At 62.3% G+C, this 55,998-nt stretch carries 56 protein-coding genes and 1 riboswitch (2 of these 57 running past the window's edge); of the genes, 42 read left to right on the plus strand and 14 right to left on the minus strand.

Annotated elements, in window-relative coordinates:
• Nucleotides 1-1,915, minus strand: the 5' portion of a protein-coding gene (locus H8695_RS08705) for a RelA/SpoT family protein (protein WP_249300647.1). 260 nt of this gene lie to the left of the window's left edge; only the first 1,915 of its 2,175 coding nucleotides appear in the window; it begins with the start codon at nucleotides 1,913-1,915; its stop codon lies off the left edge, out of view.
• 2 nt (nucleotides 1,916-1,917) lie between these two features.
• On the minus strand, nucleotides 1,918-4,008 hold the full coding sequence (gene recJ, locus H8695_RS08710; protein ID WP_249300648.1) for a single-stranded-DNA-specific exonuclease RecJ: 2,091 nt from the start codon (nucleotides 4,006-4,008) through the stop codon (nucleotides 1,918-1,920).
• A 180-nt stretch (nucleotides 4,009-4,188) separates the two neighbouring features.
• Here recJ and H8695_RS08715 point away from each other — a divergent pair, with 180 nt between their 5' ends.
• Nucleotides 4,189-4,782, plus strand: a complete 594-nt coding sequence (locus tag H8695_RS08715) for a hypothetical protein (RefSeq protein ID WP_249300651.1) — start codon at nucleotides 4,189-4,191, stop codon at nucleotides 4,780-4,782.
• 122 nt (nucleotides 4,783-4,904) lie between these two features.
• Nucleotides 4,905-5,519, plus strand: coding sequence for a hypothetical protein (locus tag H8695_RS08720; protein WP_249300654.1), 615 nt, complete (start codon nucleotides 4,905-4,907; stop codon nucleotides 5,517-5,519).
• Nucleotides 5,520-5,560: 41 nt separating this feature from the next.
• Here the strand turns inward: H8695_RS08720 and H8695_RS08725 are convergent, their stop codons facing one another.
• The 3 genes from H8695_RS08725 to H8695_RS08735 form a co-directional block, all read right to left on the minus strand.
• Nucleotides 5,561-6,763, minus strand: coding sequence for a hypothetical protein (locus tag H8695_RS08725; RefSeq protein ID WP_249300656.1), 1,203 nt, complete (start codon nucleotides 6,761-6,763; stop codon nucleotides 5,561-5,563).
• A 219-nt stretch (nucleotides 6,764-6,982) separates the two neighbouring features.
• Nucleotides 6,983-7,183, minus strand: a complete 201-nt coding sequence (locus H8695_RS11675; protein WP_346726807.1) for a helix-turn-helix domain-containing protein — start codon at nucleotides 7,181-7,183, stop codon at nucleotides 6,983-6,985.
• A gap of 27 nt (nucleotides 7,184-7,210) precedes the next feature.
• Complete coding sequence (locus H8695_RS08735; RefSeq protein ID WP_249300658.1) at nucleotides 7,211-7,534, minus strand: helix-turn-helix domain-containing protein; 324 nt, start codon at nucleotides 7,532-7,534, stop codon at nucleotides 7,211-7,213.
• A 148-nt stretch (nucleotides 7,535-7,682) separates the two neighbouring features.
• Between H8695_RS08735 and H8695_RS11705 the strand changes: the two genes are divergently transcribed.
• The 19 genes from H8695_RS11705 (at nucleotide 7,683) to H8695_RS08825 (ending at nucleotide 22,471) form a co-directional block, all read left to right on the plus strand.
• Entirely contained in the window at nucleotides 7,683-7,937 is a 255-nt protein-coding gene (locus H8695_RS11705) for an AbrB/MazE/SpoVT family DNA-binding domain-containing protein (protein WP_430413290.1), read from the plus strand.
• A 68-nt stretch (nucleotides 7,938-8,005) separates the two neighbouring features.
• Entirely contained in the window at nucleotides 8,006-8,248 is a 243-nt protein-coding gene (locus H8695_RS08740) for an RNA-binding S4 domain-containing protein (protein WP_249300660.1), read from the plus strand.
• Nucleotides 8,249-8,364: 116 nt separating this feature from the next.
• The gene (gene yabP, locus H8695_RS08745) at nucleotides 8,365-8,643 is read left to right on the plus strand and encodes a sporulation protein YabP (protein WP_249300662.1); all 279 of its coding nucleotides are present in this window, start codon (nucleotides 8,365-8,367) and stop codon (nucleotides 8,641-8,643) included.
• Nucleotides 8,644-8,650: 7 nt separating this feature from the next.
• The gene (gene yabQ / locus H8695_RS08750; protein WP_249300664.1) at nucleotides 8,651-9,142 is read left to right on the plus strand and encodes a spore cortex biosynthesis protein YabQ; all 492 of its coding nucleotides are present in this window, start codon (nucleotides 8,651-8,653) and stop codon (nucleotides 9,140-9,142) included.
• Between the two features lie 39 nt (nucleotides 9,143-9,181).
• Nucleotides 9,182-9,463 (plus strand): septum formation initiator family protein, encoded by a 282-nt coding sequence (locus H8695_RS08755; protein WP_249300666.1) that lies wholly within the window; start codon nucleotides 9,182-9,184, stop codon nucleotides 9,461-9,463.
• A gap of 51 nt (nucleotides 9,464-9,514) precedes the next feature.
• On the plus strand, nucleotides 9,515-9,970 hold the full coding sequence (locus H8695_RS08760; RefSeq protein WP_249300668.1) for a S1 RNA-binding domain-containing protein: 456 nt from the start codon (nucleotides 9,515-9,517) through the stop codon (nucleotides 9,968-9,970).
• A 206-nt stretch (nucleotides 9,971-10,176) separates the two neighbouring features.
• Entirely contained in the window at nucleotides 10,177-11,322 is a 1,146-nt protein-coding gene (locus H8695_RS08765) for an amidohydrolase (RefSeq protein WP_249300670.1), read from the plus strand.
• Nucleotides 11,319-12,164, plus strand: a complete 846-nt coding sequence (locus H8695_RS08770; protein ID WP_249300672.1) for a fumarate hydratase — start codon at nucleotides 11,319-11,321, stop codon at nucleotides 12,162-12,164. The genes H8695_RS08765 and H8695_RS08770 overlap by 4 nt, the downstream gene beginning before the upstream one ends.
• 196 nt (nucleotides 12,165-12,360) lie before the next feature.
• Nucleotides 12,361-12,885 (plus strand): ribosome hibernation-promoting factor, HPF/YfiA family, encoded by a 525-nt coding sequence (gene hpf, locus H8695_RS08775; RefSeq protein WP_249300674.1) that lies wholly within the window; start codon nucleotides 12,361-12,363, stop codon nucleotides 12,883-12,885.
• 336 nt (nucleotides 12,886-13,221) lie between these two features.
• Entirely contained in the window at nucleotides 13,222-13,722 is a 501-nt protein-coding gene (purE, locus tag H8695_RS08780) for a 5-(carboxyamino)imidazole ribonucleotide mutase (RefSeq protein WP_249300676.1), read from the plus strand.
• A complete protein-coding gene (purC, locus tag H8695_RS08785) occupies nucleotides 13,719-14,429 on the plus strand; it encodes a phosphoribosylaminoimidazolesuccinocarboxamide synthase (RefSeq protein ID WP_249300678.1) in 711 nt (236 codons plus the stop codon). The genes purE and purC overlap by 4 nt, the downstream gene beginning before the upstream one ends.
• 10 nt (nucleotides 14,430-14,439) lie before the next feature.
• Entirely contained in the window at nucleotides 14,440-15,843 is a 1,404-nt protein-coding gene (gene purF, locus H8695_RS08790) for an amidophosphoribosyltransferase (protein WP_249300680.1), read from the plus strand.
• 10 nt (nucleotides 15,844-15,853) lie between these two features.
• A complete protein-coding gene (purM, locus tag H8695_RS08795; RefSeq protein WP_249300682.1) occupies nucleotides 15,854-16,888 on the plus strand; it encodes a phosphoribosylformylglycinamidine cyclo-ligase in 1,035 nt (344 codons plus the stop codon).
• Nucleotides 16,882-17,523 carry a phosphoribosylglycinamide formyltransferase gene (purN, locus tag H8695_RS08800; RefSeq protein WP_249300683.1) on the plus strand — a complete coding sequence of 214 codons (642 nt, stop codon included), beginning with the start codon at nucleotides 16,882-16,884 and terminating at the stop codon, nucleotides 17,521-17,523. Before purM ends, purN begins: the two co-directional genes overlap by 7 nt.
• Nucleotides 17,520-19,064: a bifunctional phosphoribosylaminoimidazolecarboxamide formyltransferase/IMP cyclohydrolase gene (purH, locus tag H8695_RS08805; RefSeq protein WP_249300685.1), complete on the plus strand. Its 1,545-nt coding sequence runs from the start codon at nucleotides 17,520-17,522 to the stop codon at nucleotides 19,062-19,064. The genes purN and purH overlap by 4 nt, the downstream gene beginning before the upstream one ends.
• Nucleotides 19,065-19,074: 10 nt before the next feature.
• Nucleotides 19,075-20,337 (plus strand): phosphoribosylamine--glycine ligase, encoded by a 1,263-nt coding sequence (gene purD, locus H8695_RS08810; RefSeq protein ID WP_249300687.1) that lies wholly within the window; start codon nucleotides 19,075-19,077, stop codon nucleotides 20,335-20,337.
• A 370-nt stretch (nucleotides 20,338-20,707) separates the two neighbouring features.
• Entirely contained in the window at nucleotides 20,708-21,151 is a 444-nt protein-coding gene (locus H8695_RS08815) for a hypothetical protein (protein WP_249300689.1), read from the plus strand.
• The gene (locus H8695_RS08820; RefSeq protein ID WP_249300691.1) at nucleotides 21,138-21,530 is read left to right on the plus strand and encodes a zinc ribbon domain-containing protein; all 393 of its coding nucleotides are present in this window, start codon (nucleotides 21,138-21,140) and stop codon (nucleotides 21,528-21,530) included. Before H8695_RS08815 ends, H8695_RS08820 begins: the two co-directional genes overlap by 14 nt.
• Nucleotides 21,531-21,535: 5 nt before the next feature.
• Nucleotides 21,536-22,471 (plus strand): ROK family protein, encoded by a 936-nt coding sequence (locus H8695_RS08825; RefSeq protein ID WP_249300693.1) that lies wholly within the window; start codon nucleotides 21,536-21,538, stop codon nucleotides 22,469-22,471.
• A gap of 38 nt (nucleotides 22,472-22,509) precedes the next feature.
• On the opposite strand, the gene H8695_RS08830 is transcribed toward H8695_RS08825, so the two are convergent.
• Together H8695_RS08830 and mtaB are read right to left on the minus strand one after the other, a co-directional pair.
• Nucleotides 22,510-22,725 carry a helix-turn-helix domain-containing protein gene (locus H8695_RS08830; RefSeq protein ID WP_249300695.1) on the minus strand — a complete coding sequence of 72 codons (216 nt, stop codon included), beginning with the start codon at nucleotides 22,723-22,725 and terminating at the stop codon, nucleotides 22,510-22,512.
• Nucleotides 22,726-22,819: 94 nt separating this feature from the next.
• Entirely contained in the window at nucleotides 22,820-24,136 is a 1,317-nt protein-coding gene (gene mtaB, locus H8695_RS08835; protein ID WP_249300697.1) for a tRNA (N(6)-L-threonylcarbamoyladenosine(37)-C(2))-methylthiotransferase MtaB, read from the minus strand.
• Between the two features lie 141 nt (nucleotides 24,137-24,277).
• Between mtaB and H8695_RS08840 the strand changes: the two genes are divergently transcribed.
• The 5 genes from H8695_RS08840 to H8695_RS08860 all read left to right on the plus strand — a co-directional run bounded on the left by H8695_RS08840 (nucleotide 24,278) and on the right by H8695_RS08860 (nucleotide 28,605).
• Nucleotides 24,278-24,508: an HPr family phosphocarrier protein gene (locus H8695_RS08840; RefSeq protein WP_249300699.1), complete on the plus strand. Its 231-nt coding sequence runs from the start codon at nucleotides 24,278-24,280 to the stop codon at nucleotides 24,506-24,508.
• Nucleotides 24,509-24,590: 82 nt separating this feature from the next.
• Nucleotides 24,591-26,372, plus strand: a complete 1,782-nt coding sequence (locus H8695_RS08845) for a Na/Pi symporter (RefSeq protein WP_249300701.1) — start codon at nucleotides 24,591-24,593, stop codon at nucleotides 26,370-26,372.
• 76 nt (nucleotides 26,373-26,448) lie between these two features.
• On the plus strand, nucleotides 26,449-27,894 hold the full coding sequence (locus H8695_RS08850) for a D-alanyl-D-alanine carboxypeptidase family protein (RefSeq protein ID WP_249300703.1): 1,446 nt from the start codon (nucleotides 26,449-26,451) through the stop codon (nucleotides 27,892-27,894).
• Between the two features lie 50 nt (nucleotides 27,895-27,944).
• The gene (locus tag H8695_RS08855; protein ID WP_249300705.1) at nucleotides 27,945-28,187 is read left to right on the plus strand and encodes a hypothetical protein; all 243 of its coding nucleotides are present in this window, start codon (nucleotides 27,945-27,947) and stop codon (nucleotides 28,185-28,187) included.
• A complete protein-coding gene (locus H8695_RS08860) occupies nucleotides 28,180-28,605 on the plus strand; it encodes a hypothetical protein (RefSeq protein ID WP_249300707.1) in 426 nt (141 codons plus the stop codon). Before H8695_RS08855 ends, H8695_RS08860 begins: the two co-directional genes overlap by 8 nt.
• 270 nt (nucleotides 28,606-28,875) lie before the next feature.
• On the opposite strand, the gene H8695_RS08865 is transcribed toward H8695_RS08860, so the two are convergent.
• The 7 genes from H8695_RS08865 to H8695_RS08895 all read right to left on the minus strand — a co-directional run bounded on the left by H8695_RS08865 (nucleotide 28,876) and on the right by H8695_RS08895 (nucleotide 35,330).
• Entirely contained in the window at nucleotides 28,876-29,538 is a 663-nt protein-coding gene (locus H8695_RS08865) for an HAD family hydrolase (protein WP_249300709.1), read from the minus strand.
• The gene (gene thiE, locus H8695_RS08870) at nucleotides 29,526-30,152 is read right to left on the minus strand and encodes a thiamine phosphate synthase (protein ID WP_249300712.1); all 627 of its coding nucleotides are present in this window, start codon (nucleotides 30,150-30,152) and stop codon (nucleotides 29,526-29,528) included. The genes H8695_RS08865 and thiE overlap by 13 nt, the downstream gene beginning before the upstream one ends.
• On the minus strand, nucleotides 30,136-30,963 hold the full coding sequence (gene thiM, locus H8695_RS08875; RefSeq protein ID WP_430413291.1) for a hydroxyethylthiazole kinase: 828 nt from the start codon (nucleotides 30,961-30,963) through the stop codon (nucleotides 30,136-30,138). Before thiM ends, thiE begins: the two co-directional genes overlap by 17 nt.
• A complete protein-coding gene (locus H8695_RS08880) occupies nucleotides 30,936-31,583 on the minus strand; it encodes a thiaminase II/PqqC family protein (RefSeq protein ID WP_249300716.1) in 648 nt (215 codons plus the stop codon). Before H8695_RS08880 ends, thiM begins: the two co-directional genes overlap by 28 nt.
• A gap of 5 nt (nucleotides 31,584-31,588) precedes the next feature.
• On the minus strand, nucleotides 31,589-32,392 hold the full coding sequence (gene thiD, locus H8695_RS08885) for a bifunctional hydroxymethylpyrimidine kinase/phosphomethylpyrimidine kinase (protein WP_249300718.1): 804 nt from the start codon (nucleotides 32,390-32,392) through the stop codon (nucleotides 31,589-31,591).
• Between the two features lie 98 nt (nucleotides 32,393-32,490).
• Nucleotides 32,491-32,588, minus strand: a riboswitch (TPP riboswitch).
• Between the two features lie 35 nt (nucleotides 32,589-32,623).
• A complete protein-coding gene (locus H8695_RS08890; protein WP_249300720.1) occupies nucleotides 32,624-33,733 on the minus strand; it encodes a M20/M25/M40 family metallo-hydrolase in 1,110 nt (369 codons plus the stop codon).
• Between the two features lie 34 nt (nucleotides 33,734-33,767).
• On the minus strand, nucleotides 33,768-35,330 hold the full coding sequence (locus tag H8695_RS08895; RefSeq protein WP_249300722.1) for an AbgT family transporter: 1,563 nt from the start codon (nucleotides 35,328-35,330) through the stop codon (nucleotides 33,768-33,770).
• A gap of 282 nt (nucleotides 35,331-35,612) precedes the next feature.
• Here H8695_RS08895 and rd point away from each other — a divergent pair, with 282 nt between their 5' ends.
• From rd to ileS, 16 genes are all read left to right on the plus strand, one after another.
• Nucleotides 35,613-35,774, plus strand: a complete 162-nt coding sequence (gene rd / locus H8695_RS08900; RefSeq protein ID WP_249300724.1) for a rubredoxin — start codon at nucleotides 35,613-35,615, stop codon at nucleotides 35,772-35,774.
• A 150-nt stretch (nucleotides 35,775-35,924) separates the two neighbouring features.
• Nucleotides 35,925-36,662, plus strand: coding sequence for an ABC transporter ATP-binding protein (locus tag H8695_RS08905; protein WP_249300726.1), 738 nt, complete (start codon nucleotides 35,925-35,927; stop codon nucleotides 36,660-36,662).
• Nucleotides 36,655-38,322: a putative ABC transporter permease subunit gene (locus H8695_RS08910; protein ID WP_249300728.1), complete on the plus strand. Its 1,668-nt coding sequence runs from the start codon at nucleotides 36,655-36,657 to the stop codon at nucleotides 38,320-38,322. The genes H8695_RS08905 and H8695_RS08910 overlap by 8 nt, the downstream gene beginning before the upstream one ends.
• 32 nt (nucleotides 38,323-38,354) lie before the next feature.
• A complete protein-coding gene (locus H8695_RS08915; protein ID WP_249300730.1) occupies nucleotides 38,355-42,065 on the plus strand; it encodes a phosphoribosylformylglycinamidine synthase in 3,711 nt (1,236 codons plus the stop codon).
• A gap of 9 nt (nucleotides 42,066-42,074) precedes the next feature.
• Nucleotides 42,075-43,457, plus strand: coding sequence for a tRNA (N6-isopentenyl adenosine(37)-C2)-methylthiotransferase MiaB (gene miaB / locus H8695_RS08920; protein ID WP_249300732.1), 1,383 nt, complete (start codon nucleotides 42,075-42,077; stop codon nucleotides 43,455-43,457).
• A gap of 29 nt (nucleotides 43,458-43,486) precedes the next feature.
• Nucleotides 43,487-43,876 carry a YlbF/YmcA family competence regulator gene (locus tag H8695_RS08925; protein ID WP_249300734.1) on the plus strand — a complete coding sequence of 130 codons (390 nt, stop codon included), beginning with the start codon at nucleotides 43,487-43,489 and terminating at the stop codon, nucleotides 43,874-43,876.
• Nucleotides 43,877-43,932: 56 nt separating this feature from the next.
• Entirely contained in the window at nucleotides 43,933-46,554 is a 2,622-nt protein-coding gene (mutS, locus tag H8695_RS08930) for a DNA mismatch repair protein MutS (protein ID WP_249300811.1), read from the plus strand.
• An 18-nt stretch (nucleotides 46,555-46,572) separates the two neighbouring features.
• Nucleotides 46,573-48,786, plus strand: coding sequence for a DNA mismatch repair endonuclease MutL (gene mutL, locus H8695_RS08935; RefSeq protein ID WP_249300736.1), 2,214 nt, complete (start codon nucleotides 46,573-46,575; stop codon nucleotides 48,784-48,786).
• A 5-nt stretch (nucleotides 48,787-48,791) separates the two neighbouring features.
• Nucleotides 48,792-49,730 (plus strand): tRNA (adenosine(37)-N6)-dimethylallyltransferase MiaA, encoded by a 939-nt coding sequence (miaA, locus tag H8695_RS08940; RefSeq protein ID WP_249300738.1) that lies wholly within the window; start codon nucleotides 48,792-48,794, stop codon nucleotides 49,728-49,730.
• Between the two features lie 66 nt (nucleotides 49,731-49,796).
• Nucleotides 49,797-50,039 carry an RNA chaperone Hfq gene (gene hfq, locus H8695_RS08945; protein ID WP_249300739.1) on the plus strand — a complete coding sequence of 81 codons (243 nt, stop codon included), beginning with the start codon at nucleotides 49,797-49,799 and terminating at the stop codon, nucleotides 50,037-50,039.
• Between the two features lie 20 nt (nucleotides 50,040-50,059).
• Nucleotides 50,060-51,277, plus strand: coding sequence for a biotin/lipoyl attachment domain-containing protein (locus H8695_RS08950; protein WP_249300741.1), 1,218 nt, complete (start codon nucleotides 50,060-50,062; stop codon nucleotides 51,275-51,277).
• Between the two features lie 10 nt (nucleotides 51,278-51,287).
• Nucleotides 51,288-51,974: a YggS family pyridoxal phosphate-dependent enzyme gene (locus H8695_RS08955; protein WP_249300742.1), complete on the plus strand. Its 687-nt coding sequence runs from the start codon at nucleotides 51,288-51,290 to the stop codon at nucleotides 51,972-51,974.
• A 79-nt stretch (nucleotides 51,975-52,053) separates the two neighbouring features.
• Nucleotides 52,054-52,554, plus strand: a complete 501-nt coding sequence (locus tag H8695_RS08960) for a cell division protein SepF (protein ID WP_249300744.1) — start codon at nucleotides 52,054-52,056, stop codon at nucleotides 52,552-52,554.
• A gap of 25 nt (nucleotides 52,555-52,579) precedes the next feature.
• Nucleotides 52,580-52,864, plus strand: coding sequence for a YggT family protein (locus H8695_RS08965; RefSeq protein WP_249300746.1), 285 nt, complete (start codon nucleotides 52,580-52,582; stop codon nucleotides 52,862-52,864).
• 52 nt (nucleotides 52,865-52,916) lie between these two features.
• Nucleotides 52,917-53,906, plus strand: a complete 990-nt coding sequence (locus H8695_RS08970) for a DivIVA domain-containing protein (RefSeq protein WP_249300748.1) — start codon at nucleotides 52,917-52,919, stop codon at nucleotides 53,904-53,906.
• 32 nt (nucleotides 53,907-53,938) lie between these two features.
• Nucleotides 53,939-55,998 carry the 5' portion of an isoleucine--tRNA ligase gene (gene ileS, locus H8695_RS08975; RefSeq protein ID WP_283243655.1) on the plus strand. The gene runs 745 nt beyond the window's last position, so 2,060 of the gene's 2,805 nt are visible here — the first part of the coding sequence; it begins with the start codon at nucleotides 53,939-53,941; its stop codon lies beyond the right edge, outside the window.

The following is a 55,998-nucleotide window of genomic DNA, read 5'->3' on the forward strand; positions in this document are numbered from 1 at the left end:
AGTAGACGCGCAGCCACCGGTCGTTCTCGGTGCCGGCCTTGAGGCTGCTGCGGACGTTGACGCAGTCGGTGCGGTGCACCGAGATGCCGTAGCCCTTGGTGATGTAGCCGATGATGTCGTCGCCCGGCAGCGGGTTGCAGCAGCGCGCGTATTTGATCAGGCAGTTGTCGATGCCCTCGACGATGACGTCGGAGGTGGACTTGGTAGGCTGGGGCCGCGCCGACTCGGGGATGGAGGCGAGAATCTCGTCTGCCGAGGGCTTTATGTTCCTGTTGCACTCCTCGCGGATACGCGGCAGAATGCGGTTGACCGTGATGCCGCCGTAGCCGATGGAGGCGTAGAGCTCCTCGACGCCGGTGATGCCCACGCGCCGGGCGATGGAGGCGAGGAGCTCGTCGCGGTCGGCGGGCAGGGTGATGTTCTGCTTTTTGAGCGCGGCGTCGAGCTCCTCGCGGCCGCGCTCGATGTTCTCCTCGCGCTTCTCCTTTTTGAACCACTGTTTGATCTTGTTTTTGGCCTCGGAGGTCTTGGCGATCTTGAGCCAGTCGCGGCTCGGCCCCTTGCCGGAGTTTGAGGTGATGATCTCGACGATCTCACCGTTTTCCACCTGGTAGTCGAGCTGGACCATCTTGCCGTTGACCTTGGCGCCGATCATCTTGTTGCCGACTGCGCTGTGGATGGCATAGGCAAAGTCGATGACCGTCGCGCCCGAGGGCAGATTGATCAGATCGCCGTTCGGCGTGAAGACGAAGACCTCGTCCGAGAAGAGGTCGATTTTGAACGTGCGCATGAAGTCCTCGGGGTCGGCTGCCGTGCCCTGGATCTCGAGCAGATGGCGCACCCACTCGACCTTGTTGTCAAAGCCCGACTTCTTCTCGACGCCGTCTTTGTACTTCCAGTGGGCGGCGATGCCGTACTCGGCGGTCTGGTGCATCTCCCAGGTGCGGATCTGCACCTCGAAAGGGATGCCCTCGCGGCCGATGACGGTGGTGTGAAGCGACTGGTACATGTTGGGCTTCGGGGTCGAAATATAGTCCTTAAACCGCCCGGGAATGGGCTTGTAGAGATCGTGGATGAGGCCGAGCACGTTGTAGCACTCGTTGATGGTGCCCACGATTACGCGGATGGCGTAGAGGTCGTAGATCTCGTCGATGGTCTTGTTCTGGCTGTACATCTTGCGGTAGATGCTGTAGATGGACTTGACCCGCCCGTCGACCTGAAAGTCCTCGATCTTCTCTCTGGCGAGCAGCTCGCGGATCTTCTGCATGCAGGTGCCGAGAAAGTCGAGGCTCTCGGCTTTCTTTGCGGTCAGATCGCCCTCGATCTCGGCGTAGCCGATGGGGTCGAGGTAGCGCAGGGAGATGTCCTCAAGCTCGATCTTGACGCGCTGCATGCCGAGCCGGTGCGCCAGCGGCGCGAAGACCTCCATGGTCTCGAGCGCCTTGTCGCGCTGCTTCTGCGGCGGCATGGAGGAGAGCGTACGCATGTTGTGCAGGCGGTCGGCGAGCTTGATGATGATCACGCGGATGTCGCGCGCCATGGCGAGGAACATCTTGCGCAGATTCTCGACCTGCTCCTCCTCCTTGCTGGTGTAGGGAATCTTGCCGAGCTTGGTCACGCCGTCGACAAGCCCCGCGATGTTGGCGCCGAACTGCTTTCGCACGTCGGCGAGCGTGATGTCGGTGTCCTCCACGACGTCGTGCAGCAGCGCCGCGGCGACGCAGTCGGTGTCCATGCCCATGTCGACGAGGATCTCGGCCACGCTGATCGGGTGGGTGATATAGGGCTCGCCCGCCACGCGCTTCTGGCCCTCGTGGGCTCTCTCGGCCAGCTCATAGGCGCGCGTGATCACCCCCACGTCGTAGGGGTAGTCGCTGTCATTGAGTTTTTCAAGCAGGTTCGAGAAATCTTCCATAGTTACGATCCGTTCTTTCCTCTGATGGATTTGAGCTCGATGAGAAGCGGCGACAGGTCGAGATTCTTCTTCTCTCTCACGGGCAGCTTGCGGATGGTGAGCGCGCCGTCCGGCTCCTCGGTGACGCTGAGCATGTCCATCTGGGTGAAGACATCCAGGCAGATGCGCAGCTTGCAGATGTTCGGCGGCCGGTCGGAGAGCACGCCGATTCTGCGGTGGAGCAGCTCGAGCGTGTCGTGAATCTCGTCGCTCGTGGTCAGGTAGCGGTAGACGGTGACAAAGTCCTCCCGCGAGGGGATGACGTGCAGAAGCTGGTGCTGGGTGAGCCCGCGGCAGCCGGCGCCCTGGTAGAGGTGCAGCGCCTCGGTGTACTCGCGCAGGCTCTCGCGGTAGGTCGACGAGAGGTGCAGATCCTTGATGACGAGCTGCACGGTGATGTTGCCGCGGTAGGAGTTGGTGTCGAGGTTGCAGACCAGATCGAGCTTCTCCCCGCGGAAGTAGGGGAAGTCGGCCGTGCCGCGCCCGAAGAGAAACGCGTCGATGGTGACGCCGTTTTTCGAGAGCAGCAGCTTTGTATGTTTATCGCCCGAGATGGGGCAGATGTCGTCGATGCGAATGTCCCGCAGCAGAAAGAGCGGGGCGGCGTTGCCCATGCCGTAGGGCTCGAGCAGCAGAATTTCGTTGACGGTCTTGAGCGTAATGTCGCGGATGTCGATCTCGCAGTCGATCTTGAGCTTGGGGGTGAGAATCTCGTCGGTGAGAATCTCGTTTGCATAGCGGGTGATGCCGGCCTTGAACGCGTCGTAGTTCTCGCGCTTGAGCGAGAGGCCCGCGGCGAGCGCGTGGCCGCCGAACTTCTCGAGAAGTTCGCCCTGGCCCGCGAGCGCCTCGTAGATGTTGAAGCCCGGGATGCTGCGCCCGGAGCCCTTGCCGCTCTCGCCGTCGAAGGAGATCATGATCGAGGGCAGGTAGTACTTGTCCGACAGGCGGGAGGAGACGATGCCGATGATGCCGTGGTGCCAGTGGTCGCTCGCGAGCACGATGATCTTGTCGCGCTGAAAGCCGGGCTCGTGCTCGAGCTGATCGTAGGCCTCGGTGATGATCTTGTTCTCCTCGTCCTGCCGCTCGCGGTTGGCGTCGCAGAGCTCGCGCGCAATCTCGGCCGCCTCGCGCGGGTCGCGCGAGAGCAGCAGCTTCACCGCCCGCCGGGGACTGCCGACCCGCCCGGCGGCGTTGACGCGCGGGGCGAGGGTGTAGCCGATGACGCCGGCGGTGATCTTCTTGTTCTCGATGCCCGACTGGGCGATCAGCGCGCGCAGACCGATGTTTCGGGTGTGCTCAAGGCGCTTGAGCCCGAGCGAGACGATGATGCGGTTCTCGCCGTTTAGGGGCATGACGTCGGCAATGGTGCCGAAGGCGACGAGCTCCGAGTAGCGGTCGATCACATCCTGAAGATGTTCACGCCCCGACAGGGCGCACAGCAGCTTGAAGACGACCCCCACGCCGGCGAGCTCGGGAAAGGGATACTCGCTGTCGGGCCGCTTGGGGTTGACAATGGCGTAGGCGGGCGGCAGGCCGCCGGCGCACTCGTGGTGGTCGGTGATAATGGTGGTCAGCCCCAGATCGTTTGCGTGGGCAATCTCCCGCAGGGCGGTGATGCCGGCGTCCACCGTGATCAGAAGCGTGGTGCCCGCCGCGGCGAGGGTGTCGATGGCGGCCATGTTGACGCCGTAGCCCTCCTCCATGCGGTCGGGGATGTAGTAGTCGATGTTGTCGGTGCGCTCTGAGAGATACTGGTAGAGGATGCTCGTCGACGTGATGCCGTCGACGTCGTAGTCGCCGTAGATGGTGATGCGCTCGTTGTGGGCGAGAGCGTCGTTGATGCGGTTGACGGCCTTTCGCATATCGGGCAGCAGAAAGGGGTCGCAGAGAATGTCGATGGACTTTCGCAGAAACAGCCGCGCGCGCTCGGGGTCGGTCAGACCTCTGTTGTAGAGCAGGCGCGAGACGATGGGCGAAATCTGCAGACTTTCGCAAAGACAGCGAATGGCCTCGGGGTCCTGCTCCCGGACAATCCATTTGCGCTGTTTCATGGTCTCACCTCCGGTTCGTGAGGGCGGAAAACCCGCATGATAATTTACATAATAAAATATTGTATCATTTTTGGGGTCTCACTTCAATGCCTATTTCCGGGCGGTGAGAGGCGCCGCGCTCAATTGAGGCGAATGGTCAAATCTGGTATACTGATAATGAGTGAAAGAGGGGTGACGAGTATGAGACAAAACAGAGCGGGCGCGCCACTGAAAAGCGACCACGGCCGGGCGATGTTTTTCATAAGGCGCCACTGGCTGAAAATACTCATTTTCGGCGGGTGGGGACTTGTGCTTCTCGTCAGCTTCTGTACGACGATGGTTAATACCTACAGCGAGCGCAGCTTTGACGACATCTGTACAGTTCCGATTGACGAAAATACGAGAGTGCGGTTTTATCGGGGGATTTTAGAGGGTGAGGAGGAGACCTGTGTTGTCGACGACCCGGCGCTGCTGGAAGAGTTCTTTACATATCTAAGACAATACCGGTATAAACAGCGGGGGCAATACTATGATGAGTTGGCAGACCGCAGCTCTTTCAAAGGGTACTACTATTTTGAAGTGGAGTGGAAAAGACATTGTTGCTATTTTTGGATAGAGTCTAATTTGCTTGAACGAAGTTTCAGCAATGGCTTTTTAATAAGAAAAAGTGGGGAACAGATGGAACTGACAGAAGATTTTCTAAGTGCATATTGGGAAAAGCTGCCCTGGGGGAAGAGAGCCGATGATGAGGAGTTATGGATAACACAGCCACCCAATCCGCTGACAGGAGGATAACCAATTGGTTATCCTCCTGTTTGGCTATTAGATGCGTTTAGAGAATCCTGAGCCCCAGTAGATACTTGCTGCATATGGGTATATTTGGTATACTGACAGTGAACGGAAGAGGGGTGACGAGTATGAAGCAAAACAGAGCGGGCGCGCCGCTGAAAAGCGATTATAGCGGGGTGTACCGAGTGATGTTTTTCATAAGGCGCCACTGGCTGAAGATACTCATCTTCGGCGGGTGGGGGCTCATGCTTCTTGTCAGCTTCTGTACGACGATGGTTAACACCTACAGCGAGCGCAGCTTTGACGACATCTGTACGGTGCCGATTGATGAAAATACGAGAGTGCGGTTTTACCGGGGAATTCTGGAGGGTGAGGAGGAGTCCTGTGTCGTCGACGACCCGGAGCTGCTGGAGGAGTTTTTTACATATCTAAGACAATACCGGTACAAACATCGGGACGAGTACCATAGTCTGTATGGTGATGCATGGGTAAATCGCTCTTCTTTCAAGGGGTACTACTATTTTGAAGTGGAATGGAGGAGATCTTATTGCTACTTCTATTTAGAGTCTAATCGGCTTGAAAGAGATGATAGCAATGGCTTTTTTATAAGAAGAAACGGAGAACAGGTGGAACTGACAGAAGATTTTATTAGCGCATATTGGGAAAAGCTGCCCTGGGGGAAGAGAGCCGACGATGAGGAATTATGGAAGAGAAAATTTCAAGTCCGGATGACATGGGAGTAACCAAATGGTTACTCCCATGTTTTTCAGTCTATACCCAATAGCTATTGGTCGTAAGTCATATTGATACTAATAATGTGGTTGAGATAGTCAATGGCCGCCTGTCGGTAATAATAGTTGGCCATCTTCCCCTCAAAAGCGCCGTCGGGCTTTGACTGCCAATCGGCAATCATTTTTTCCAGTTTCTTGATGAATTTCTCACGGTAAAACTCATTGCTGATTATAAAACGCGCATCAGTTTTCTGAATATTTGTTATTTTTTGCGCTAGACGATCTCTTTCTTCATCCAGCTCCTGCAATTTGAACAGATTACTAAGAGAGTTTTTTACAACGTCGGGCGGGAGATCGGAGCTTAAATATGCCATAGTCAATGTTGCAATATTGTTTATGGCCTGTGAGGATGTCAGCCCGTCACCACTGACGCCGGAGGCCATGCCTGCAAAGACATTTGCGGCAAAGTCACTGGCAAAACAGAGCATATACAGATTGTTATACTTGTCCTGCACATCTTCCAGCTCTTTGCTTACTTCACTAAGCAGACTATGATTTTTGAAGAAATAGTTGTTGTGCCACATCTCCTGAAAAATGTTGTCCGCCTGCGGGTATTTCATCAGTTCCTCCAGTTCTTTTTTGACATCGGCTCTTCCGGCGGCGGCGTACTCGTTGTCGTAGGCGGGGCGTGACGATTTGAATTCGGCAGTCACTTCGTCGGGCCGAAACGGAGGTGTCTCACCGGCATCGGGAAGATCCTGATCGGGCGGGAGATAATCTTCGATCTCCGGCAGATTCAGCGCGCCGCTCTCCCAGAGGGGCTGATAGGGGCTGTTGAGCTTTGCTCTGTCGGAGGAACCGACCGCGGCGGAGGAGGTCTTCAGTGGCTTTTGGGCGACGACCGGTGTGACCTGTGGCTGCTGCCCTTTGGGATACAGACGCTTTTGCGCGGGCTCGGCGCTCTGCTCGCCCATGCCAAGGGGAGCGGGCTTCTGCCCGGCTGGCAGAACGGCTTTTTTCGGCCGGCTGCCCTGAGAGGACAGTTGGGGCAGCTGTTTTGTCTCGGTCGGCTCCGTATAACGCCACTCCTGGACCGGGGGCGGGGCAGTGACTGACGGCGTGACGCCGGCTTGCCCGGCGCTGCGCTGCGCGCTCTGCCCCTCGTCGAGCTCGTGCAGCATACTGCCGAGCTGCCGGGCCGTATCCGGCGGCAGCTTTGACAAGTAGGCCTCGCGCTCCAGATTGCGCTCCGGCATATTCCGGCCGCTGTAGGGAGTGGGAAAATTCTGCTGTTTTGAAAAAGACATATTGACACCTCTGTAATAATAATTATTATAACCAAATTATTACAGATTAGAACTTTTTTGTCTATGCACAGACTTCACAAAAATTCTACCTAAAGTTCGTTAAATTCATATCCGCGCAAAATAAAGCATCCCCCGCGATCGTTCGCAGGGGATGTTTGGCTTTTATGGTTAGTCTGCTTTGTATTCCGCAATATCCTCCAGTTTGCATGACAGAGCCGCGCATAATTTACTCAGGGTTTTTGTCTCTATGTTTTCGTTGGCTCGAAGCCGTCGAATTGTCTTGCTGTCAATGCCACAGCGCTCTCTGAGCTGGTAAGTTGTGATTTCGCGCCTGGCCATGGTTTCCCACAGCTTGTCAAATATGACCACGAAACCACCTCCAAAATGGAAAAAGGTTTATTTCAACGAATGGATAACACTCTCAAATATCTTCAAAGCCTGGTTCCGACGCGTGGCGTCAAGCGCATTGAGTTTTCTGATGATATCGTTGCTCTTTGTCTTGTAACCGACCGTAAGACTATCCTGAAGAACGTCGTCGGCAGAGGCCTCCAACGTGTTGAGAATCAGAATAAACGTCTCGAGCTTTGGGATTTTGTCACCGCGCTCAATATCAGCGAGATAACGTGTACTGATACCAATTTTCTCCGAACACTCATTCAGATTCCACCCTTGTTTAGAGCGATAAGATTTCAGTTTTTTGCCAAAGCTCTTGGTATCCATACGGCCATCACCTCCTATTTGGGGATTTATCTACTAATAGCATAATGTCCCGCCAAACCATAAAGTATGATCTATTAATAGAAATAACCCTTAATAGTAGTTGATTCAGTTAGAACTCTATGGTACTATATCAGAGGGAGTGAAAGATATGGTCAAGTCAACAGGGATAACGCGAAAGATTGATGAATTGGGGCGGATGGTTCTTCCCAAGGAAATCCGGGATTTTATGGGCATTTGTGACAGAGATGCCCTTGAATTTATGCTGGATGAGAAACGGAACCTGGTTGTAATCCGAAAGGCGACCAGAATGTGCCTGAGGTGCAGAGCGACCGGTGATCTGAAGACAATCAGACAGGGATACTATCTCCGCGGCAGATGCCTGGAAGAATTGAGGCAGGCCTGATCCAATGCTTGCGCGGCTGCGGCGCGCGTGTTACAATAGCGGTACCAAATGATAGGGGAGAGCACGCCATGCGGCTTGACAAATTTTTAAAGGTGTCGCGCATCATCAAGCGCCGCACTGTGGCAAACGAGGCCTGCGACGCGGGGCGCGTCGCGGTGAACGGCCGGCCCGCGCGCGCGTCGTACGACGTCAAGGCGGGCGACGTCATTGCCATCACATTCGGCGAGAAGACGCTCAAAGCCGAGGTGCTCGACGTGCGCGAGCATGTGGCGAAGGACGCGTCGGACAGCCTGTACCGCATCATCGACTGAAAGCCGGGGCCCTGTGGCCCCGGCTTTTTGCTTTTGGACATATCCCGCCGCCGCCTCTCATAAAATGGACTATGGCGGCCCAGGCGCCGCCCGAGTGACAACAAGGAGGAGCGGCTATGGCGGAGGAAAAACGAATTCCCAAGAAACACAACATCATTCTGGAAAACAGAAAGTCCATGAGCATTTCGGGCATTGAGGATGTGGACAGCTTCGACGAGGAGACGGTGGTGCTCTACACCGACGACGGCACGCTTGTCATCCGCGGCAGCGAGCTGCACATCAACCGCCTCAACGTCGAGAGCGGCGACCTCTCGGTGGAGGGGCGCATCGACAGCCTGAGCTACGAGGACGGCGAGAGCAAAAAGGGCGGCTTCTTTGCCCGGCTGATGCGCTGAGGGCCCCGTGAGCGTCACGATTGCGGAGCAGACCTCCGCGTTTCTGTGGTCGCTTGCGATGGGGGCGGGAATTGCGCTGTTCTACGATGCCTTTCGCATCTTCCGTCTGGCCGTCAAATGCAGCACCTTTTTCATCTTTTTGCAGGACCTCGTGTTCTGGTGCGCGTCGGCGGCGGGGAGCTTTGTGTTTTTGTTCTTCGTCAACGCCGGTCAGCCGCGCTGGTTCCTCTTCGCCGGGGGAATTCTCGGGGCCATTCTGTACTCGCAGACCGCCGGCGCTCTTCTCATGGGGAGCGCGCGGGCCATCATCGCCTTTTTGCGGCGCGTGTTCGGGGCGGTGGGGCGCTTTTTCGCCCGGCCGCTGCACGCGCTCGCGCAGCGGCGGCAGCTGCGCGCCGCAGCGCGGGCGCGCCGGCGTAAAAAAAGTTATAAAACTTTTGTAAAACACTTTTCAAACGCGCAAAAAGCAGGTATTATGAAAGATAAGCGGGAGGATTAGCCCGCTGTGTTGTCGACGTTTGAAAAAAGGAGGTCCGATATGAAGCGCAGATACCGAAGCATATTACTCAGAGTGGCGCTGCTCAGCTTCGTTCTGTACTCGGCAGTCAAGATCATCGGGCTTCAGATTGAGATATACCAGAAACGCGAGACCGTGCGCGAAATAGAGCAGCAGATCGAACAGCAGCAGCTGCGCAATGCCGCCCTGCAGGACATGCTCGACGAGGGGATGAGCGAGGAGATGGTCAAAAAGATCGCCCGCGAAAAACTCGGTCTTCTCGGCGCTGACGAACGGATTTTCATCAACGTGACCGGCGACTAGCCGCCTGATGAAATGAGATACGCAGACTAATAAGGGAGGACACAGCGTTTTATGCAATTTGAAGTTGGGGCGGTGCTGGAGGGCAAGGTCACCAGTATCACGAAGTTCGGCGCCTTTGTCGCGCTGCCGGAGGGCAAGACCGGCATGGTGCACATCTCGGAGGTGGCGCCCACCTTTGTACGGGAAATTCGCGACCATCTCAAAGAGGGCGACGAGGTGCGCGTCAAGGTGATCAACATCGACGCCCAGGGCCGCATCAACCTGTCGATCAAGCAGCTCGCGCCGCCGCCCGCACCCGCGCCGCGCCAGCGGCAGACGGCGAGACCCGCCGCCTCTTCCCCACGCCCCGACCGCTTTGAGTGGTCGCCGCGGCGCACCGAGGGGCTCACCTTTGAGGACATGATGAGCCGCTTCAAGCAGGACAGCGACGAGAAGATCTCGACGCTCAAGAAAAACGCCGACGGCAAGCGCGGCGGCGGAAGCTACCGCAAGTCGGGCAGATATTGAGAGTGAAAAGGCGTTTTGGCAACGCCTTTTCTTTTGTCTGCGCGGGTCAAACTCTGCCCGCCGGGCAAAAAAAGGCGGCCGGCAAAAGCTGCCGGCCGTGAAAAAGGAATGAATGGGTAAATAAGGGGAGTAAACAACGCACTGTTAGGATAGCATATTTACCAAATATTGTCAACCCATATTTTGGAAATTTTGAGGTAAACGGCATGTTACTGACCAACGCGAAACTCTTCACCGGCGAGAGCTGGATTGCAGATGGCTTTGTCGAGACCGAGGGGGAAAAGATCGCCCGCGTCGGCCCGATGGAGGAGCTCGCCGCCGGGCAGGCCGGCGCGCTCGACGTGGGCGGACGGATTGTCTGCCCGGGCTTTGTGGAGGCGCACTGCCATCTCGGCCTCTGGGAGGACGGCACCCCCGAGCGCTTTTTTGACGGAAACGAGGACAAGTCCGGCGCGGTGCTCGCCGAGCTGCGCGCGCTCGACGCGCTCAACCCGCGCGAGCCGTCGTTTGCCGCGGCGCGCGCCGCGGGCGTCACCACCGTTGTGACCGGCCCCGGCAGCGCGAACCCCATCGGCGGGCAGCTGATCGCCGTGGAGACGGCGGGCGTGTGCGTCGACGACATGGTGGTGCGCGAGCCCTGCGCGCTGAAGATGGCGCTCGGGGAGAACCCGCGCGGGGGAAAAGAGACACAGCCGACCGTGCGCATGACGACGGCGGCTCTCATCCGCGGGGCGTTCTGCCGGGCGCGCGAGTACGGCGAGCGCCGCGCCGCGGGCCGGGCCGACTACAGCCTGCGCGACGAGACGCTGCTGCGCGCGCTGTGCGGGGAGCTGCCTGTGCACATCCACGCGCACCGCGCCGACGACATCTTCACGGCGCTGCGCCTGGCGCGGGAGTTTGGGCTCGACTGCGTGCTCATCCACTGCACCGAGGGCCACCTGATCGCCCGTGAGCTCGCCGAGGCGGGAGCGCGGGCCGTGGTGGGCCCGGGGCTCACCTTTGCCTCGAAGCCGGAGCTGCGAAATCTCAGCTTCGAGACTCCGGGCGCGCTCGAGCGCGCGGGAGTGCTCACGGCCATCACGACCGACCACCCCGAGACGCCGGTCTGGGCGCTGCCGGTCTGCGCGGCGCTCGCCGTGCGCGCGGGCATGGACCACGACGCGGCGCTTCGCGCTATCACGTCAAACGCCGCGAAGATCTGCGGCATCGACGGGCGCAAGGGCTCGCTGCGCCCCGGCACGGACGCCGACTTTTGCATCTTTTCGCGCGATCCGCTTGACATTCAGGCCCGGCCCGACGCGGTCTACATCCGCGGCGAGAGGGTCTTTACAACCGAGGAGGCTTCCAGATGAGAGAAGTAGACGTATCCACCATCACAAGGGCCGTGGAGATGATGTGCATCGAGGCGAACATGGTGCTCACCGACGACATCGTCGGGCGCATCAAAAGCTCGATCGACGAGGAGCGCTCGCCGCTCGCGCGCAGCATTCTCGAGGCCTACCTTGAAAATATGCAGGCCGCGAAAGACATGAAGATTCCCGTCTGCCAGGACACGGGCATGGCGGTCATCTTTCTCGAGCTCGGCCAGGAGGTCCACCTCGTGGGCGGCAGCCTGCGCGAGGCGGTCGACCGGGGCGTCTCGAACGGGTATACAAACGGCTATCTGCGCTGCTCGGTGGTGGGCGACCCGCTCCGGGAGAGGGTCAACACCGGCGACAACACGCCGGCGATTCTGCACACCGAGATCGTGCCGGGCGACAGAGTCAAAATCACGGTGGCGCCCAAGGGCTTCGGCAGCGAGAACATGAGCGCGCTGCGCATGATGACGCCCTCCGCCACCCGGGAGGACGTGGTGAACTTCGTCGTCGAGGCGGTGGAGCGCGCGGGCAGCAATCCCTGCCCGCCGGTAGTGGTCGGCGTCGGCATCGGCGGCGACTTCGAGCTGTCGGCGCTGCTGGCAAAGCGCGCGATCACCGAGCCCATCGACCGGCCGAACCCCGACCCCTACTACGCCGACATGGAGCGCGAGATCCTCGAGAGGCTCAACCGCACCGGCATCGGGCCGCAGGGCTTCGGCGGCGTCACGACGGCGCTCGGCGTCAACATCAGAACCTACGCCACCCACATTGCGGGGCTGCCGGTCGCGGTCAACATCGGCTGCCACGTCACACGCCACCGCAGCATGGAGCTGTAGAGACGGCGCCCGCCACACGGCGGGCGCCTTTTTGTACGCCGTTTGTCGAAACTGTGAACTTGTTGTAAAAATCGCACAAGGAATAGACAAGTGAAAGGCGATTTGTTATAATAAAATCACAAACCGAAGAGGGCAATGCGGAAAAAAGTCTCATCGCCTCGGCGGTGAGCTTTCAATAAATGAAGGGAGTGTTTCTATGAACATTACCATCAACACAAAAAAATTCACGGTAACGGACGCACTCAAGACGAGAATCGAAAAAAAGCTCGTAAAGCTCGACCGGTATTTCCAGGCGGACACGGATGCGGCGGTCAAGCTCTCGACCGAGAGGGATCTGGAGAGAATTGAGATCACCGTCTTCTACCACGGGATGATCTTCCGTGCGCAGGAGGCGACGGGCGACATGTTCCAGTCTCTCGACGGCGCGGTGGACTCCCTCGAGCGCCAGCTTCGCAAGAACAAGACCCGCCTCGAAAAGCGCCTCAAGGAGGGCGCGTTTGTCGAGGCCTACACCGACACCGTCGCGGAGGAGCCCATTGAGCTCATCCGCGTCAAGGAGTTCGCGGTCAAGCCCATGGACGTGGAGGACGCCATTTTGCAGATGAACCTGCTCGGCCACCAGTTCTATGTGTTCCGCGATCTGAAAAGCGAGAAGATCCGCGTGGTCTACCGCCGAAACGACGGTGGCTACGGCCTGATCGCGCCCATTGAAGACCGCTGAGGACAGCAGGGGGGAGACCGCGTCTCCCCCCTTTTCTTTGTTATTCCGGCCAAAGCGGGCGGCATTTTTCGACGGAGCCGTCGGCAGTTTGCCGAAAAATGCAAAAGCTCTTGCAATCAGTCGGAAAATCCAATATGATAGAACTATCTTTTGAAAAGAGGGATCTCGATATGGCGCGCTGTGTCGGCAACGTCAAAGTGAACAGACCCCCCGTTTCGTGCCGCGGTATGGCGAGCGCGGGCGACAAGTACATAGCAGTAGTGCAACTATCATGACAAAACACTTCGACAAGGGGTGTTTTTTGTTTTTCAGCAGAGAGCGAAAAGGAGAAGTGAAATGAAGAGAAAAGTAGCCATTGTCATGGGCAGCGACAGCGACCTCCCCGTCATGCGGGACGCGGTCAAAACGCTGCGGCAGTTCGAGGTGCCGTTTGAGGTGCGCGTCATCTCGGCCCACCGCACGCCGGGCGCGGCCGAGGCGTTTGCAAAGGGCGCGCGGGAAAACGGCATCGCGGTCATCATTGCGGCCGCCGGCAAGGCCGCGCATCTCGGCGGTGTGCTCGCCGCCTACACGACGCTGCCGGTCATCGGCGTGCCGGTCAAATCCTCCACAATGGACGGGCTCGACTCGCTTCTGTCGATGGTGCAGATGCCAAAGGGCATCCCGGTGGCGACCGTGGCCATAGACGGGGCGCAGAACGCGGCGCTGCTCGCGGTGCAGATGCTGGCGCTGTCGGACGAGACGCTGAGCGAAAAACTCGAGAGTTTTAAAATAAACATGGAGCGCGAGGTCATGGAAAAGGACCGCGCAGTGATGGCGGAGGTAGAAAAGCTATGAAGAAAATGCAGCAGCTCTACGAGGGCAAGGCAAAAAAGGTGTACGCGACGGATGACGCGAATCTCGTCATTGTCGACTACAAGGACGACGCGACCGCTTTCAACGGCCTGAAGAAGGGAACCATTGAGGGCAAGGGCGTCATCAACAACAAGGTCTCAAACTTTCTGATGCAGATGCTCGAAAAGCACGGCATCCCGACCCACTTCGTCGAGCAGCTCTCGGACCGCGAGACGCTCGTTCGGCATGTCAAGATCGTGCCGCTTGAGGTGATTGTGCGAAACATCGCCGCGGGCTCGCTCTCGAAGCGCCTCGGCATTCCCGAGGGACAGAAGCTCGGCTGCACGGTGCTCGAGTACAGCTACAAGGACGATGAGCTCGGCGACCCGATGATCAACGACTACCACGCGCTCGCGATGGGGCTCGCCACCCGCGAGGAGCTCGACACCATCGCCGGGTATGCGCTGAAGATCAACCAGATTCTCGGCGACTACCTCAAGGACGCGAACATCGAGCTGATCGACTTCAAACTCGAATTCGGCAAGGACGCCGACGGCAGGATCATTCTCGCCGATGAGATCTCGCCCGACACCTGCCGCTTCTGGGACAGCACCACCGGCGAAAAGCTCGACAAGGACCGCTTCCGCCGCGACCTCGGCAACGTCGAGGACGCCTACCAGGAAATTCTCAAGAGACTGCTCGGCGAATAAGGAGTACAGCATGTTTGACAAGTTGAAAGAGGAGTGCGGCGTCTTCGGCATCTATGACGTGGACGGCCACGGCGCCGCGAGAACGACCTACTATGCGCTCTTCGCGCTTCAGCACAGAGGGCAGGAGAGCTGCGGCATCGCCGTCAACGACAACCGCGACATCTTCGTGCAGAAGGACATCGGCCTTGTGCCCGACGTCTTCACCGAGCCCGTACTGAACCGGCTGACGGGGCACATGGCGATCGGCCACTGCCGCTATTCAACCACCGGCAATCCCACCCGCGAGAACGCCCAGCCGCTTGTGACCAAGTATGTCAAGGGCACGCTCGCGCTCGCCCACAACGGAAATCTCACCAATTCAAACAAACTGCGCCGTGAGCTCGAGCACAGCGGCGCCATCTTCCAGTCGACCAACGACACGGAGGTCATCACCTACGTCATTGCCAAGGAGCGCCTGCACACAAAGACCGTGGAGGAGGCCATTGAAAACGCGATGGATCATCTCGAGGGGGCCTACTCGCTGGTCATCATGAGCCCCCAGAAGCTCATTGCCGCGCGCGACCCGGACGGCTTCCGCCCGCTGTGCATGGGCAAGCTCGAGAACTCCTATGTCTTCGCCTCCGAGAGCTGCGCCATCGACGCCATCGGCGCGACGTTTATCCGGGACATCGACCCGGGCGAGGTGGTCGTGGTCGACGAAAAGGGGCCGCGCTCGCTGCGGCGCCACTGCGGCAAAAAGCCGTCGATCTGCATCTTTGAATACGTCTACTTCGCGCGGCCCGACTCGGTGATCGAGGGGGCGAGCGTGCACCAGGCCCGCCAGGAGGCCGGCAAGTATCTCGCCATCGAGCACCCGGTCGAGGCCGACATCGTCGTCGGCGTGCCCGACTCGGGGCTTGACGCGGCGCTCGGCTATGCAAAGCAGTCGGGCATCCCCTACGGCATCGGCTTCATCAAGAACCGCTACATCGGGCGCACTTTCATCCAGCCCACCCAGGGCCAGCGCGAGACCTCGGTGCGCATCAAGCTCAACCCGCTGGCGAGCGCCGTCAAGGGCAAGCGCGTGGTCATGGTCGACGACTCGATTGTGCGCGGTACGACCTCCAAGCGCATTGTAAACTCGCTGCGCGAGGCGGGGGCAAAGGAGATCCACATGCGGGTGTCGTCGCCGCCGTTTCTCAACCCCTGCTACTTCGGCACCGACATCGACTCGCGCGACAAGCTCATTGCGAACAACCACTCCCTCCAGGAGATCCGCCGCCACCTCGGCGTGGAGAGCCTCGGATACCTGTCGATCGAGAATCTCAGAAAGATTCCGGTCGGGGCCAAGTGCCACTTCTGCGAGGGGTGCTTCACGGGCAAATACCCCATCGACGTGGACGAGGACGACCAGTCGAAAAACATCTTTGAATGACGGAGGGACCATGAAGAGTTTCAGTGACAGCTACAAGGCGGCGGGCGTCGACGTGACCGCGGGCTACCGCGCGGTCGAGCTGATGAAAGCGGACGTCAAACGCACGGCCATCCCCGGTGTGCTCACCGGCATCGGCGGCTTCGGCGGGCTCTTCGAGCTCGACCTTACGGGCTATGAGCGCCCGGTCCTCGTATCGGGTACCGACGGGGTCGGCACCAAGCTCAAGCTCGCCTTTCTCATGGACAAACACGACACCGTCGGGCAGGACTGCGTGGCGATGTGCGTCAACGACATCATCTGCTCGGGCGCAAAGCCGCTCTATTTTCTCGACTACATCGCCTGCGGCAAAAACCTGCCCGAGCGCATCGCCGCGATTGTGCGCGGCGTGGCGGACGGCTGCGTCGCGGCGGGCTGCGCCCTCGTCGGCGGCGAGACCGCCGAGATGCCCGGCTTCTACCCCGAGGACGAGTACGACCTCGCGGGCTACAGCACCGGCATCGTCGAGCGCGGCGCCATCATCGACGGCTCGCGGCTCGAGGCGGGCGACGCGCTGATCGGCCTTGCGTCGTCGGGCGTCCACTCCAACGGCTTCTCGCTGGTGAGAAAGGTCTTCGGCATTGACGAAAAGACGGTCGGCGAGTATGTGGACGAGCTCGGCTGCACGCTCGGCGAGGCGCTTTTGACCCCGACGAGAATCTACGTCAAGCCCATGCTCGAGCTGATCGGAAAGGTCGAGGTCAAAGCGGTTTCCCACATCACCGGCGGCGGCTTCTACGAGAATGTGCCGCGCATGCTGCGCGAGGGGCTCACCGCCCACATCAGAAAGGACGCCTACGAGCTGCCCGCGATCTTTTCGCTCTTACAGCGCCGCGGAGACATTCCCGAGCGCGACATGTACAACACCTTCAACATGGGCATCGGCATGATCGCCGCCGTGCCGGCACAGCAGGCCGACGAGGCGGTGCGGGTGCTCACGGCCTGCGGCGAGCGCGCCTGCGTGCTCGGCGAGGTGAAGCAGGGGCCCGAGGGGGTCGTCCTGTGGTAAAAATCGCCGTTCTGGTCTCGGGCGGCGGCACGAATTTGCAGGCGCTCATCGACGCCGAACGCCGCGGGGAGATCCGGGGCGGAGAGCTTGCGCTCGTCGTGTCGAGCAGCGCCGGGGCATACGCCCTCGAGCGGGCCGCTCAGGCGGGCATTGAGGCCGTGACGCTGCCGCGGCGCGAGTACGCCGCGCGCGGCGACTACGACCGGGCGCTCATCGCGCTTCTGCAGAGCCGGGGCATCGGCCTTGTGGTGCTTGCGGGCTTTCTGTGCGTGCTGGGGCCGGAGATGGTCGCGGCCTATCGAAACAGGATACTCAACATCCACCCGTCGCTGATTCCGGCGTTTTGCGGCGACGGGTTCTACGGTCTGCGCGTGCACGAGCGCGCGCTCGCGGCGGGAGTCAAGGTCACGGGCGCGACGGTGCACTTTGTCAGTGAGATCACCGACGGCGGGCCCATTGTGCTGCAGCAGGCGGTCGCCGTGCGGGAGGACGACACCGCCGAATCGCTCCAGCAGCGCGTGATGCGCGAGGCGGAGTGGAAACTTCTGCCGCGGGCGGTGAGCCTCTTCTGCGAGGGGCGCATCGCGGTGGACGGCAATCGAACAACCATTCTTCAGGGGGGTAATGAACCATGAAAAAGAGAGCTCTTTTGAGTGTTTCCGACAAGACGGGCATTGTGGAGTTTGCCCGCGAGCTGCACGGTCTCGGCTTTGAGCTGGTGTCGACCGGCGGCACGAAGCGCGTGCTCAGGGACGCGGGCATTCCGGTGCTCGGCGTGTCGGAGCTGACCGGCTTTCCCGAGTGCCTCGACGGCCGGGTCAAGACGCTTCACCCGGTGATTCACGCGGGCATTCTCGCCCGGCGCGACCACCCCGAACACATGGCCCAGATCGCAAAGCTCGGCATCAGCACCATCGACATGGTGGTCATCAACCTCTACCCGTTCAAGGCGACCATTCTCAAGGACGACGTCACCTTTGAAGAGGCCATTGAGAACATTGACATCGGCGGGCCGACCATGATCCGCGCCGCGGCAAAAAACTGGCAGGATGTGACCGTGATCGTCGACCCGCGCGACTACGACGGCGTGCTCGCCGAGATGAAGCTGGGCAAAATCTCGCTTGAGACCAAGGCGCGCCTGGCGCGCAAGGTCTTCGCCCACACGGCGAACTACGACGCCATGATCTCGAACTGGCTCGGCAGACAGGCGGGGGACGACCCGCTGCCCGAGACCATCACCATGACCTATGAGAAAGTGCAGGATATGCGCTACGGCGAGAACCCGCACCAGCGCGGCGCTTTCTACCGCGAGGTCGGAAAGGGCTTTGAGGGCACCATTGCCGCGGCAAAGCAGCTGCACGGCAAGGAGCTCTCCTACAACAACATCAACGACGCAAACGGCGCGCTCGACACCTTAAAGGAGTTTGACGGCGTGTGCGCCGTGGGCGTCAAGCACGCCAATCCCTGCGGCGTGGGCCTCGGCAAGACGCTGCACGAGGCGTATGTGAACATGTACAACGCCGACCCGGTCTCGATCTTCGGCGGCATCGTGGCGCTCAACGAGAGAGTGGACGCGGCGACGGCCGAGGAGATTGCGAAGATCTTTGTCGAAATCGTCATCGCGCCCGGCTACGAGCCCGAGGCGCTCGAGATTCTCTGCCGCAAGAAGAACATCCGCGTGCTTGAGCTGCCCGAGATTCGCCAGAAGAACAAAAGGGAATTTCTCGACATGAAGAAAGTCGCGGGCGGGCTTCTCGTGCAGGAGCTCGACTGTGAGCTGATGAACGAGGAGGAACTCAAGGTGGTCACCGACCGCGCGCCCACCGCGGAAGAGCTCGCGCAGCTCAAGTTTGCGTGGCGGGTGGTCAAACACACAAAATCGAACGCCATTGTGCTGGTGAAAGGCGACCAGACCGTGGGCGTCGGCCCGGGACAGACTAACCGCATCACGGCGCTCGAGCTTGCGATCAAGTACGCGGGCGACAAGGCTGCGGGCTCGGTCATGGGCAGCGACGCTTTCTTCCCCTTTGACGACTGCGTCGAGGCGGCCCATCAGGCGGGCATCACCGCCATCATCCAGCCGGGCGGCTCCATCCGCGACGAGGATTCGATCAAAAAGTGCAACGAGTACGGCATCGCCATGGTCTTCACCGGCATGCGCCACTTCAAGCACTGAGGGAGGGCCTATGAGAGTACTGGTAGTCGGCGGCGGCGGCCGCGAACACACCCTCGTGTGGAAGCTCAGCCAGTCGAGGCGCGTCACGGAGCTCTTCTGCGCGCCGGGAAACGGCGGCATTGCCGCGCTCGCGACCTGTGTGCCGATCAAGGCGACGGACGTTGAGGGCATGGTGCGCTTTGTGCGGGAGAACGCCATTGACTTCGTGGTGGTCGCGCCGGACGACCCGCTCATGCTCGGCATGGTCGACGCGCTCGAGGCCGAGGGCGTCAAGTGCTTCGGCCCGCGCAAAAACGCCGCTCTCATCGAGGGCAGCAAGATCTTCGCAAAGCAGATGATGCGCGACGCGGGCATTCCGACGGCGGACTTTGAGATCTTCGACGACCCGGATGAGGCGCGGCGCTATCTCAGGGAGAAAAACGAGTACCCCACTGTCATCAAGGCGGACGGCCTCGCGCTCGGCAAGGGCGTCATCATCGCCAAAAACGAGCAGCAGGCCATGCAGGCGGTCGGCGACATGATGGAGCAGCGCGCCTTCGGCGAGGCGGGCAGCCGCATTCTCATCGAGCAGTGCCTGAGAGGCCCCGAGGTGTCGGTGCTCGCCTTTACGGATGGCAAGACCGTGCGCCCGATGGTGTCGGCGCAGGACCACAAGCGTGCTTTCGACCATGACGAGGGGCCGAATACCGGCGGCATGGGAACATTCAGCCCGAGCCGCATCTACACCCCCGCGCTCGCCGAGACCTGTATGCAGCGCATCTTTCTGCCGACTGTGCGGGCCATGAACGAGCTCGGAAGACCGTTTCGGGGCTGTCTCTACTTCGGGCTGATGATTGTGGACGGCGAGCCCTATGTCATTGAGTACAACGCCCGCTTCGGCGACCCCGAGACCCAGGTGGTTCTGCCGCGGCTCAAGAGCGACCTCTTCGAGATTTTCGACGCCGTCGCCGACGAGCGCCTTGACACCGCCGAGATCGAGTGGGACGACGGGGCGGCGGTCTGCGTCGTGCTCGCGTCGGGCGGCTACCCCGGCAAATACGAGACCGGCTTCCCCATTGCGGGTCTCGAGGAGACGAACGCTCTGCCGGGTGTGACAGTCTTTCACGCCGGCACCCGCCTCGAGGGGGAGCGCGTTCTCACGGCGGGCGGCCGTGTGCTCGGCGTGACCGCTCTCGGAGACGATCTCGACACGGCCATCCGCGCGGCGTACGACGCCGTCGGCCATGTCAGCTTTGAAAAAGCGCATTACCGCCGGGATATAGGCATTAAATAATTACTATTTGGAAAGGCTCTGCCGGAACGGCAGAGCCTTTTTGACCGCCTGTGAGCGGGTGTGGTATAATAGCCGCAGAGCGGCTATTATATGGAATTTAGGCCATTTTTCTCGCCCCTTGCGGGGCAGTCCCTGCGGGACGGCAGAAAACAAGGCCATATATCATGATTGCTTCGCGCTTATGATATTATCTTACCAAAGCGACTATTACATAATGTTCGGCCATGCGCGCGACCACTGTGGTATAAGTGCCCGCGGGACGGCTGGAAATATGGCCATATAGTATGGGCGCTGTGTACTGTGTTGCAGTGCGGCCGAACAAAAAATGGGATGCCGTCTGCGGCATGCCCAAAGAGATGGGAGAGACAACATGGCGGGAATGGCAGCGGTCGTCTTTACGGCGATCATGGTCACCATGACGGTGAATGCGATTCGCACCGGCGAGAACCCGGCGCTGATTGCGGTGTGCGTCATCGTCACACTGGTGGGGGCTTTCAATATGGTCTTCGCCGTCAAAAAGACGCTCGCCGAGCGAAAGGCTCAGCGGGAGAATGAGGCGCGCGAGCAGGCCGAGGCCGCCGAGCGCGAGGCGGGCAGGGCCGCGCGCATCGCCCGCAAGCAGGAGCTGATGCGGGCGATGGCCGAGCTCGAGGAATTCGAGGCGCTCGAACAGGAGAATTCGGAAGAGCCGGAAGAGCCGGAAGAGCCGGAAGAGCCGGAAGAGCCGGAAGAGCCGGAAGAGCCGGAAGAGCCGGAAGAGCCGGAAGAGCCGGAAGAGCTTACAGGGGAGGAGCAGACAGATGAAGAGCATTAAACCGGGCAGAGGCCCCTCGATGATGAGCGCCGTCGGCTCGATTGCCGCCGGTGTGTTTGGCGTCTTTTGGACCATTGGCGCGGCGAGCATGGGCGCGCCCGGCTTCTTTGTGGGGTTCGGGGTGGTATTCATTCTGCTCGCCGTGGGGCAGGCGATCTACGCCTTTTACAACGCCACGGCAAAGAACCGCATGTCCGCCTTTGACATCACCGAGCACGGCGAGGAGCCCGACCCCCTCGACCCGAATGCGCGCATGGGCGAGCGCCCGGCGGCCCGCGCGGACGCGGGTGCGCCAGAGCGGTTCTGCCCCTACTGCGGCGCGCCCACCGAGGGCGACTACGCCTACTGCCGCGCCTGCGGCAGAAAGCTGCCCGACTGAGCGCCATGGAGTACCGCATCGGAATGGATCTCGGGGGCACCAACATCGCCGCGGGCCTTGTCGCCGGTGGCGAGCTGCTTGTGCGCCGCTCGGTGCCGACGCGCGCCGCCGAGGGGGAACATGCCGTCATCGCCCGCATGGTGTCCCTCGTGCGGGAGCTTTCGGCCGAGTGCGGCGCGGGACCGGGCGGCGTCGCCTCTCTCGGCGTGGGAACACCCGGCGCGGTGGAGCCGGACAGCGGGCGCGTTCTCTTCTGCAACAACCTCGGCTGGCGCGACGTGGCGCTGCGCGAGCGCCTGGGCGAGGCCACGGGACTGCCCGTCGCCGTGGGCAACGACGCCGACTGCGCCGCGCTCGGCGAGGCGCTCTTCGGCGGCGAGCGGCGCTCTGACATGGCGCTTTTGACCATCGGCACGGGCGTCGGCCTCGGCGTCGTGCGTGACGGCACACTTGTCACGGGTATGCGGGGCGCCGCCGGTGAATTTGGGCACACCACGCTCATCGCGGGCGGCGAGCTCTGCTCCTGCGGGCGGCGCGGGTGCCTTGAGCGCTACGCGGCGTTCCCGGCGCTCATCCGCGCGGCACAGCGGGCGGCGGACGGGGGAGACATTCCTCTCGCGAGACTGCGCGACGAGGGCTGCTTAAACGGCCGGGAGATCTTCGCGCTCGCAAGAGGCGGCAGCGAGAGGGCGGCCGCGCTTGTGTCCAGCTTCATCGGTCACATCGGCGACGGGGTGGTGAATCTCGTCAATCTGCTCGACCCGGGCTGTGTGGTCATCGGGGGCGGCATCGCGCCCGAGGGGGAGTATGTGCTCGCCCCCATCCGGGAAAAGCTCAGCCGCGAGGCCTATCTCGGGCAGCGGCTGCCGCCGGTCGTCATGGCAGCGCTCGGCGGTGATGCGGGGATACTCGGCGCGGCGGCGCTCACACCGCGGCAATAGAACAGAACAGACCCGGCGCTGCGGCGCCGGGTCTGCTTTTACCGGATGGGTCCACGGTTGTTGGTACGGCCGAGGATGTAATCGGTGGAGGTCTTATAGAAATCCGCAAGCCGGATCAGATGCTCAACCGGGATGGTCTGGATTCCTCTCTCATAGCGGGAGTAGACCGTCTGCTGAATGCCGAGCACCCGGCCAACCTCCTCCTGGGTCAGATCCTGATCCTCGCGCAGATCGTGCAGCCGCTGAAAGTGCATGCTCATCTCCCCTAAAGTCAGAATAATTTATTCTGACTTTAGCACAGCAGCTGGGGAAATATGCCGTGGCAGTACCGATTGGTTCTAAGATGGCTTATTTTTCCGTTTTGTCGGCCAAGACTCCCTCGCACCAGTCGGCGCCGGCGCCGGTGAGAAGCACCGGCCGGAGCGTACCGGCCAGAGGCTCGGACGACGCGGCGCGCACAGGCGTGTAATTGGGCGTGACCCCCTCGAAGACGCCGGGCGACACCTCGGTCTCAAAGAGCACGGGGAAGACCTCGCCGAGCTGAGCGGCGAAAAACGCCTGCCGGGCGCGCTCCATGCGCTCGATGACGAGGTGGGAGCGCAGCTCTTTCACACGGACGGGTATCTGGCCGGGCATGCGGTCGGCTGCGGTGCCGGGGCGGCGCGAGTAGGCGAAGACATGGACTTTCGCAAAGCCGATCTCATCGAGAAAGAGAAGCGTCTGTTCCAGTTCCGCGTCGGTCTCGCCGGGGAAGCCCACCATCAGATCGGTGGTGATCGCCGTGTGGGGAATGTGCCGGCGCAGCAGGCGCACCGCCTCGCGGTAGAGGGCGGTGTCGTATTTGCGGTTCATGCGCCGCAGCGTCTCGTCGCAGCCGGACTGCAGCGAGAGGTGAAACTGCGGGCAGATGTGGTGAAGATTCGCAAGGCGCGCGACAAAGGCGGGCGTGACGATGCGCGGCTCGAGCGAGCCGAGGCGCAGGCGCGCGGGCGAACCCATCTCGTCGAGGGCCGCGTCGCAGGCCTCGAGCAGATCGACAAGCGCGATCTCGCCCCCCTCGCCGTAGGAGGCGATCTCAATGCCGGTGAGCACGATTTCCAGAAAGCCGCGCCGGGCGAGGCCGCGCAGCTCCTCAACCGCCTCGTCGAGGGGCTTTGAGCAGATGCGCCCGCGCGCGTAGGGGATGATGCAGTAGGCACAGAAGTTGTCGCAGCCGTCCTGAATCTTGACGGCGGCTCGGGTGTGCTCAAAATGGGCCGTGGCGCGCAGGGGTTCAAAGCGGCTCTCGTGGGTGAGATCGCGCAGGCGCACGACGCGCCCCATGCTGCGCTGGGCCTCGGCGACGGCGTCGAGGATCTCGCTCTTTCGGCGGTTGCCGACCACCACGTCGACCTCGCGCATGGCCTCGAGCTCGGCGGGCGCAGTCTGGGGGTAGCAGCCGGTGGCCACCACGATGGCCGCGGGGTTGCGGCGCTTTGCCCGGCGCAGCGCCTGGCGCGACTTCTTGTCGCTGACGGCCGTGACCGAGCAGGTGTTGACCACGTAGACGTCGGCCGGTTCGTCAAAGTCGACGAGCTCGTAGCCGGCGGCCTTGAACTGTTCGCGGATGACCTGCGTCTCCACCTGATTTACTTTGCAGCCGAGCGTGAGAAAGGCGGCTCTCATTCGGCGGTTCCCCCTTTTGTCTGCATTCCTGCCCAGTATAGCGAATTTCAAAAAAAAGTACAAGAGCCGCTTGTAAACCGCCGCCCGGTTTGCTATCATGGAAAGTGTAGAAAAGTGAGATAAGATGCGGAGGAAATGGATATGAAGAGTGTGACCATCAAACTGAACTCGATCAACGATGTCAAGCAGTTTGTCAACATCGTCAGCAAGTACGACTTCGATGTGGATCTGGTCTCGGGCCGCTACATCATCGACGCGAAATCCATCATGGGCATTTTCAGCCTGGATCTGGCAAACCCCATTGAGCTCGAGGCGAGAGGCAATGAGGTCGATCCTCTCATTGACGAGCTCGAGCCCTTTCTTGTAAAATAGACTCAGACAGGCAATCGGCCGGGAGAGCATTCCCCTTACCCTTTGCCTCTTTTTTTGCCAAATTTCCATTACGGAGGATGTCGTGGACGCTTTTGTAACGTATCTGCCGGTTCTGGCGGGAATAGCGCTTTTTCTCTATGGCATGAAGATCATGAGCGGCTCGCTCGAGAAACTCGCGGGCGCCAAGCTCGAGAAGACCCTTGAAAAAATGACGAAGAACCGCCTCAAGGGCGTGGCGCTCGGCGCCGCGGTCACGGCGGTTATTCAGAGTTCGTCGGCGACGACGGTCATGATCGTCGGCTTTGTCAACGCCGGCATCATGAAGCTCACCCAGGCCATTCCGGCCATCATGGGCGCCAACATCGGCACGACCGTCACCGCGCAGATTCTGCGCCTGGGCGACGTCAGCGGCGTCGGCTTTCTGCTGACGCTCATCAAGCCCAACAACCTCGCCCCGATTCTCCTGATCATCGGCACGATGATGGTGGTGTTCGGCAGCGGCAAAAAGACCAAGGACATCGGCAGCCTCATCGCGGGGCTCGGCATGCTCTTCTTCGGCATGTCCACCATGGAACAGACCTTGACGCCGCTTCGCGATCTGCCCCAGTTTCAGCAGGCCATGGCCGCGGTGTCGAATCCGCTGCTCGGCGTGGCGCTCGGCGCCGTGCTGACGGCGGTGCTGCAGAGCTCCTCGGCCTCCATCGGCATTTTGCAGGCCCTCTCGGCGACGGGCGCCATCACCTTTGCGACGGCCGCGCCCATCATCCTCGGCACCAACATCGGCACCTGCATTCCGGTCATCATGGCGAGCATCGGCGCCAACAAGAACGCAAAGCGCGCCGCGACCGTACACCTCTACTTCAATGTGATCGGCTCGATCATCTTCCTGATCGGCATCTACGCCATCCAGTACACGGTGGGCTTCTCGTTCTGGGGCGACGCCATGACCAGAGGCTCCATCGCCGACTTCCACATTCTGTTCAACGTGGTCAACACCATCATTCTGCTGCCCTTTACCAATCAGCTTGCCAAGCTCGCCAAGAGAACGGTGCGCGACAAAAAGGGCGAGCGCTCGCGCGAGGACGAAAATCTGCTTGAGGACCGCTTTCTCGCAACGCCGGGGCTTGCGCTCGAGCAGTGCCGCAAGGTCATTGTGGATATGGGGGAGACCGCCTTTGCGAATTTCTACCGCTCGTGCAACCTGGTTCAGAAGTTTGACAACAAGGAGTTCAAGCACTTAAACGACGAGGAGAATTTTCTCGACAAGTCCGAATCGCTGCTCGGCAACTACCTTGTGCGCATCACCTCCGGCAATCTCAACGACCACGACAGCAAGACGGCGAGCGAGTACCTGCACGCCATCGGCGACTTTGAGCGCATCGGCGACTACAGCGTCAACATCGCCGAGGTGGGCGAGTACAACCACGAGAACGGCATCACCCTCTCGGAGTCGGCACAGAGAGAGCTTGAGACCATCAACAACGCTGTGCGCGAGATTCTCTCGATGACCGTCATGGCCTTTGAGAACAACGACGCGGCGCTCGCCGCGCAGGTCGAACCTCTCGAGGAGGTCATCGACGTGATGAAAGAGACGCTCAAGAACAAGCACGTCGAACGGCTTCAGGCCGGCATCTGCAACGTGCAGTCGGGCATCTCGTTCATCGAGGTGCTGACCAATCTCGAGCGCATCTCGGACCACTGCTCCAACATCGCGGTCAACGTCATCAAAATGGTGGAGCGCTCGACCAAATTCGACCCCCATGAGCATCTGCGCAAGGTGCACGAGGGCGTCAGCGGCGAGTACAAGGAAAAATTCGACGAGTACACCGAGAAGTATCTCATCCCACTTGAAAAAATCCATTGACAGTTCGGCGGCCGGTCAACCGGCCGCCTTTTCTTTTGCCCGTACTAAAAAGGCGCCGCGCGGCATATATATTGGCATGGATGTGAGCACGCACGGCACGCTTCGCACGCCCGAGGAGGGAGTGCCGAAGACGGGGCGCCGCGGCTGCGAACACCCGTGGACCCAGCCGGACTTTCGCCCGCAGGGGGAAGCTGAGACGGCCGGGATCGGGCATGCCGGCCGCGCTGCGGCCGGCGGTCACAGTATCCGCCGGTGCGGGCGGGGAAAAGGTGGGTTACAGATGCGCGGGAAAAGAGAAATTTGCGTGCTGCTTGCGGCGGCCCTGCTGCTGTTTGCGGGAATGCCGGCGGCGGCGACGCTCGACAGCGAGCTGATTGAGACCATTGACGTGGTCGACGAGGCGGAGATCTATGAGCAGGGCGAGCCGACGGGCGCCGTCGACGTGACGCCCCTGTTTGAGGTGACGAGCCCCTCGGCCATCCTCATGGAGCAGTCGACGGGCCGGGTGCTCTACGAGAAGAACCCCGACGAGCCGCTGCCCCCGGCGAGCGTGACCAAGGTCATGAGTCTGCTTCTGGTGATGGAGGCGCTCGACAGCGGTGCGATTTCGCTCGAGGACCCGGTCACCTGCAGCGAGGTCGCGGCGGGGATGGGCGGCTCACAGATCTACCTCGAGCCGGGCGAGGTGATGACGGTTGACGAGCTCTTGAAAGCCGCGGTGGTTGCAAGCGCCAACGACGCGACGGCGGCGCTCGCCGAACACGTCGCGGGCAGTGTGGACACCTTTGTCGCGAAGATGAACGCCCGCGCCGCCGAGCTCGGCATGACGAACACCGTCTTCAAAAACACAACCGGGCTTCCGACCGAGGGCCATTTGACGACGGCGCGCGACATCGCCATTATGTCGCGCGAGCTGATGAAGCACGAGAAGATCAAGGACTACACCCTCATCTGGATGGACACGGTGCGAAACGGCGAATTCGGGCTTGCGAACACCAACAAGCTCGTCAAGACCTACCAGGGCATCACGGGGCTCAAGACCGGCTCGACGAGCGAGGCGAAGTTCTGCCTGTCGGCGACGGCCGAGCGCGACGGCATGGGCCTTGTCGCGGTGGTGCTCGCCGCCCCGAGCGGCAAGGAGCGCTTTGCCGACGCGACAAAAATTCTCGACTACGGCTTTGCCACCTATGAGAAGCGCGTCTACGAGGCCGGGGCAATCGACCCGATGAAAGTGCTGCGCGGCACCCAGCCGAGCGTGGCGCTCGCGGTGAAGAATCCCCAGGTCGAGGTTGTGGTACCCAAGGGCTCAAACCAGAAGATCTCGACGAAGGTAGAGGTATGCGAGGATCTCCAAGCGCCGGTCGACAAGGGCCAGAAAGTCGGCCAGATCAGCTTTTACCTCGACGGCGAGCTGCTCGCGACAAGCGACGTGGTCTGTCAGAACGATGTGCCGGCTCTGACGTTTGCGGCCCTCGTGCTCAAGGGGATCTCGCAGCTGTTCGGCATCTGTGAGCCGGTCTGACCGGAAAGAAAACAGGCGGCGGGAAACCGCCGCCTGCCTTTGTCGCTACAATGAGACAAGCCTGTTACAAATTCGCGCCGATTTCCGCCAGAAAATACTTGACGAATGAAAAATCGGCGCATTTTGAACAAAAACTGTTCAAAAAAACTTTACAAAGTGCCGCCCGGGCTTTGTTGATATTGCCGGAAAAACCATGTATAATAGATGTAAACTTCAATAACTTGTATGAAATGGAAGTATCTCGTCTCTTTGAGATTCCAAACAAACAACAGGGAGGAACTTCATATGGTTAAAATCATCATTGGCAACAAGGGTTCCGGCAAGACAAAGATGCTGATCGATCTGGTGAACCAGTCTGCGGCCACGGCCAAGGGCCACGTCGCCTGCATCGAGAAGGGCGCGAAGCTGACCTACGACATTGTCAGCAGCGTCCGCCTGATTGATACAGATGAGTATGAAATCGCGAGCTTCGAGGAGCTGCACGGCTTCATCGCCGGCCTGATGGCGGCCGACTATGACCTGCATGACATCTTCCTCGATTCCACGCTGAAGATCGGCAACAAGGACTTTAAGGACTATGAGAAGCTCGAGAAGTTCATCGTTGCAATCGAGGCGCTCTCGAATAAGCATGAGGTCACTCTGACTGCGACGGTCTCGGCGGATATCAGCGATATCTCCGACCGGCTCAAAGAGATGGTTGTCAACAAGTAGAAATGAGACGCACGCCCCCGCTGCTCTGACAGCGGGGGCGTTTTTTCGTGGGCCGGGCGCGCAAGGGCCGCTGCCGGTGAGAGCCGGCTGCGTGGAGCCGGAGAGCACCGGCAAACCGGTCGCGGGAGCCGGGCGGGTGGCCAGCGCCGCGGCCGAAGCGAACGGAAGGCGGGCTGGACGCCCAGCCGGACCCGCCGGCGCGTGACGTGTGCTGCTGCGCCGACGGAGGGCCGGCGGTGGGCCGGGCACGCTTCACCGGCGCGCGGTGTGTCACACCGGCTGCGGGAGAAGCTCGGCAAACGAAGCCGCGGTGATATCCGCCTCGCGGCGGATGTCGTCGGCCTCGTGGGCGGAGCAGGGCTCGAGGATGCCGACGGTGAGAAAGCCGCCGCGTTTGGCCCCGCGGATACCGAGCAAAGTGTCCTCAAACACGGCGCAGCGCGAGGCGGGCAGTCCCAGCTTTTTGGCGGTCTCGAGGTAGACGTCGGGAAACTGTTTACCCCGGCCGACCTCGCGGGTGGTGGTGAAAGCGGCGAACAGTCCGTACACCCCGCAGCGGCGAAGCGCTGGAATGAACAGCTCGGGCGCAGCGGAGGTCGCCACGCCGAGCGGCACCCCGCGCCGGGCGAGTGTGCGCAGATAGTCACCGGCATGGGGTTTGAGGGCGACCTCGGCGGCATAGGCCTGCCGTGAGAGTTCCATCCACTCGTCCATGAGGTGCTGCGGCGTCTCGTCGAGGGCAAAGCGGTCGATGGTGTAGCGCGCGGCGGCGGAGAATTCCAGGGCGTTGACGGCGGCCATGTAGTCGTCGGGCACCGCAATTCCACGCCGGGCGAGAAACCGCCGGTCGACCTCCTGCCACACCCACATGGAGTCGAGCAGCGTGCCGTCGAGATCGAAGATCGCGCCCGCGATCTGCTCTAACCTCTCCACAGCGTTAAAAGCTCCCGCGCGGCCGCCTCGACGTCGGGCTGCGCGACGATGGCCGAGACCACGGCGGCCCCGTCGGCGCCCATGCGGCGATACTGCGCGATGTTTGAGGCGTTGACGCCGCCGATCACAACGAGGGGGATGTGTACCGCGCGGCGGATCTCTTCGAACTGTTCGGGGGTCACGAGGGCGGCGTCGGTCTTGGTGGCGGTGGCGTTCATGGCCCCAATGCCGAGGTAGTCGGCTCCGTCGCGCTCGGCCTCGATGGCCTGTTCGAGCGTCGAGGCTGAGACGCCGACGATGCAGTCCTCCCCCACGAGGGCGCGCACAGCCCGGCAGGGCAGGTCGCCCTGGCCGACGTGGACCCCCGCGGCGCCGACGGCGAGGGCGATGTCCACCCGGTCGTTGACGATGAGCGGCACGCCGAAGCGGTCGGTGATGGCTCTGACCCGCAGGCCGAGCTCATAGAACTCGCGGCTCGAGCAGTCTTTCTCACGCAGCTGCACCACGCTCGCGCCGCCGAGCAGGGCGAGCTCGACGCTCTGCTCAATGGTGGGGCTGGTCATCAGCCCACGGTCGGTGCACAGGTAGAGCGAGTAGTCAATGCTCTTCTTCATAGGTGATTCGGCCTCTCTTTTCGATGGTTTCATCGGTGATTTTGCTCAGTGCGTCGAGGATGCCGATGTGGAAGCTCCCCGTCCCCGCGCCGCCGTGCCGCTCGAGCGAGAGCTCGCCCGCAATGCCCATGGAGGCGACGGCCGCCACAACGGCGGGCAGAACGTCGCGGTTTGCCCCCACATAGGCGCCGATCACGCCGGAGAGCATGCAGCCCGTACCGGTGACCCGGCTCATTTCGGGCACGCCGTTTTCCACACGCGCGACCCGCGCGCCGTCGGTGATGACGTCGACCGCGCCGGTGACGGCCACGACACAGCCATACCGCCGGGCCGCCGCCCTGGCGACGGACACGGCATCGTTGCCGCTGTCGGCCTCGCTGCTGTCGACGCCGCGCGTGGAGACCGAGAGCCCCGCGAGATGGGAGATCTCGGAGAGGTTGCCGCGGATGGCGGCGAAGCGCACCGCCTCGAGCAGCCGCCGCACCGCGTCGTTTCGCAGCGCCGACGCGCCCGCGCCGACCGGGTCGAGCACAACGGGCACGCCCTTGGCGTTTGCCGCAGCGCCCGCGCTGAGCATGGAGGCGACGGTGCGCGCGTTCAGTGTGCCGATGTTGATGACAAGGGCGCTGCTGACCGCGGCGATGTCCGCGGCCTCGGCGATGTCGTCGGCCATGATGGGTGACCCGCCGCAGGCGAGTATGGCGTTTGCCACGTCGTTGACGGTCACATAATTTGTGATGCAGTGTACCAGCGGCACCTGCGCGCGGAGTGTTTGATTTTCTCTCACTGTTTTCCACCTGCCATTTCCCAGAAGTAGAGTTCGTGCGCGCTCGCGGTGCGAAAGAGCTCAGTCAGACGCTGCCGGCGCGCCTCGTCGAGGTCTGCGCAGACCTCGTTGCAGTAGCTGGTCCAGGCGGCGCAGCTCTGCCGGTAGCCCTCGCTCGTGTAGTCGCGAACGAGCGGGCCGTAGTAGCTGTCGAGAACCGCCGGATACCGCTCGAGAAGCGAGCAAAACACATGGTAGTAGCCGAGCATGCAGGGCATGACGGCCATGAGGATCTCGGGGATGGGCTCGCTCTTTGCCGTATCGAGCAGAAAGCTCGTGTAGGCGGCGCAGGCGGGCTTTTTCTCCCTGTGCTCCACGTCGTCGTCGGTCAGACCGCAGTCTCGCAGATAGCACAGGCGCGTGGCGTTCTCACTGTCACTGACAAAGCCGAGAACCGAGTAGAAGACCTGCATCTCGCGCAGGGAGCGGCTCTTGAAGATGCCCATGGCAAAGGCCTTGAGATAGTCGCGCAGGTAGATGCTGTCCTGCACGATGTAGTCGTAGAACTGTTCGCGCTCGAGCGTGTCGCGGCCCATCCGCTCGAGAAAGGGGGTGCGTTCCGCCGCCACCCAGAGGGGCATGGAGTCGGCGATTACACGGTCCATAAAAGTCACAATGTTCCTCCCTGCTGTGAATAAAAACGGTAAAAGTGATGGGTGGGGCCGCATCCGCGGCCGATGTCGAGCGCGTGCTCGATGGCGCCGGTGACATACTCTTTCGCCCTTTCGACGGCGCCGGGCAGACTCTCGCCGAGCGCAAGGTAGGAGGCGATGGCGCTCGAGAGTGTGCAGCCTGTGCCATGGGTGTTTTTGGTGTCAATCCGGCGGCGGACATAGGGGTAAAACGCGCTGCCGTCGTAGAGGATGTCCTCGGCGTCGCCGATGTAGTGGCCGCCCTTGATGAGCACGGCGCGCGCGCCGAGCCCGGCGATGCGCCGGGCCGCTGTCTTCATGTCGTCGACGGTTTTGATCGGCATCCCCGCGATCTTTTCGGCCTCGGGGATGTTGGGGGTGAGCAGCGTCGCGAGCGGAATGACGGTGTCGATGAGTGTGCCGATGGACGACTCCTGCATGAGCGGACAGCCGTTTTTCGCGTACATGACCGGGTCGATGACGATGTGGCGCGGGCGGTACTGGCGCAGCTTCTCGGCCACCGCCGCCATGCAGGCGGGAGTGGAGAGCATGCCGACCTTGACCGCGTCGACCTCGATGTCCTCGAATACGGCGTCGATCTGATCGGCGATGAGCTTCGGCGAGACATCCTCGATGGAGATGACGCGGCTGGTGTTCTCGGCCACGACCGAGACGATGACGCTCATGCCGAACACGCCGATGGCCGACATGGTCTTGATGTCGGCCTGGATTCCCGCGCCGCCGCTGCAGTCGCTGCCTGCAATGCTGAGTGCTGTTTTCATACAATTCCTCCCCTTGTTGCTGCGGGGAGACGTTGAATCCGGCCGGCGCACTCAAAAAAAGAGATACCCGCCGCGGGAGCAGCGGGTATCTCAAAAAGAGTCCACAGAAAAATGCTCCCTACGATGGTGTTAACCAACAGGTTCAAAGGGTCAGGTTTTACCTTCTCAACTCAGACGAGTTCCCCCGCAGCTATTCGGTTTTTGTCAGGATAGCACGTTTTGCCCGCGCTGTCAAATCGGCTTTTTCAGCAGCGCAAGCGCCAGACGCGCGCAGTTGCCCAGATTCTCGACAGTGAGCCGCTCGTCGGTGGTGTGGACCCGATCCATCCCGGTGCCGACGACCACGGCGTGCACGCCGTTTAAATTCATGTTGTTCGCGTCGCTGCCGCCGCCGGTCGAGGCCGTGAACGGCGTGACGCCGATGGACTCGAGCGCTGTGCGCACCTGCACGACGAGCGGGTCGCTGTCGGCAAAGCAGTAGGGGCCGTAGGCCTTGATGAGCTCGCAGTCGAGCGTGGCGCCGTGGCGCTCGCAGGCCTCTCTCAGGCAGGCGACCATGTGCTCACCCTGGGCGTCGAGCTTCGCCTCGTTCTGGCTGCGCGCCTCGGCCGAGAGCGTGGCGAGGTCGCACACGATGTTGTCCGCTCCCTCGGCGCGCAGCGAGCCGATGTTGGCGGTGGTCTCCCCGTCGAGACGGCCCAGGCGCATGCGGCTGACGGCGTCGGCCGCCACTGCGATGGCCGAGACGCCCTGCTCGGGGCAGATGCCCGCATGGGCCTTTTTGCCGTGGATGGAGGCCTTGATGTTCAGGTGGCCCGGGGCGCTGACGATGATCTTGCCCACGTCGCCGCTGCTGTCGAAGACGACGGCGCGCTTCGCCGCGAGGCGGCTGTAGTCGAGGTGTTTGGAGCCGAGCAGCCCGCGCTCCTCCATGACGGTGAAGACGAGCTCGGCCGGGCGGTGGGGCAGCTTCTGCTCGCGCAGGACGCGCAGCGCCTCCAGAATGGCGCAGACGCCCGACTTGTCGTCGCCGCCGAGAATGGTCTCGCCGCGGCTTGTGATGACGCCGTCTTCGACGACCGGCTCAATGCCGACGCCCGGCGTCACCGTGTCGATGTGGGCGCTGAGAATCAGCGGCTCAAGGGAGCTGTCGCCCTCGAGAAAGGCGTAGAGGTTGCCGGTGTTCGAGCCGACCGCCGGGCCCGCGCCGTCGGTCTCAACGCGCAGGCCGAGCGCCTCGAGATCGGCGCGCAGCCGCTCGGCGACCGCCTTTTCGTTTCCGGACTCGCTGTCGATTTTCACATAGTCGAGAAAGCTCTCGAGCAGTCTCTTTTCGTTCATGTCATACACTTCCCGTCGTTTGTATTCGGTCGGATCAGCCGAGCAGGAGATTCGCGCCCGGGCCGAGAGGCAGGCCGAGCAGCATCCACACCACCAGCAGCGCCGACCAGCCCACCAGGAAGAAGAGCGTGTAGGGCACCATGGTCGAGATGATGGTGCCGATGCCCGAGCGCTCGTCGTACTTCTTGGCGAAGACCACGATCATCGCAAAGTAGCTCATCAGCGGCGTGATGAGATTTGTGCAGGAGTCGCCGATGCGGTAGGCGACCTGGGTCAGCTCGGGCGAGTAGCCGAGCAGCATGAACATGGGCACGAAGACCGGCGCGAGAATGGTCCACTTGGCCGAGGCCGAGCCCATGAGCAGATTGACAAGGGCTGAGAAGATGATGAAGAGCACCATGAGCACGGGCCCCGAGACACCGGAGGCACGAAGCGCCTCGGCGCCATTGAGCGCGAGGATGGTGCCGAGCTTGCTGTAGGCGAAGAAGCTGACAAACTGGGCGGCGACGAAGACCAGCGCGATGTAGCTGCCCATGGTGTTCATGTTTTTCGAGAGCTGGTTGCACACGTCCTTTTCTCCCTTGTAGACGCCCGCGACCCGGCCGTAGACCACCGAGGGCACGAAGAACACAAGCGTGATCAGCGGGATGAGGCCGCCGATCAGCGGCGACTTGTCGATGAGACTGCCCGTCTCGGGGTTGCGGAAGATGGAGTTTGACGGGATGCACAGCGCGACCAGCGCCACGACGAGCACGAGCAGCGTCCAGTTCGCGGCGCGAAGCGCCCGGCGCTCCTGCGCGGTGACGGCCGACGCGTCCATGCCGTGGTCCATCGAGCCGGTGTAGGCGCCCAGGCGCGGCTCGACGATCTTGTCGGTGACGATGGTGCCGAGCAGCACGATCAAAAAGGTCGACACGAACATGAAGTAGAGGTTGTCGGTGGCGCGCACCTCATAGAGCGGGTCGACGAGCTTTGCCGCCTCTGTGCTGATGCCGGCGAGCATGGGGTCGAGCGTGCCGATCATGAGATTGGCGGAAAAACCGCCCGACACGCCGGCAAAGGCGGCCGCGAGGCCCGCCATCGGGTGGCGGCCATAGGCCATGAACACCAGCGCCCCGATGGGGATGAGCACGACATAGCCGATGTCGGAGGCGATGTTGGACATGACGCCGAGAAAGACGATCATGGGGGTGACGATGAACTTCGGCGTGACCGACACCGCCCGGCGCAGCAGGGCCGAGAGATAGCCGCTGCCCTCGGCGCAGCCGACGCCGAGCATGGTCACGAGCACCACGCCGAGCGGCGCGAAGCTGGTGAAGTTGTTGACCATCTGGGTGAGCATGTACACAATGCCGTCGCGCGAGAGCAGACTCACCGCGTGGATGGTCTGCTCCTCGAGCTGCATGGTCGAGGTGTTGATGATCTCGCCCGTCGCGCTCACGCCGAACGCCTCGCAGACGGCTGAGATCACCACCACCGCCAGCGCGAACAGCGCGAAGAGGGTGATCGGATGGGGAAGCCTGTTGCCGACGGTCTCAATGCCGTTTAAAAACCGGCTGAACAGGGAGGGCTTTTTGCTCTTTGCGTTTGGATTCATAGGGCACCTCCGGTTGTTGTAGTGCGAGTAGAGACGTCTGTCCCCAAGCGCACAAACAGTATATCCGCTCTGGTAAATTCTTGTCAATGCCCGCGGCGTCTTTCAGTATTGACCGGCGGGCGGGAAATCATACGCAGGCGAAAGTGGACCGCGCAAGTACAAATTTTGAATTGCGCATTGAATTTTTTGAAAAACAGGCTATACTGGAGATGGGAGAAACCGCCGTATCTTTTTGGGCGGCGGGCATATAATAATGTCAAATTGTGTAAAGGAGAATCAGCTATGAAGAAATATGTCTGTACGGTATGCGGCTATGTCTACGATCCCGAGGCGGGCGATGACGCGGCGGGAATCGCCGCAGGAACCTCGTTTGACGCTCTGCCGGAGGACTGGGTCTGCCCGCTGTGCGGCGTGGGCAAGGATCTCTTTGAAGCGCAGGAGTAAGACGGCCAGCACAGGGTGTGGGGACGGACTTTTTAAAGTCTGTCCCCTTTTCATTTGGGCGGATTTATAGTATGATAATGAAGTTGAAATATGCCCTCAAAGGGAGGGCAGACTCAGCGTTTGTTCCAGTTGAATATGAGGGAGAGCCACATGATTGAACTCTACAACCTGACCAAATCCTATGCCGCCGGCGTCAAGGCGGTGGACGACCTGTCCATGACCGTACAGAACGGTGAGATATTCGGCTTTCTCGGGCCAAACGGCGCGGGCAAGACGACCACCATCAAGATGATCACCGGCATCACCCGGCCCGACAGCGGCACGGTTCTCATCGACAAGATCGACATTCAGAGAGAGCCACTTCGCGCCAAGCGCCAGTTCGGCTATGTGCCCGACAGCCCGGACATGTTTCTGCGGCTCAAGGGGCTTGAGTATCTGAATTTTATCGGCGACGTCTACGGCGTGCCGGCCGATGTGAGAAAGACCCGCATCCGCGAGCTCGGCGAGCGCTTTGAGATCTACGACAAGCTCGGCGACCAGATGCAGACCTACTCGCACGGCATGCGCCAGAAAGCGGTGCTCATCGGCGTGCTGCTGCACGAGCCGTCGAACTGGATTCTCGACGAGCCCATGACCGGCCTCGACCCGAAGTCGGCCTTCATTCTCAAGCAGATGATGCGCGAGCACGCCCAGAAGGGATACAGCGTCATCTTTTCGACCCATGTGCTCGAGGTGGCGGAGAAGCTCTGCGACCGTGTGGGCATCATCAACAAGGGCAAGCTCGTCATGAGCGGCACCTACGACGAGATCAAGGAGAAGTCGAACGACGCCTCGCTCGAGGAGTTCTTCCTGTCGATCACCGAGGGGGGAGAGCCCGCGCATGAGTAAGGTCATTCTGCTGACTAAAATTCTGCTCAAGAGCGGCGCCATGAGTGCCACCGGCGGCGAGGCGAAAAAGAAGCGCGGTCTCTTTGCAAAGCTCGGCCGCGGGGCGATGGTCGTGTTCGTGGGCGTCTGTGTGCTCATCGTCATGGCGTCGTTCGGGCTGCTCGCCTACGGCCTTGTGGGCGCGCTGCAGGCGGTCAACCAGGAGTCGCTGTTTCTGGGGCTCTGTTTTCTGATCGTGACGTTTCTGATTCTCTTCACGGCCATCTTCTCGGCCATCAACGTCTACTACTTCTCAAAGGACATCAACTATCTTCTGCCCATGCCTTTCAAGCCCCAGCAGATCGTGCTGGCGAAGTTCAATGTGCTGCTGCTCACCGAGTATCTGCTCGAGGCGGCGTTTCTGCTACCCTGCCTTGCGGTCTACGGTGTGATGACCGGCGCGGGGGCCCTCTTCTGGGTCTACTCGGCGGTGGTGTTCCTGGCGCTGCCGGTGGTGCCGCTGATTGTCTGCTGCCTGATCGTGATGGTTCTGATGAGCTTTGTCAACCTCACCAAGTACCGCGACCGCTTCCAGCTCATCGCGGGGCTGCTGGGCATCGCCTTTGCCATCGGCATTCAGTTTGTCGCGGCGGGCTTTGCCGAGGTGGAGAGCGAGCAGGCCATCCTCGAGATGATGGGCAAGGCAAACGAGATGGTCGGCATGTTCGGCAAAATCTTCTTCACCATTCCCCCGGCGGCCGAGGCGCTCGCCTTTGCGTCGGGTCTCAGGGGGCTCGGGAGTCTCGCCGTTCTGCTCGCCGAGACGGGCGCGGCGGTGCTCATCTACACGGTTGCGGCAAAGGCGCTCTACTTCAGGGGCGCGCTCGGCAACAGTGAGAACGCGCCGAGCCGGCGCGTCGACATGCGCCGCGAGATGAAGTCGGTGAGAACCCAGGGCGTCTATTCGGCCTACGTCAAAAAGGAGTGGAAGCTCCTGCTGAGAAATCCGATTTACATGATGCAGTGCGTGCTGCCGGCGCTGCTGATGCCAGTGCTGTTTCTGGTTATTTTTCTGGTCAACCCCGCCTACAAGGATCTTCTGGCGCTGGCGGAGCAGATCGCGATCCCGCAGAGCACGCTCTATGCGATTGCACTCGGCTTCATCCAGTTCTTTCTGATGATGAACTACGCGAGCATCACCGCCATTTCGCGCGAGGGGCAGGCGGCCGTCATGGCGAAGACGTTTCCCGTGCCCTACACGACGCAGTGTCTGGCAAAGCTCACGCCCGGCTTTGTGCTCAATGTGGTCTCGGGGGCGCTCGGGATCGCCATGTTCGCCTTTTTACTCGGCTTCTCGCCGGTGATGGCGGCGGCTGCGGCCGTGCCGTCGCTGCTGTTTATGATGTTTGAGGGGGCGGCGGTGCTGCTGATTGACCTGAAAAAGCCGCGCCTCGACTGGGACAGCGAGTACGCCGTGGTCAAGCGCAACATCGGCTTTCTCTACCAGTTTCTCATCAACGCCATCGCCATCGGTGCAATTGTCGGCGGCGCGTTTCTCTTCAGCGGCCAGAGCTACCTGTGGTTTGCGCTGGCGCTGACGCTGCTGTTCGGGCTTTTGCTTGCGGGGGTTGCGCTCTACTACAGAAGCCATGCCGAGCGGCTGCTTGACAACGTACAGTGAGCCAAAACAAATACAGTTTCGGGGGAAGTAAAATGGGTAAAGTGTACCGCATCTATGTGGAAAAGCGGCCGGGCGTCGACATTGAGGCGCGCGGCATGTGCCGGGATCTGCGCGAGAATCTGATGATTGCGGGGCTTCGCAGCGTGCGGGTTCTCAACCGCTACGACGTGGAGAATCTGAGCGTTGAGGAGTTTCGCCGCGCGCAGGACATCGTCTTCTCCGAACCGCCGGTGGATACGGTGAGTTTTGACGACCCCGTGCCGGGGCCGGGCGAGCGCATCTTCGCCGTGGAGTATCTGCCGGGGCAGTTCGACCAGCGAGCCGACTCCGCCGCGCAGTGCGTGGCGCTGCTGACGCTCAAGGAGCGCCCGCTCATTCGCAGCGCGCGGGTCTACCTGCTGGCGGGGGAGCTCACCGACGAGGAGTTTGAGCGCGTCAAGCGCTATGTCATCAACCCCGTCGAGAGCCGCGAGGCCTCGCTCGAGCGGATCGAGACTCTGCGCCAGGACTTCCCCGTGCCGCAGGCGGTCGAGGTGCTCGAGGGCTTTACCGCCCTCGACGCAGCGGGGCTTCGCGGCATGCTCGGGCAGTACGGCCTTGCGATGGACTTCGACGATCTGAAATTTGTGCAGGACTACTTCGCCGGCGAGCGCCGCGACCCGACCATGACCGAGCTTCGCATGATCGACACCTACTGGTCAGACCACTGCCGCCACACGACCTTTCTCACGGAGATCGACAGCATCACCATTGACAGTGAGCGCATTCAGAAGAGCTACGACGCCTATCTCGACATCCGCCGCAGGCTCGGCCGTGAGAGCCGCCCGAAGACGCTGATGGATCTTGCGACCATCGGCGCGAAAGAGCTGCGCCGGCGGGGGTTTTTGCAGAACCTCGATGAGAGCGAGGAGATCAACGCCTGCTCCATCGTCATCAAGGTGGATGTCGACGGCGAGCCGCGCGACTATCTGCTGATGTTCAAAAACGAGACCCACAACCACCCGACCGAGATCGAGCCCTTCGGCGGGGCGGCGACCTGCCTCGGCGGGGCCATCCGCGACCCGCTGTCGGGGCGCTCCTATGTCTATCAGGCCATGCGGGTGACGGGCGCGGCCGACCCGCGCGTGCCGGTGGGCGAGACGCTGCCGGGCAAGCTGCCCCAGAAGAAGCTCGTCAATACGGCGGCCGCGGGCTACAGCTCCTACGGCAACCAGATCGGCCTTGCGACGGGGTATGTCAATGAGGTCTACCACCCGAACTACGTCGCCAAGCGCATGGAGATCGGCGCGGTGGTGGGCGCGGCGCCCTGTGAGAACGTGGTGCGCGAGCGGCCGGAGCCGGGCGACGTTGTGATTCTGCTCGGCGGGCGCACGGGCCGCGACGGCATCGGCGGCGCGACGGGCTCGTCGAAGAGCCACACCGCGAGCTCGACGAGCACCTGCGGCGCCGAGGTGCAAAAGGGCAACCCGCCCGAGGAGAGAAAGCTCCAGCGGCTCTTCCGCAACCCCGAGGCGACGCGGCTGATCCGCCGGTGCAACGACTTCGGCGCGGGCGGCGTGTCGGTCGCCATCGGCGAGCTCGCCGACGGCCTTGCGATCGACCTCGACCGCGTGCCCAAGAAGTACGAGGGGCTCGACGGAACCGAGCTTGCGATCAGCGAATCGCAGGAGCGCATGGCCGTGGTCGTGCGCGAGGGCGACGCCGCGCGCTTCATCGCCCTCGCGGGCGAGGAGAACCTCGAGGCGACGCAGGTCGCGATGGTGACCGCCGAGCCGCGGCTTCGCATGAGCTGGGCCGGGCAGCAGGTCGTCGACCTGTCGCGGGAGTTTCTCAATTCCAACGGTGCGCCGAAGCACACCGATATTCACATCGACCGGCCCGAGACCGCCTCGCTCTACGAGGGACTCGGGCAGGGCGCCACCGCGAGAGAGCGCTTTCTCTCGGTGCTCGGCGATCTCAACGTCTGCTCGCAGAAGGGGCTTGTCGACCGCTTTGACGGCACCATCGGCGCGGCCTCGGTGACCATGCCCTACGGCGGGGCGCACCAGCTCACGCCGGTGCAGAGCATGGCGGCCAAGATTCCCGTGGAGGGCGGCGAGACCGACACCGCCTCGGTGATGGCCTACGGCTTCAACCCGGCAATCTCGGTCAAGAGCCCCTACCACGGGGCGGCCGCCGCGGTGGTCGAGTCGGTCGCGAAGCTCGTCGCGGCGGGCTGCGACTACCGCACGGCCTACCTGACTTTCCAGGAGTACTTCGAGCGTACCAGGAGCGACCCGCGCCGCTGGGGCAAACCCGCGGCGGCTCTGCTCGGCGCGCTCGAGGCGCAGCTCTCGCTCGGCCTTGCGGCCATCGGCGGAAAGGACAGTATGTCGGGCACGTTTGAGGACATCGACGTGCCGCCGACGCTTGTGAGCTTCGCCATCACGACGATGGGGGCGGGCGAGCTTGTTACCCCCGAGTTCAAACAGGCGGGCGACGAGCTGTGGCTCGTCGAGCCGGCGTATGACGCCGACGGCCTTGTGGACTTTGCAAGTCTCAAGGCGGGCTTTGAGGCGGTGCGCGCCCTGGTGAAAGCGGGCGGCGTGCGCGCGGCGTGGGCTGTTTCGACGGGCGGTATCTGCGAGGCCGTCTGCAAGATGGCGTTCGGCAACCGCCTCGGCGCCGCGCTCGAGACCGATCTTGATCTCTACCGCCTGCGCTGCGGCGCCATTCTGCTCGAGGTGCCGGCCGGTACGGCCGCGCCGGGCGTGAAGCTCGGCCGCGTTCTGGACGAGCCCTGCGTGCGCGTTTCGGGCGAGAGCCTGCCGCTCGACGAGCTTCTCGTCGCCTGGCAGAGCACGCTCGAGCCGGTCTTCCCGACGCAGGCAAAGGCCGCCTGCGACACGGCACGCCGCTATGACTTCGGCGAGCGGGCCGGGGCGGCGCCCGCCATTAAGAACGCGCGGCCGCGCGTGGCGATCCCGGTCTTCCCGGGGACCAACTGCGAGTACGACTCGGCGCGCGCCTTTGAGCGCGCGGGGGCCGAGGCGGAGATCTTCGTCATAAGAAACCTCACGGCGCAGGGCCTTACCGAGAGCGTCGAGGGCTTTTACCGGCTCGTCGAGCGCAGTCAGATCGTCATGCTGCCGGGCGGCTTCTCAGGCGGCGACGAGCCGGACGGCTCGGGCAAGTTCATCGCGGCCTTTCTGCGCAACCCGAAGATCGCCGACGCCATCGAGCGGCTTCTCCACCAGCGCGACGGCCTGATGCTCGGCATCTGCAACGGCTTTCAGGCGCTGGTCAAGCTCGGCCTTGTGCCGACGGGCCACATTGTCGATCTGAAGCCCGACAGCCCGACGCTGACTTTCAACACCATCGGCCGCCACCAGTCGACCATGGTGAGAACGCGGGTAAGCTCCGTCAAGTCGCCGTGGTTTGCAAACGTCGCCGAGGGCGACATTCACACCATTGCCATCTCCCACGGGGAGGGGCGCTTCCTTGCGGACGAGGCGGTGCTCGCGCAGCTTGCCCAAAACGGCCAGATCGCCACGCAGTATGTGGACTTTGCGGGCGAGCCGTCGATGGACATCGCGTTCAACCCCAACGGCTCGGTGGACGCCATCGAGGGCATCACGAGCCCCGACGGGCGCGTGCTCGGCAAGATGGGCCACAGCGAGCGCATGGGCCGCAACATCTGCAAGAATGTGCCCGGCGAGAAAGACCAGAAGCTCTTTTTGTCGGGCGTGGAATACTTCAAATAGGTGAAACAGATGACTGATTCCATCGCGCGCGAGCAGGCCGTGCGGCGGGTGCGGGAGCTTCTCGCCCCGCGCGGGCCGCTCTGCGCGCTCATCGAGACGTTCGGCTGCCAGCAGAACGAGGCCGACAGCGACAAGCTGCGCGGGCTGCTCATCGAGATGGGCTACCGCATGACCGACGACCGCGAGCAGGCCGACTTCATTGTGCTCAACACCTGCGCGGTGCGCGAGCACGCGGAGCTGCGCGTGCTGGGGGTCGTGGGCGCGCTCAAGGCGCTCAAGGACCGAAAGCCCGATCTCGTCATCGCCGTGTGCGGCTGCATGATGCAGCAGGAGCACCGCGTGCGCGAGATCAAAACCAAGTACCGCCATGTTGACATCGTGTTCGGCGCGGGGCTCTACCACCGGCTGCCGGAGCTTTTGAAAACCGTGCTCGAAGAGCGCCGGCGCGAGATCACCCTCGCCGACAACACCGTCGAGATTCTCGAGGATCTGCCGACCGCGCGCCGGCCGGGCGTGCGCGGCGACGTCACGGTGATGTACGGCTGTGACAACTACTGCTCCTACTGCATCGTGCCCTATGTGCGCGGCCGCGAGCGCAGCCGGGCGCCCGGGCGGGTGCTCGGCGAGGTGCGCGAGCTCGCCGCGGCGGGCACGCGCGAGATCATGCTGCTCGGGCAGAACGTCAACTCCTACGGGCACGACCTCGCGCAGCCGTGCAGCTTTGCGCAGCTTCTGCGGCAGGTCTGCGAGGTGCCGGGCGACTTCTGGGTGCGCTTTATGACGAGCCACCCGAAAGACGCCTCCCACGAGCTCTTCGAGACCATGGCGCAGTGCAAAAAGATCGCGCCGCAGCTGCATCTGCCGGTGCAGTCGGGCAGCGACCGGGTGCTCGAGGCCATGAACCGGCGCTACACGGCGGCGCAGTATCTTGCGCTGGTCGACGATCTGCGCGCGCTGATGCCGGACATTGCGCTGTCGAGCGACATCATCGTGGGCTTCCCCGGCGAGAGCGAGGGGGAGTTTCGCGAGACCCTCGCGCTCATCGAGCGGGTGCGCTTTGACAACCTGTACACGTTCGCCTACTCGCCGCGCGCCGGAACGAGGGCGGCGGCGCTGCCCGACCAGCTCTCGCCCGGGGAGAAAGAGCGGCGGCTTCAGGCGCTCATGCGCGCGCAGGAGAAGATCTCACGCGAGCGAAACGAGGCCCTGGTCGGCAGCGTGCAGCGCGTGCTGGTCGAGGGGGCGTCGAAGCGCGACAAAAGCACGCTCGCCGGGCGGACAGCCGGGGGCAAGCTCGTACACTTCGCGGGCCCGGCGAGAGAGAATACCTTTGTGGATGTGAAGATCCTCAGCGCCGCAACCTGGGCGCTGACGGGTGTGATCATAGAGTAAAAAGAAAAACAGAAAGTGAGACGAGAAAAATGACAGTGATGGATAAGGCAAAAGAGCTCGGCGAGGCGATCATCGCCGACGGCCGCTTCAAAAACTACGAGGCCGCCAAGGAGGCCCACGACAAAGACGAGGCGCTTCAGGAGAAGATCATGAAGTTTGAGGCCGCCCGCGAGGAGGTCATCGCCGCCAACACCGAGGAGCCCCGCGACGACGCGAAAGTCAAGGAGATCTCCGAGCGCCTGAACGCCCTCTACGACGAGATCACCAAAAACCAGACCATGACCAATTTTCTCAGCGCCAAAGAGGCGGTTGAGAGCATGGTGCAGGAGGTCTACAACCTGTTGACGTTCTACATCACCGGCGAGGAGCCGAACGCCGGCTGCGGCGGCGACTGCGCAGGGTGCAGCGGCTGCCACTGACGGCCGCCAAAGAGGGGACAGCAAGCGAGGACACAGCACAGAGAAAGGGTGAGACCATGGCCGAACTGACGCCGATGATGCAGCAGTACATGGAGATCAAAAACCGCAACAAGGACTATATTCTGCTCTACCGCCTCGGGGATTTCTACGAGATGTTCTTCGAGGATGCGAAACTCGCATCCAAGGAGCTCGATCTGGTGCTCACCGGGCGCGACTGCGGACAGGAGGAGCGCGCGCCGATGTGCGGCGTGCCCTACCACAGCTGCGAGAGCTACATCGCGCGGCTGGTTGCCAAGGGCTACAAGGTCGCCATCTGCGAACAGCTCGAGGACCCGGCCACGGCCAAGGGCCTTGTCAAGCGGGACATCGTGCGGGTGATCACACCCGGCACGGTGACCGAGCTCGGCATGCTCGACGAGTCGAAGAACAACTACCTCGCCGCGGTCAGCCTGACGGCGGGCAGCGCCGGCATCACCTTTTCGGACATCTCGACCGGCGAGATCTATGCGACCACCGTCGAGGGGAGAGACGTGCCCATGCGCGTACTGGGCGAGATCGGCAAGTTCTCCCCGACGGAGATCATTTTAGAGGGCGGCATGGAGGGCCTCGAGGGCCTGACCGCCTTTGCGCACGACCGGCTGCACGCCACTGTGACCCGCGCGCCCGAGGGCGAGTTCACCCGCGAGAAGTGCGAGCAGATCATCGCCGAGACCTACGGCGCGGACTACCTTGCGCGTGAGGGGCTCGCCGAGCTGCCCGCGTTTATCATCAGCTGCGGCATGCTTCTCGACTACTTCCGGGAGACGCAGCGCTGCGACTTGAAAAATCTCAAGCCCATCAACTACTACCTGCCCGAGCAGTTCATGGAGCTCGACGTGACCACCCGGCGCAACCTGGAGCTGACCGAGACCATGCGCCAGCAGGACAAGCGCGGCTCGCTGCTCGGCGTGCTCGACAGGACAAAGACCTCGATGGGGACGCGCCTGCTGCGCCGATGGATCGAGATGCCGCTGTGCAACACGGCGGCCATCAAAAAGCGCCAGAACGCCGTGGCGGAGCTCATCCGCTCGGGCGAGCGGCGCGAGGAGCTCATCGCGCGGCTCAAGCTCGTCTCGGACATTGAGCGGCTGATGACCCGCGTGGTCTACAACACCGCAAACGGCCGCGATCTGCGCGCGCTGCTCGCGACGCTCGAGCTTCTGCCGCCGGTCAAGGCGGCGCTCAAGGGGGCCGAGAGCGCCTATCTCAAAGAGCTCGACGAGAGCCTCGACGAGCTCGCCGAGCTGCGGGAGCTGCTCGCGAGAGCCATTGTGGAGAAGCCGCCTTTCTCGGTTCGCGAGGGCGGCCTCATCGAAAAGGGCTACAGCAGCGAGGTCGACTCGCTCAACGATCTGCTCAAAAACAGCAAAGCCTACATACTGAAAATCGAAAATACGGAGCGTGAGAGAACCGGCATCAAGAATCTCAAGATCTCCTACAACAAGGTGTTCGGCTACTATCTGGAGGTCACAAAGTCCTACCAGAATCTGGTGCCCGACCACTATATCAGAAAGCAGACGCTCGCGAACTGCGAGCGCTACATCACCGAGGAGCTCAAGGAGCTCGAGGGGCGCATTCTCTCGGCGCACGAGCGGGTCTGCTCGCTGGAGTATGAGCTCTTCTCGAAAGTGCGCGAGCAGGTCGCGGGCGAGACTTTCCGCCTGCAGCGAAACGCCCAGGCGCTCGCGGCGCTCGATGTGCTGTGCTCCTTTGCGGTGGTGGCGCGCCGGGGCGGCTACTGCATGCCCGAGGTCGATTTCAGCGACGAGATCCGCATCAAAGACGGCCGCCACCCCGTGGTGGAGGATCTGCTCAAGGATGCGCTCTTTGTGCCGAACGACACGCTGCTCGACACGCGCGAGAACCGGCTTGCGATCATCACCGGCCCCAACATGGCCGGAAAGTCGACCTATATGCGCCAGGTGGCGGTCATCACGCTCATGGCCCAGATCGGCAGCTTTGTGCCGGCGAGTTCGGCCCACATCGGCGTGGTGGACAAGATCTTCACCCGCGTGGGCGCGGCCGACGACCTGGCGATGGGCCAGTCGACCTTTATGGTCGAGATGAGCGAGGTGGCCCACATTCTCAAAAACGCCACAAAGAAGAGCCTGATCATCTACGACGAGATCGGCCGCGGCACGAGCACCTTTGACGGCATGAGCATCGCGCGCGCGGTGGTGGAATTCACCGCCGACCGCAAGCTGCTCGGCGCGAAGACCCTCTTTGCGACCCACTACCACGAGCTGACGGAGCTTGAGCGAACCATCGGCGGCGTGAAGAACTACAACATCGCCGTCAAAAAGCGCGGCGACGACATCACGTTTCTGCGCAAGATCGTGCGCGGCGGCGCAGACGACAGCTACGGCATCGAGGTGGCGAAGCTCGCGGGCATTCCGCAGAAGGTCATCACGCGGGCAAAGGAGATTCTTCAGGACATTGAGCTCGCCGAGCCCGTCCGGCCCGCCCACGCCCCGCGGCGCGCGTCGCAGCCCGAGCCGGAGATCGAGCAGACCTCCTTTGAGCGCAGCGGCGCTGAGGCGCTCGCCGAGAGCATGCGCATGCTCGACGTGAACACGCTGACGCCGATTGAGGCGATGAACAAGCTCTTTGAGCTGTGCAACGAGGCGAAAAAACTCTAGAGACAGGAGGTGGCGCACATGGGAAAAATCAACGTGCTCGACCGGCAGGTGGCGAATCTGATCGCGGCGGGCGAGGTGGTCGACCGGCCGATGTCGGTGGCCAAGGAGCTCACCGAGAACGCCATTGACGCGGGCGCGACCAGCATCACCGTCGAGATCCGTCACGGGGGTGCGAGCTACCTGCGCGTCACCGACAACGGCGTGGGGATGGAGCGCGACGACGTGCCGCGCGCCTTTTTGCGCCACGCCACGAGCAAGGTGCGCACCGAGGAGGATCTCACGCGCATCGGCACGCTCGGCTTTCGCGGCGAGGCGCTCGCGGCCATCGCGGCGGTGTCAAAAGTGGCGGTGATGACCAGACAGAGCGGCCAGACCGAGGGCACGCTCTACCGCATCGAGGGCGGCGAGGAGCTCGAGCTCGCCCCGGCAGGCTGTCCGGACGGCACGACGGTCACGGTGCGCGATCTGTTTTTCAACACCCCCGCGCGCATGAAGTTTCTCAAAAAGGACGCGACCGAGTCCGCCACCATCGCGGCGCTGATGGACAAGTTCGCCCTCTCCCACCCGGAGATCGCGTTCTGCTTCATCCGCGACGGGCGCCCCGCGCTGCAGACCACGGGCGACGGCGACCTGTCGGCTGTGGTCTTTGAGGTCTATGGGCGCGACAGCTCGAAGAAGATGCTCGAGGTGCGCTACGAACACGAGGGAATCCGCGTCAGCGGCTTTGTGGGCGCGCCCCTCGCGGCGCGGCCCAACCGCAATTTGCAGAACTTCTTTTTAAACGGCCGCATGGTCAAGGCAAAGACCTTTACCTACGCGCTCGAGGAGGCCTTTCAAAACCGGATCATGACCGAGCGATACCCCATCTGCGCGCTCGCGGTCGAGCTTGACACCGCGCTTGTGGATGTGAATGTGCATCCGACCAAGCTCGAGGTGAAGTTTGCCAACGAGCGCCGGGTCTATGAGGCGGTCTACTTTGCGGTCTGTGCGGCGCTTGACGCGCGCGGGGAGCGCGACGCCTTTGAGCTGCCGCAGGCCCCGCGCGCCGCGGCGCGCTTCGACGTGCCGGCGGCCGAGTACACGCAGCAGCGCCTCGGCGCCCCCGCGCGGGCGGGCGTCGCCTATGCCCCGCCGAAAGACGAGCCGCCGGTCCGGGTGGATCAGCAGGCCTGGGGCTACCGGGGCGGGAGCGCCGCCGTGAAGCCGGAGCCCGCGGCCAAACCGCCGCGCTGGACGAGCGAGCCGCCCGCCGGCCCGGCCCGGCCCGCCGCGTGGCCGCGCGGCGCCGGTGCGCAGGCGCCCGCAGCAGCGCAGAGCGCGCAGACCACCCCGGAGGAGCTCCGGCCAAACGGCAGAACGGCGAGCGCGACCGGGCCGCAGAGCGCGGAGGGCTCCGCCGGTGTCCGGTACGCTGACGGCGCGCAGGCGCCCGCATGGGAGGGAAAATCGCCCGCCGCGGGGGACACTGCGCCGGATTGCCGGGCGGAGGGCTTGCGCGGGGAGAGCTCCGCCGCAGGAGAGCACCGCGCCGACAGCGGGGAGACCGCGCAGGGCGCTGAGGCTCACGGGGCGGACCTCGCGCAGGGCGAAGCCGCGCCGGCACCGGAGAATATACCGGCGCAGGGAGATCCGCCGGAGCGCGGGGAGGAGCCCCCCGCTGTGGCGCGGGAGAGCTTTCGGCTGGCCGGCGAGCTCTACCACACCTATCTCATCGTGGAGGTCGGCGACGACGTCTACTTCATCGACAAGCACGCCGCGCAGGAGCGCATGACTTTCGAGCGGCTTCGCGCGGCGCAGGCCGCCCGTGAGACGCAGACTCTGCTCGCGCCGGTGATGGTGCCCCTCGCCCGCGAGGAGGCGGCCGCAGTCGCGCAGAATCTGCCGGTCTTCGAGCAGCTCGGCTTTGCGCTTGAGGACTTCGGCGACGGCAGCTTTCTGTGCCGCGGCGCGCCGATTGGAACCGACGAGGGGGACATCCCCGCGCTCGTCGAGGAGGTGGCGGGCGAGCTGCTGCGCGGCAAGCGGGATCCCGGCCCCCACAGCATCGACGATCTGCTGCACTCCATCGCCTGCAAGGCGTCGATGAAAGGCGGGCAGAAAAACGCCCCCGAGGATCTCGAAGATCTGGTCGCAAAGCTCCTGGCGCTGCCCGACATCCGCTACTGCCCGCATGGGCGGCCGGTGGCGCTGGTGCTCTCGCGCCGCTACTTTGAAAAACAGTTCCGGCGGTGAGTGGTATGAGACGACAGCTTTTGCCGGCGGTGGTCGGCACCACGGCGAGCGGCAAGACGGCGCTCGCCATCCGCCTCGCGCAGCGCTGCGGCGGCGAGGTGGTCTCGGCCGACTCCATGCAGATCTACCGCCGCATGGACATCGGCACGGCCAAGCCCACGGCGGCCGAGCGGCGAGAGGCCGTGCACCACATGGTGGACATTGTGGAGCCCGGCGAGAGCTTTTCGACCTTTGACTATGTCGCGATGGCGCGCGGGGTGATCGCGCAGATCGCGGCGCGCGGGCGGCTGCCGATTCTCGCGGGGGGCACGGGGCTCTATGTCTCGACGCTTCTCGACGGCACGAGTCTGCCCGAGATGGAAAACGACGCGGCGGTGCGTGAGAAGTACCTCGCCATCGCGCGCGAGCAGGGAAACGAGGCGCTGCACAGGCAGCTTGCGCAGGTCGATCCGGCCGCGGCCGCAGCCGTTCACCCGAACAACGTCAAGCGCGTGGCGCGGGCGCTTGAGGTCTACGAGCTGACGGGCAGGACCGTCACCTGGTGGAATGAGCGCTCGAAGAGAGAGCCCTCGCCCTATGAGCCGCTGCTCTTCGGGCTGACCTACCGCGACCGGGCGCGGCTCTACGAGGCCATTGACAGCCGTGTGGACCGCATGGTGCAGCAGGGGCTTCTCGACGAGGTGCGCTCGCTTCTCGACGCGGGCGTCTGCCCCGCGTCGACCGCCTTTCAGGCCATCGGCTACAAGGAGCTCGCGGCCCATCTCGCCGGGGCTTGCAGCTTCGAGCAGGCGGTCGAGAGCGTCAAGCGCGAATCGCGCCGGTACGCCAAGCGCCAGCTGACCTGGTTTCGGCGCGACGGGCGGGTGCGCTGGTTCTATGTGGATGAGATGGACATGGAAAAAATTACAGAAAATTGCCAAAACATGGTAGTCAATCATCTCTGATTCTGTTATACTGTTTTCTGTCGGGCGGCCTGTCCGGCTAAAACAGAAAGACGGGGGACAAGAACCATGAACAGAATCAATTTGCAGGACAACTTTTTGAACCAAGCGCGCCGCGAGCGCATCTTTCTGACGATGTATCTGATGAACGGCGTCAAGATGACGGGCGTCTGCAAGGGCTTTGACAACTTTGTGGTGCTGCTCGAGAGCGGCGGCATCGATCAGATGATATACAAACACGCGATTTCAACCGTGATTCCGGCCCGGCAGATCAACGCGGCGCAGCCGCCGCAGGGGGATGCCGAGGACTGACACGGGCTGTAAGGAGGACCATGAGACGAGTCATTGGCAGGATCATTGCAACGGTGGTTGTCTTGGCGGCGGCCGCGTTTCTCGCGCTGCAGCTGTTTCGCTTTTCGCTGCCCGAGTACCAGACCGAGACGGCCGAGCTCTACTCGGCGAGCGAGGAGACGGCGGTGCAGGGGCTTCTCATCCGCGAGGAGCAGCTCATCGCCTACCCGGCCGACCCGGACGCGGCCTATGAGTACCTGGTGGACGACGGCGTGCGGGTGGCAAAGGGCGGCAAGATCGCGACGGTCTACCGAAGCCAGGAGGATCTCAGCCGCCGGCTCGAGGTGACAAGGCTGACCAGCAAAATCGAGAATCTCGAGCGCGTGGTCGGCGAGTCGGCCGAGAGCGTGGTGGAGATTGCGAGCATCGAGCAGGACATCAACTCCCTGATACTCAGCGTGCACGGCGCGCTCGACGAGAACCGCGGCGACCGGGTCAGCGCCCTCGAGGACGAGCTGCACCTGGCGATCAACAAGAAGAAGGCGATCATGGGCGGAAGCGACGAGCTGCTCGCTGAAATTGCGGCGCTCACCGCCGAGCGCGATCGGATTCAGAGCACCATCCAATCGGCTGAGACGGCGCTCTACGCGCCTGAGGCGGGCTACTTTGTCAAGACGACCGACGGCTACGAGACGCAGCTTCTGCCGGACGAGGTGGAGAATCTCACCGTCGAGCGGCTCACGCAGCTGATGGACATGCAGGTGACACCGACCGACGAGTACGCGGGCAAGGTGGTCACCGACTACCAGTGGTTCTTCGCGTGTGTGCTCACCGATGAGCAGTGCCAGGGACTCACCCAGGGGCAGAAGGTGTCTCTTCGCTTTCCGTTTCTGATCGACGAGTCGATTCCGGCCACGCTCGACATTCTGCGCGAGGAGCACGAGGGGAACCTCGCGGTCTTCTCGAGCTACTATGTGCTAAACGAGATCAATCTGCTGCGCAGCCAGACGGTGCAGATCGTGCGCGACGACCACCAGGGGCTCAAGGTGAACTCTTCGGCGCTGCGCGTGGTGGACGGCGAGTCGGGGGTCTTTACGCTCTCGGGCTCGGTCATCGAGTTCAAGCCGGTGAACATCCTCTACGCCAAGGACAACTATGTGATCGTCGAGTGGGACCAGAACCAGAAAGGCGGCCTCAAGCTCTACGACGAGGTCATCGTCAAGGGCAAGGACCTCTACGACGGCAAAGTCATCAATTGAGGTGAATACAATGAGTATAGCAGATAACTTAAAATACATAGAGGAGCGAATTGCGGCAGCTGCCGAGCGGTCGGGCCGCCGGAGGGAGGACATCACGCTCATCGCGGTGTCGAAGAAAGTGGAGCCGGCGCGCATCTGCGAGGCCGCCGCCTGCGGCGTGACGGACATCGGCGAGAACTATGCCCAGGAGCTCACGGCAAAGCTCCCGGAGCTGCCGCAGGAGCTCAGAAAGCACTACATCGGCCATCTGCAGTCGAACAAGGTCAAGCTGCTCGTGGGCCGGGTCGAGACCATTCAGTCGGTGGACAGCGAACGCCTCGCCGCCGAGATCGAGCGCCGCGCGGCGGCGCTCGGCGTGCGCCAGAGGGTGCTCGTTGAGGTCAACCTCGGCAGCGAGCTGAGAAAGAGCGGCGTCGCGGCCGAGCAGGCGCCGGAGCTTGTGGAGCGGATCGCCGCATACCCCCACGTCGAGGCGGCGGGGCTCATGGCCATTCCGCCGCAGTGTGACAGCGAGAGCGAGGCGCGGCGCTATTTTGAGCGGCTGCACCGAATTTATGTTGACATCAAGAACAAAAAAATAGATAATACTAATATATGTCTTCTTTCGATGGGCATGTCGGCCGACTTTGAAGCGGCAATCGCCGAGGGGTCGAACATGGTGCGCATCGGAACGGCCATCTTCGGCAGCCGCACGTGAGCGCGGGGGGCATTTGACAGCGACGATACGACAGGATGTCTGATACAGAAGACCGTCACCATTGATTGGAGGTAACAGTATGGGAATGTTCAGTAAACTCAAGGATTTCATCGGCGCGGGGGACGACGACCTCTACGATGAGGAGGAAGAGGACGTCGGCATCTTTGCCATAGAGAAAGGCGTGTCCGGCGACGGCCGTGAGCGCGCGCCCGAGGAGAAGAAGGGCAGCTCCTACGAGACCCGCTACGAGTCGAAGTCCGCGGAGCAGAAGCGCAGCAACAAGGTCGTCAACATCCACACGACCGCGCAGCTGCAGGTCATTCTGGTCAAGCCCGAGCGCTTTGACGACGCGGCCGGCATCGCCGACCACCTAAACGAGAAGCGCACGATTGTTCTGAATCTCGAGTCCACCAACAAGGACGTCAGCCGCCGCCTTGTCGACTTTCTGTCGGGCGTGGCCTATGCCAACGGCGGCCAGATCAAAAAGGTGGCCAATTCCACCTTTATCATCACCCCCTACAACGTGGACATCATGGGGGATCTTCTCGACGAGCTCGAAAACAACGGCGTGTTCTTCTGACCGGATCGGAGTGAAACAGAATTAGATGAATACCGTTTTGTACTATGTCTGCCGTGTCGCGAGCAGCTTTCTGAGCGTCGTTCAGACGCTCCTCGTGCTGCGGGCGATACTCAGCTGGTTCGCCTACGCGAACCCGACGGTCGGGCGGATGTACGGGGCGCTTGCGAATTTGACGGAACCAATTGTGGTTCCGTTTCGCGCAATCACCGAGCGAATCCCGTTTCTGCGTGCCATTCCGCTCGATTTTTCCATCATTCTGACCTGGTTTGCGCTGGAAGTTCTGCGCAGACTGGTCTGGATGCTCTACTGACCCGGATGGATTGACCCGTAAAAACAGAGAAAACGGGAGGGGATGTAAAACCATGATCAACGCGGAGGATATCAAGAGCAAGCTCTTTCGAAAGCAGCTCAGCGGCTACAGCATCGCCGAGGTGGACCTCTTTCTGTCGGAGGTCTCGGCCGATGTGGAGGAGCTAAACCGCCAGAACGCCGAGCTTCTCTCGAAGATTGATCTGCTCATTGAGCGGCTCGACCAGTATGAGCAGCAGGAGGAGCAGATCAAGGCCGCCATTTTAAACGCCCAGCGCATGTGCGACAGCATGGTCAAGGACGCGCAGAGCCGCGCCGATCTGCTCATTCGCGACGCGGAGATCCGCGCCAAGAAGATTGTCGACAGCGCCGACGCCACCATTGAGAACAAAAAGCATGAGTTCGAGAGCCTCAAGGCCGAGGTCTCGCGCTTTCGCGGCGAACTCATTGACATGTACAAGTCCCATCTGGATGTGATCCGCGAGCTGCCCGCCTTTGAGAACCCGGAGGCGGACGCGACGCTGCCGCCGCCTGAGAGCGATGAGCAGCCCGAGCCGGAGCAGGACTATGCCGAGCCGCCGGCGTATGAGACCCGTGAGCCGGAGCCCGCACCCCAGCCGGAGACGGCGCGCAGCACGCCCGAGCCGGAGCCCGAGCGCAGCGCCCCCGAGCCGGAGGAGCCGGCGCCGAGCTACGATGTGATCGAGGAAGAGGAATACGAGTATGCCGGTTATGAGCCGGCACCCGTTTCGACGGGCTCTTTTACCGACACGGTGGACCTCGATTTTCACGAGGTCTATGACGATGAGAACGCGGACACCCGCGAGCTCACCGTGGAGGATATGCGCTTTGACGCGCCGGAGCCGGAGCGCAGCGCCCCGGAGCCCGAGCCCGAGAAGTCCCGCCGCAGCCGCTTTGCGGACATGCTCAAGTTCGGCGCCGACTACGACATCGACGGCGACGATGAGGATGACGACGAAGACGAGGACGACGAGGATGAGGACGAGGCGTTTGAGCGCCGCTTCTTCCGGCGGAAAAAATAGCCAGTATTTCCAGTATTTAAGGAGAGAAAACAATGAGCGTGGACTACAATAAGACACTCAATTTGCCCGAGACCGACTTCTCCATGCGGGCAAATCTGCCGACGAAAGAGCCCGAGATGCTCGCGGCGTGGGAGAGCGGCGGCTTCTATGAGAAGCTGCTGGAAAAAAACGAGGGCAAGCCCCTCTACATTCTGCACGACGGCCCTCCCTACGCCAACGGCGACATTCACACCGGGCACGCGCTCAACAAGATTTTAAAGGACTTCATCATCCGCTATAAGAACATGGCGGGCTTCAAGGCCCCCTATGTGCCGGGGTGGGACACCCACGGTCTGCCCATTGAGTCGCAGGCCATCAAAAAGCTCGGCATCAACCGCGCCGAGACGGGCCCGGTCGAGTTTCGGCGCATCTGCCGCGACTTTGCGCTCGGCTATGTCGACAACCAGCGCGAGCAGTTCAAGCGCCTCGGCGTGACCGGCGACTGGGAACACCCCTATCTGACCCTCACGCCCGACTTTGAGGCGCGCCAGATCGAGGTCTTCGGCGAGATGGCCAAAAAGGGCTACATCTACAAGGGCCTGCGCCCGGTGTACTGGTGCCCCCACGACGAGACGGCTCTCGCCGAGGCGGAGATCGAGTACAGCGAGGATCCCTGCACCTCCATCTATGTGAAGTTCAAGGTCAAGGACGACAGAGGCCTGATCTTCGACAGGGCGGCGGGCCTCGACTGCTATGTCGTGATCTGGACCACCACCACCTGGACGCTGCCTGGAAACGTCGCGATCTGCCTCGGGCCGGACTTTGAGTACTCGCTCATCCGCGCCGGAGAGGAGGCCTACCTCGTCGCGAGCGAGCGGGTGGACTATCTGCGCCAGGTCGCGGGTCTCGGCGAGGTCGAGGTGCTGGCCACCTACACGGGCCGCGAGCTCGAGTTTGTCACCACGCAGCACCCGTTTCTCGAGCGCGACTCGGTGCTCATCGTGGGCGACCATGTCACACTCGACAGCGGCACCGGCTGCGTACACACCGCGCCCGGCTTTGGCGCGGACGACTTCAACATCTGCCAGAACGCCTACAAGGGCATGTTCCCGGTTCTCGTGCCGGTGGACGGGCGCGGCGTTCTCACCGAGGAGGCGGGCGAGCTCTCGGCCGGCCTCTACTACGACAAGGCGAACAAGGTCATCTTCGACCATCTCAAAGAGACGGGCGCTCTGCTCGCGAGCGAGCAGCTGACCCACCAGTATCCCCACTGCTGGCGGTGTAAGAGCCCGATTCTCTTCCGCGTCACCGAGCAGTGGTTCTGCTCGGTGGAGGATTTCAAGCCCCAGACGCTCGAGGCGATTCGCGGGGTGAAGTGGTACCCGGCCTGGGGCGAGGAGCGCATCAGCGCCATGGTCACCGACCGGCGCGACTGGTGCATCTCGCGGCAGCGTCTGTGGGGCGTGCCGATTCCGATCTTCTACTGCCGCGAGTGCGGCGAGCCCATCATCAACGACGCGACCATCAAGGCGGTGGCCGACCTCTTCCGCCGCGAGGGCAGCGACGGCTGGTATGCGCACACGGCCGACGAGATTCTCGCCGGGGCGGGCGTCACCTGCGGCAAGTGCGGCGCGGCGGGCTTTGAGAAGGAGACCGACATCATGGACGTCTGGTTCGACTCCGGCTCGTCGCACACGGCTGTGCTCGAGCAGCGCGAGGGGCTCCAGTGGCCGGCCGACCTCTATCTCGAGGGCAACGACCAGCACCGCGGCTGGTTCCAGTCGTCGCTTCTGACGGCGGTCGCGACGCGGGGCGAGGCGCCCTACAAGGCGGTTCTGACCCACGGCATGGTGGTCGACGGCGAGGGCAGGAAGATGTCGAAGTCGCTCGGCAACGGCATCGACCCGATGGATGTGGTCAAGCAGAGCGGCGCCGACATTCTGCGCCTGTGGGTCTCCTCGGCCGACTACACGGGCGAGGTGCGCCTGTCCAAAGAGATTTTAAAGCAGCTCTCGGAGATCTACCGCAAGATCCGAAATACCGCGCGCTACATTCTCGGCAACCTCACCGGCTTTGATGTGAAAGCCGATATGGTCGCGCCCGCGGATATGGA

The organism is Feifania hominis (assembly GCF_014384765.1).
Lineage (GTDB): Bacteria > Bacillota > Clostridia > Oscillospirales > Feifaniaceae > Feifania > Feifania hominis.

Bases quoted from the DNA above. Each gene is read 5' to 3' on its own strand.
- recJ (WP_249300648.1), bottom strand. From the start codon at position 4,008: ATGAAACAGCGCAAATGGATTGTCCGGGAGCAGGACCCCGAGGCCATT.
- H8695_RS08715 (WP_249300651.1), top strand. From the start codon at position 4,189: ATGAGACAAAACAGAGCGGGCGCGCCACTGAAAAGCGACCACGGCCGG.
- H8695_RS08720 (WP_249300654.1), top strand. From the start codon at position 4,905: ATGAAGCAAAACAGAGCGGGCGCGCCGCTGAAAAGCGATTATAGCGGG.
- H8695_RS08725 (WP_249300656.1), bottom strand. From the start codon at position 6,763: ATGCCGGAGCGCAATCTGGAGCGCGAGGCCTACTTGTCAAAGCTGCCG.
- H8695_RS08735 (WP_249300658.1), bottom strand. From the start codon at position 7,534: ATGGATACCAAGAGCTTTGGCAAAAAACTGAAATCTTATCGCTCTAAA.
- H8695_RS11705 (WP_430413290.1), top strand. From the start codon at position 7,683: ATGGTCAAGTCAACAGGGATAACGCGAAAGATTGATGAATTGGGGCGG.
- H8695_RS08740 (WP_249300660.1), top strand. From the start codon at position 8,006: ATGCGGCTTGACAAATTTTTAAAGGTGTCGCGCATCATCAAGCGCCGC.
- yabP (WP_249300662.1), top strand. From the start codon at position 8,365: ATGGCGGAGGAAAAACGAATTCCCAAGAAACACAACATCATTCTGGAA.
- H8695_RS08755 (WP_249300666.1), top strand. From the start codon at position 9,182: ATGAAGCGCAGATACCGAAGCATATTACTCAGAGTGGCGCTGCTCAGC.
- H8695_RS08760 (WP_249300668.1), top strand. From the start codon at position 9,515: ATGCAATTTGAAGTTGGGGCGGTGCTGGAGGGCAAGGTCACCAGTATC.
- H8695_RS08765 (WP_249300670.1), top strand. From the start codon at position 10,177: ATGTTACTGACCAACGCGAAACTCTTCACCGGCGAGAGCTGGATTGCA.
- H8695_RS08770 (WP_249300672.1), top strand. From the start codon at position 11,319: ATGAGAGAAGTAGACGTATCCACCATCACAAGGGCCGTGGAGATGATG.
- hpf (WP_249300674.1), top strand. From the start codon at position 12,361: ATGAACATTACCATCAACACAAAAAAATTCACGGTAACGGACGCACTC.
- purE (WP_249300676.1), top strand. From the start codon at position 13,222: ATGAAGAGAAAAGTAGCCATTGTCATGGGCAGCGACAGCGACCTCCCC.
- purC (WP_249300678.1), top strand. From the start codon at position 13,719: ATGAAGAAAATGCAGCAGCTCTACGAGGGCAAGGCAAAAAAGGTGTAC.
- purF (WP_249300680.1), top strand. From the start codon at position 14,440: ATGTTTGACAAGTTGAAAGAGGAGTGCGGCGTCTTCGGCATCTATGAC.
- purM (WP_249300682.1), top strand. From the start codon at position 15,854: ATGAAGAGTTTCAGTGACAGCTACAAGGCGGCGGGCGTCGACGTGACC.
- purH (WP_249300685.1), top strand. From the start codon at position 17,520: ATGAAAAAGAGAGCTCTTTTGAGTGTTTCCGACAAGACGGGCATTGTG.
- purD (WP_249300687.1), top strand. From the start codon at position 19,075: ATGAGAGTACTGGTAGTCGGCGGCGGCGGCCGCGAACACACCCTCGTG.
- H8695_RS08815 (WP_249300689.1), top strand. From the start codon at position 20,708: ATGGCGGGAATGGCAGCGGTCGTCTTTACGGCGATCATGGTCACCATG.
- H8695_RS08820 (WP_249300691.1), top strand. From the start codon at position 21,138: ATGAAGAGCATTAAACCGGGCAGAGGCCCCTCGATGATGAGCGCCGTC.
- H8695_RS08825 (WP_249300693.1), top strand. From the start codon at position 21,536: ATGGAGTACCGCATCGGAATGGATCTCGGGGGCACCAACATCGCCGCG.
- H8695_RS08830 (WP_249300695.1), bottom strand. From the start codon at position 22,725: ATGCACTTTCAGCGGCTGCACGATCTGCGCGAGGATCAGGATCTGACC.
- mtaB (WP_249300697.1), bottom strand. From the start codon at position 24,136: ATGAGAGCCGCCTTTCTCACGCTCGGCTGCAAAGTAAATCAGGTGGAG.
- H8695_RS08840 (WP_249300699.1), top strand. From the start codon at position 24,278: ATGAAGAGTGTGACCATCAAACTGAACTCGATCAACGATGTCAAGCAG.
- H8695_RS08850 (WP_249300703.1), top strand. From the start codon at position 26,449: ATGGATGTGAGCACGCACGGCACGCTTCGCACGCCCGAGGAGGGAGTG.
- H8695_RS08855 (WP_249300705.1), top strand. From the start codon at position 27,945: ATGAGACAAGCCTGTTACAAATTCGCGCCGATTTCCGCCAGAAAATAC.
- H8695_RS08860 (WP_249300707.1), top strand. From the start codon at position 28,180: ATGGTTAAAATCATCATTGGCAACAAGGGTTCCGGCAAGACAAAGATG.
- thiE (WP_249300712.1), bottom strand. From the start codon at position 30,152: ATGAAGAAGAGCATTGACTACTCGCTCTACCTGTGCACCGACCGTGGG.
- H8695_RS08880 (WP_249300716.1), bottom strand. From the start codon at position 31,583: ATGGACCGTGTAATCGCCGACTCCATGCCCCTCTGGGTGGCGGCGGAA.
- thiD (WP_249300718.1), bottom strand. From the start codon at position 32,392: ATGAAAACAGCACTCAGCATTGCAGGCAGCGACTGCAGCGGCGGCGCG.
- H8695_RS08890 (WP_249300720.1), bottom strand. From the start codon at position 33,733: ATGAACGAAAAGAGACTGCTCGAGAGCTTTCTCGACTATGTGAAAATC.
- H8695_RS08895 (WP_249300722.1), bottom strand. From the start codon at position 35,330: ATGAATCCAAACGCAAAGAGCAAAAAGCCCTCCCTGTTCAGCCGGTTT.
- rd (WP_249300724.1), top strand. From the start codon at position 35,613: ATGAAGAAATATGTCTGTACGGTATGCGGCTATGTCTACGATCCCGAG.
- H8695_RS08905 (WP_249300726.1), top strand. From the start codon at position 35,925: ATGATTGAACTCTACAACCTGACCAAATCCTATGCCGCCGGCGTCAAG.
- H8695_RS08910 (WP_249300728.1), top strand. From the start codon at position 36,655: ATGAGTAAGGTCATTCTGCTGACTAAAATTCTGCTCAAGAGCGGCGCC.
- H8695_RS08915 (WP_249300730.1), top strand. From the start codon at position 38,355: ATGGGTAAAGTGTACCGCATCTATGTGGAAAAGCGGCCGGGCGTCGAC.
- miaB (WP_249300732.1), top strand. From the start codon at position 42,075: ATGACTGATTCCATCGCGCGCGAGCAGGCCGTGCGGCGGGTGCGGGAG.
- H8695_RS08925 (WP_249300734.1), top strand. From the start codon at position 43,487: ATGACAGTGATGGATAAGGCAAAAGAGCTCGGCGAGGCGATCATCGCC.
- mutS (WP_249300811.1), top strand. From the start codon at position 43,933: ATGGCCGAACTGACGCCGATGATGCAGCAGTACATGGAGATCAAAAAC.
- mutL (WP_249300736.1), top strand. From the start codon at position 46,573: ATGGGAAAAATCAACGTGCTCGACCGGCAGGTGGCGAATCTGATCGCG.
- miaA (WP_249300738.1), top strand. From the start codon at position 48,792: ATGAGACGACAGCTTTTGCCGGCGGTGGTCGGCACCACGGCGAGCGGC.
- hfq (WP_249300739.1), top strand. From the start codon at position 49,797: ATGAACAGAATCAATTTGCAGGACAACTTTTTGAACCAAGCGCGCCGC.
- H8695_RS08950 (WP_249300741.1), top strand. From the start codon at position 50,060: ATGAGACGAGTCATTGGCAGGATCATTGCAACGGTGGTTGTCTTGGCG.
- H8695_RS08955 (WP_249300742.1), top strand. From the start codon at position 51,288: ATGAGTATAGCAGATAACTTAAAATACATAGAGGAGCGAATTGCGGCA.
- H8695_RS08960 (WP_249300744.1), top strand. From the start codon at position 52,054: ATGGGAATGTTCAGTAAACTCAAGGATTTCATCGGCGCGGGGGACGAC.
- H8695_RS08965 (WP_249300746.1), top strand. From the start codon at position 52,580: ATGAATACCGTTTTGTACTATGTCTGCCGTGTCGCGAGCAGCTTTCTG.
- H8695_RS08970 (WP_249300748.1), top strand. From the start codon at position 52,917: ATGATCAACGCGGAGGATATCAAGAGCAAGCTCTTTCGAAAGCAGCTC.